Genomic DNA, 57,671 nt, shown 5'->3' with positions numbered 1-57,671 from the left:
AACAGTATGGCAGTTCGCGTTCGCTACGATACCCACGAGTTTGACACTGTTGATATTCATCTGCGAAGCCTGCGCAGTAATCAGGAGTTTGAAGATGATGATGGTCAGGCTGAAGCGTTGGGTATCTCCTCTGCCAGCTGGCCGCTGTTTGGTATCGTCTGGCCGTCAGGACAGGTTTTGGCCCACCATCTGTTTCAGATCGATGTTAAAGATAAGCGCATTCTGGAAGTGGGTTGCGGCATCGGTCTCACCAGTATCCTGCTGAACCATCTGCAGGCTGATATTACCGCCACCGATTATCATCCCCAGGCGGAAAGCTTTATGCAGCGTAATACCTCTCTCAATAATGACCCTCAGGTGCCTTTTGTGCGCACCGGCTGGGCCGATCCTATGACCGGTTTAGGCGAGTTTGATCTGATTATCGGCAGTGATCTGCTCTATGAAGATGAACATGTGAAACAGCTGGCCGAATTTATCTGTCAACACAGCAAACCCAGAGCAGAGGTTATTCTGGTTGATCCCGGCAGGGGACGACACGCAAGGTTTAGTAGCGCGATGGCCGCAGCCGGATTTAATCTGTCTATCGAACGGCCGGGGCAGCCTGTCTTTATGACTAATCTGTTTAAAGGGGTGATTCTCAGTTATTCCCGCTGAATGCAGACGTTCTTTTTAGCCCGGGGAAATGCTTTCTCTGTGCTCTACAGATGCGAAGCGGGATTATCAAACGGTAGAAAATGGGTCAGTTTGTTGGTCAGCGCATGTTTGAATCACCGACTGATGGGGAGCATGTACTGTCCGATTGCGGTGAAAAAAGTCTGACTAAAAAGTTCTACTAAAAAGTTCAACAAAGAGAAGCGATCTTAAAGGAGAGTTGGCTAAGCTAGTCGTGTGGGGAATGCTGAGCTCTCACCAGGTCTGCTGACCTGGGAGATGCACAAGCAGGGGAGTATAAACGCGTACTTTCAGTGTTTATTCAAACACGATTCGCAGAGGTTCACCAAAGTCGTCATAGATCACTTTTTTACGCTGACGGGTGCTCTTTTGCGCAGCCACTGCCCGCTGAGTACGTTCGGCTTTGCGGGCATCGATCTGAGCGAGTACGCCGTTCAACGGCGTACGCTCCTGCCTCTGAGGGTTGAGAATGAATCCGGCGTTGCGATAAGAGCCATTAATCAGACCTGTAGCACCGGTAGCGACTTCAGCAACATGGCCACCCTGTTTAAGGAATGCCTGGGTTTGCATCTGTAATTGCTTACGCAGTTCTGACTTGGTCTGGCGCTTTATCATCGTTAATTTCCCCGGATGTGTATAATAAACGATCAATTATGCCCTATTAAGTGCAGCAATAGCAAAAGAGATCCCCATTTTGAGGCGATAAGTTGATTATTTATCAATATCTCGCCTGTGAATCAGTTTTTTCTCCAGCTCAACGGTCATAAACATTAATAATCCAACCATGAAAATTTTGCCCCAGGCGGCGTCATCAATCGCTGTTGTGTTAAAGAATAGCTGCATGATGGGCAGATAGGTAAACAACAGTTGAAAGATGATAACCAGCGCTATCGCATACAGTGCATAGCGGTTGCCTATAATCCCATCCCAGTTCAATACTGAGCGGGTTAGAAAACGGGAGTTCAGCAGGTAAAACACTTCCATGACAACCAGTGTGTTGACTGCGATGGTCCTTGCCGTATCTAAGTCTGTACCGCTGCTGCGTTCCCATAGAAACAGCCCAAAGGTTCCTGCGACCATCAGCAACGAGACAAATACAATTCTCCAGATCATAAAAGGCGAGAGAATCGGGCTATGGGTATTTCGTGGTGGTCGCTGCATCACTCCGGGTTCAGTTGGCTCAAAGGTGAGCGCCAGTGCCAGCGTCACGGCCGTTATCATATTGACCCAGAGAATCTGAGCCGGTGTTACCGCGAGTTGTGTGCCCAACGCTATTGCGGCCAGCACTGTTAGCGCTTCACCGCCATTAGTCGGCAGAATAAACAGGATAGACTTTTTGATGTTGTCGAACACCGTCCGTCCCTCTTCAATCGCGGAGGTGATAGAGGCAAAGTTATCGTCAGCCAGCACCATCTCTGAGGCTTCTTTAGCTGCCTCTGTCCCTTTCACCCCCATTGCAGTGCCTACATCCGCACGTTTTAGAGAGGGCGCATCATTAACGCCATCACCGGTCATTGCGACGACATGTTGTCTGGCTTGCAAGCATTGGACGATGCGTAGCTTATGTTCAGGGCTGGCCCGGGCGAACACATCGATACCCTCAACCTCATCTTCCAGCTGGCTATCGCTCATCTGCTCGATCTGATGACCGGTCAGAGCACGGGGCGATTCAGTGATGCCCATCTGCATAGCGATAGCTGTGGCGGTAATGACATGGTCTCCGGTAATCATTTTGACTTTGATGCCGGCCCGGTGACATTTTTCTACCGCAGCGATCGCTTCATCCCTTGGCGGGTCAATAATACCGACCACGCCCAGCAGAATCAGGTTGTTGCTGATATCACTAAAGTGCAGCGTGCGGTGTTCCTCCGGCAGATGTAGCATCGCCAGGGCGAGGGTCCGTTTGCCCTGGCTGGCGATCAGTTCCTGCTGGCTGTTCCAGAACGTTTCATCCACCGGCACTTTATTATCACCTTCCAGTTGCCAATGGCAGCGGGGTAGGATCGCTTCTATTGCACCTTTTATATAGACCACACCCATACCTTCGTGATCATGGTGCAATGTGGCCATAAAACGGTGTTCTGATTCAAACGGAATCAGGTCATCCCGGGGCATTTCCAGGTGGAATTCCCGTAGATCAATACCCGATTTAGCGCCCAGCACTAACAGCGCGCCCTCGGTTGGGTCACCTTCGATCAGCCACTCACCCTCTTTCTGAATCAATTGAGCCTCATTACAGAGTACGCTGGCCCGACAAAGTTGTTGTAGCTCTACCAGGTTATGCAGGTTCAGATCCTGATGATGACAGGTGAAGGTGCCATGAGTGTCATATCCAACGCCGCTGATATCGGCAGTGCAACGTGCTGTTACCACGGTGGTTACTGTCATCTCATTACGGGTCAGGGTGCCGGTTTTATCTGAACAGATCACAGAAACCGATCCTAAGGTTTCTACTGCAGGCAGGCGGCGGATAATCGCGCGGCGTTTCGCCATGCGCTGTACGCCAATCGCCAGGGCGATCGTTATGATCGCCGGCAACCCCTCGGGTATGGCGGCAACAGCAAGACCGACTGCCGCGAGGAACATATCGCCCAGGGCATAACCTCTGACCCAATAGCCGAACATCATGGTAGCCGCTGCGATCAGCAGAATTGAGCCGGTCAGCCAGCGGGCAAAGCTGTCTAACTGACGTGTCAAAGGTGTTGTCAGGGTGGTGACTTCGGTCAGTAGTGTGCTGATCCGGCCGATTTCGGTATCAGAGCCGGTGGCAATCACGGTGCCGGTGCCCTGACCGAAGCTTACCAGTGTGCCGGAGAACGCAAGGTTTGTCCGATCACCCAGATCAGCTTCGGCAGCGACCGGTTCGGTCTGCTTAGTAACCGGAACCGACTCGCCTGTCAGTAGTGCTTCATCAATATTCAGCTCTTTTAGCTTATGCAGGTGCAGGTCGGCCGGAACCCGGTCTCCCGACTGAATAAACACGATATCTCCCGGCACCAGTTCTTCAGCAGCGACCTGTTGGCGGTGTCCGTCACGGATAACAACGGCTTGTTGTGACAGCATATTACGCACTGCATCGATCGCTTTTTCTGCTTTGCCCTCCTGAAAAAAGCCCACCAGGGCATTAATCAGCACAACCGCAACAATAACGCCTGAATCTACCTGGTGGCCCAGGGCTGCAGTTACCACGGCAGCCAGCATCAATACATAGATAAGCACATTGTTGAACTGTGATAGCAGACGCATTAGCCCGCTTCTGCGGGGAGGTTCTGGCAGACGGTTGGCACCATATTTGAGTCGCCGTTCGCTAACCTGTGAGGATGTGAGCCCCTGAGGGGAGGTCTCTAATATTGTGTTTATCTTTGCGGAGTCACAGGTATGCCACTGTGTTTGAGCTCTTTCGGAAGGGATATCTGAAGAGCCCCCTGATGAAGTATCCATAAATTTCGTCCTGATGGCTGGGAACAGAATATAAGAATACCTAAAAATGCTGCAGGTGCGTTAGTCTTTCTGGTCAGCTTTCAGACCTGTAAAGAAATTACCGGAAACAACGCTGACCGGGGTCATAATTTGCTGGGCTACAAGGTGTCAGCTTAAACGAATGTAACAGCATTTAGTTGAGGCTTACGCGGTACTCAGCCCGCGTCAATCCAGTGAAGTGCTTGCAGAAACTGGCTTTCAGAAAAGTGTTGCGCCTCACCGTCGATAAAGGCTTCGCCAATTTTAACGGCCCAGTCCAGCCAGGTGCCACCACCGACGACCGCCAGGCGGATAAAATCATTGCTGTGATGGATACCCAGTTTGGTATCTTCCCACATGGCACCGATCTCCCAGCCTTTAAACTCATGGTCGAGATAGATCAGGCAGCGAACCCGGCCATGGGCTGCAACTTTCTCTTCCAGCAGGGGGAGAAATATCTCCTGATAGTCGGCAGTTGTAAGTTTTTCGCTGGCCTGAAGCACCATGATATCTCCGGCTGTTTCCGGCAGAATATAAAGCATCGCTGTTTCCTTTCATCACACAGAGGTTGCTGTGTAGTGTATCGGTGTTGATGCCAGTGTCAAAAAAGAATCAAATCAGCCGCTATAGTAACTTGAGAAGAGGTAATAGATATCGGATCGCTATTGATGAAAAGAGAGCTTATAACAAAAGAGCTTATAACGAGACTGTTTATGACGAGATCTTTTATAACAAGAGTCGTTGCCCTGATCTTGCTGCTGAGTCTCGGTGGTTGTGGTTCGCCATCCTACCGCGCAGCTGATCCGCTTACGCCGACCGCTGAGTTCTCAGAGGTGCGTGCGCGTCTATTGCAGCATTACCGCGAGTGGCAGGGGGTTCCCTATCGTTTAGGTGGCGTGGACAAGCGCGGCGTGGATTGTTCTGCGTTTACCCAACTGGCTTTTCGGCAGCAGTTGGCCATCGACATACCCCGGACAACCAAAGCACAGGCGCAGATAGGGCAACAAGTCGATATTCATCAACTATTGCCGGGTGACCTGTTGTTTTATCGTTCACCAACCAAGCTTCGACATGTGGGTATCTATATTGGTGACGGCGAGTTTCTGCATGCCTCTACCAGTCGGGGGGTGATGATATCACTGATGAGTAATCCATACTGGGAGCTACACTTCTGGCAGGCTCGCCGTCTGTCAGGAGTTTGATTCATTTCTGCTGTCGCAACAGATTGTTGCTGACCGGTGTTCTGGTATAGTGTCGCGGCACTTTATTGAATCTGAGATTATCGAGTTGTCATGAGTTATCTGCCGATTGAACAATACAAAAAAGCCTGGATCTTCAGGCATAAAGATCTGCCGGTCAGTGAAGAAGATCTGGTACAGATCAAGCCACTGACGGACGTGCGGGCTGAGCAGATCTGGTCGCAACAGATCAGTAAGCACTGCAACCATCCGGGGCTGTTCGGCGCGGATGACTGGGCAAATAAGAATCAGACCTGGCTGGAAACTGATAACTGGCAGCAGATCTGGGAATCTGATGATACCGCTCTGCCAGCGTTGCTGGCTGAACATCTGCAATGGGATGATCAGACCGTTGTCTGGTTTTGTTACAACAGCGAGCATGTAATTGAAACCCGCTGGGATGTGTTTTGCCGCAACTGGAAAAACTTTCTCTTCTTTGATGATGGTCCGTTGCTGATTGGTCGCAAGCGCAAGCAGGTGGTCCAGTTTCATCAGACCGGCAATTACCGCATTGGTAATCGTAAATAGACCTGTCTGACCGGCTGATCAGGGCCGTTAAGGTAAGACAGCGTTCACCCTCAAATCATCGTTAACTTCACTTTTATAAACCTTGCTAGGGATAGTGAGTGCCTGGGACGGATTCCTGTTGTTCTTTGTAAGGAAATCCTATGTTTCGTCCTCTTGTTGCTCTGTTGGCCGTATTACTGTCGTCTGTCTCGGTTGCAGACTCGCCCCCATCGTTCAGTAAATCAAAGCGTATTCTTGCGGAGATGTATCAGGCTAATCCCGTTAGCTTCTATTGTGGTTGTGACTACCGTACAGAAGGTAAAAAGCTGGTGCCTGACTGGGAGAGCTGTGGCTATACCCCGCGGAAAAATGCTAACCGTGCTGCACGCATCGAGTGGGAGCATGTGGTGCCTGCCTGGGCGTTTGGCCATCAGCTGCAGTGCTGGCAGGAGGGGGGGCGTAAAGCGTGCAAAAAAGACGCGAAGTTCAATCAAATGGAAGCGGATCTGCATAACCTGGTGCCGGCGATAGGTGAGGTCAATGGTGATCGTTCAAATTTCAGTTTTGCCCAGCTGGAAGGTGAACCCCGGGTCTATGGCCAGTGTGATATGGAGGTTGATTTCAAAGCCCGTAAAGTTGAACCACCGCAGAATCGTCAGGGTGATATCGCCCGCACCTATTTTTATATGCGTGACCAGTATGGTTTGAAAATCAGTTCAAAACAGGCGAAGTTGTTTGCCGCCTGGCATGCTCAGGACCCGGTAGACAGCTGGGAGTTGCAGCGTAATCAGATGATCACGGCGTTGCAGGGCAATAGTAATGCCTATGTCCGGCCAGCAAATGATAAGACCGATGTGGCGCTTGAGACTGAGGCCGTTAACCCGCCTGCCGCGGTTGTCGATAAGGCTGACAATGCTGATGAGGTTGCAAATGATTCGCTGGTTAAGCGACTGCTGACAAAACTGGGACAGCTTTAATGCTGTCCGGGACGTTCTTTTGCTCAGGCACTGCTAGTCTTTAATTAACTCGCTTAACCCTGAGTGACTTTGTTGAGACAGCTGATGATAAAACCCTATTACCGCACGGTGCTGATCTATCTGATCTTTGCTTCGCTGTGGATCTACTTTTCAGATGCGCTGGTGGCTGCTTTGTTCCAGTCACCGGAGATGATTACGCAGGCGCAGCACTTCAAAGGTTTTGCCTTTGTCGTCGGTACCTCAATCTTATTGTTGTTTCTTATTCGGGCGGATCTGAACCGGATTGAGCAGGTTAACCATCTGTTGCGAAAAAGTTACGATCAAACCCTCAAAGGCTGGGTGCAGGTGATGGATATTCGTCATAAGGAGACCGGCGACCACAGCCTGCGAGTCACTCGAATGACGGTTAAACTTGCGCGGCTGATGGGGGTTGATGGCGATGAGCTGACCTGCATCGCCCGGGGAGCATTGATGCATGATGCCGGTAAGGTTGGCATTCCGGATGCGATTCTGATTAAACCGGGGCCGCTCGATGCGGATGAGTGGGCTATCATGAAACAGCACCCGGTAATCGCCCGTGATCTGATGAGTGATATTGAGTTTCTGCAACCTTCAATCGATATTCCCTACTGCCATCATGAACGTTGGGATGGCTCGGGCTATCCGCAGGGCCTTGCGGGGGAACAGATTCCATTGGCCGCCAGGCTTTTTGCAGTGATTGACGTTTGGGATGCGCTATCTGAAGATCGGGTATATAAGCGAGCCTGGCAGGAGGATGAGGTGTTGCACTATATCCACGAGCAGGCCGGCATTCATTTCGATCCTGAGATTGTTGCGTTGTTTCTTGATCACTACGATGAGATTAAAGCGTCAGCAAAGCATGTGACATATTTCTGAACAAGCTCAGTTATGAATGGCTGTTTAGCAATGATGGTTGTTGATTAAACTTTTTGTGCCAGCTTTCAAACTGCCTTGCAGTCATGGCGCTGGCGTAGAAAAACCCCTGCCCATAATCGCAGTTTGCCTGTTGCATCAGGTTGTGTTGCTCCAGTGTTTCAATCCCTTCAGCGATCACTTTCAGCCCCAGGGTATGCGCCATGACGATGATGGCATTGCAAAGTACCAGGTCATCAGACCCGGCGTGGAGGTTGCGGACAAAGGTGCGGTCTATCTTCAGATAATCGATATCCATTCGGCTCAGATGAGCGAGGGATGAGAAGCTGGTACCGAAGTCATCCAGTCCTATCTGAATGTTGGCATCCCGCAACTGGACGATCTTTTGCTGAGTATCCGCAGAGGATTCCATCAGCAAACTTTCGGTGATCTCTATACTTAGTTCTGAGTTTTCAAGAGCTGATTCATGGGCTATCTGAAGCCAGCGCTGAAGGGCTGAATTGTCTGTATTGCTATTAAAGTGGGCTGCGGAGGCATTGATGCAGATCTGGATCTCAGGGGTTAGCTTTTTCCGCCACTGTCGTACCTGCTGCAGCGCTTCACGGAAAATCCACTCACCCAGATCCTGGATAATGCCACTTTGTTCAGCCGCCTGGATAAACTGATGGGGAAACATTAATCCTTCGTCCGGGTGGTTCCAGCGGATCAACGCTTCAGCTTTGACCACCGTCATACTCTCCAGCGCAATAACCGGCTGGTAGTAAAGTTGAAACTGCTGCTTGCTTATCGCCTCACGTAACGCGTTTATCAGGTTGGTACGTTTGAGTGACAGCGTTTGCATCCCGGCAGTAAAGAAGTGCAGTTTACTGCGGCCTGCCGCTTTTGCCGCATACATTGCCTGATCGGCATTTTTAATTAGTTGCTCAGCGTTATCGCCATCCTGAGGGTAGAGGGTTGCGCCAATACTGGCCGAGATATAGCGCTGCTGGTTTTCGAGCTCAAACGGTTGCTGCAGAAGTGACAGGATCTTTTCCCCAACCTGCTCGATCTGCGGCAGGATAATGGTGAACTCATCGCCACCCAGTCGTGAAATAGTGTCACTACTGCGCACCAGACTTTTAAACCGTTCAGCCACCTCAATCAGCAGCTGATCCCCGACATTATGACCGAGTGTGTCATTGATCTCCTTAAACCGGTCGAGATCAAGAAACAGCAATGCGAGCGATGATTTTGACCGGGCCGCCAGACGGATCTCCTGAGTCAGGCGATCCATAAACATGCGTCGGTTGGGCAGGTTGGTCAGTGGGTCAAAGTTCGCCTGTGTCCATATCAGTTCTTCGGTCTGCTTTTTCTCAGTAATATCGGAAAAGGTGGCAATACGTTGATAGACCGTATTGTCATCGTTGAAAATGGTATTGATATTCAGCCAGGCGATATAGATTGAGCCATTTTTATGGCGGTTCCAGATCTCTCCCTGCCATTTGCCTGTTTCACTGAGGTTGCCCAGCATATCCTCGTAAAACGGACTTTTGTGAACCCCGGAGCGCAACAGAGCAGGTGGGTGGCCGATCGCCTCTTCGGCCTGATAACCGGTAATCTGGGTGAAGGCGTTATTAACCTTAATGATATTTTCTTCGGCATCAACGATCATAATCGCGTCACTGCTTTCAAATGCAGCGGCGGCCAGACGCAGCTGTTCGGTTTGTCGCTGCTGCTCGAAATTCATATGGGTTCCGGCGATGCAGAGCGGGTGACTGTTTTTGCCAAATCGAATCGGCTTGCCCCGGCTTTTTATCCAGAGCCAGGCGTTGTCACTGGTAAGCAGTCTGAACTGGATCTCTGCGGTATGATTGTCCAGAACGCGGGGCAGGAAATTGACGTAAAAACGCACCTGATCTTCCGGGTGCATCAACTTTCGGAATAACTGCCGGTTGAGGTGGAACGCCTGATCTTTATACCCCAGCATCTTATAGCACTGACTGTCCCAGTGGACTATATCGTTGGTCAGGTCCCAGCTCCATAAACCGGTCTGAGTAGCTTCCATCGTGAGGCGGTAGCGCTCTTCCGATTCTCTCAATGCCAGCTCATAGCGTTTATGGTTGTGGTGAAACTGGTTAAACGCTTTAATCAGTTGCCCCACCTCATCGTTACTACTCACAGCAAGGGCTTGCTCGGTTAGCTGGCCATCCGCCATTTTGCGTATATCCCGTGAGGCATTGCGCAGAGGCGTCAGTAGCCTTTTCAACAGGTAGGTGATCAGGCTCGCCATCAGAATGCAGATCACCAGGATCACGACAATGATTTTTTCGGTGAGAATGTTAATGGTTGCCATCGCTTTATGCAGCGAATAAGAACGGATGACTACCCAGCCCATTTTGTCTAATCGGGCGGACGCAAAGATAATCCGGTTGCCATCAATGTCCCGGGTGATGCCCGATGACTCCCCAGCCAGTACCCGTTCAATACAATCGCAATGCTTCTCTTTCTGATAGCTTTCAAGGGGGACGCCTTTCAGCGTATCGGTGACATAGATACCCAGGTTCGGGTCGATTATCATCACCCGGCCACCATCCGCGAAGGTCTGCTGGGAGATCTCTTTCAGCAAGTTATCCTGAGCCAGCAGGTTAACGCCAAAGATATAACCAAGAATGCGGCCTGAAGCTGAGAGAATCGGAGTATTAATAGCAAACAACGGACTTTTCAGCCCCTTGCCAAGCAGAGGCATGGTGATAACCGTAGACTTTCGCTGGCGGGCTTGTTCCAGATGTTTACGGTCTGAATAATCAACGCCGATACGGTTTGGTACTGTTGGGTAATCCACCAGAGAGATTCCTTCCTGGTTCAGTATTACCACCCCACCGTTGAACAGAGCCTGTAGCTGGGTATCCCGCTTTAACATCTCCTGCATTCTTTCATTTGAATGCAGGCGAAAGCGGGAGTGAAGTGTCTCGGTGAACCTCTCAAGATAGTTGACCCGCTTTTGCAATGCCGAGTCCATCTGCCGAACCACCATATCGACCATGGTCTGTTGCTGTTCAACCAACAATTTGGTCGAGTCCTGTTGCAGGTATTTGAAAATAAGCAGCGTTATCGCACCCGCAGATATCAGAAAACCTGCCAGTGTCAGTATCAAAACCCGGTTATGCAGAGATGTCGGTAGAAAACGGTTAAAAACCATTCATGCATATCCATTTTTTAAAAGATGAGATCTAACTGACCAGCCCAACAGACTAGCTTAATAGCCTTAAATAGTAGCTAACGTAACAGGCGGGTACTGTAAAAGCTTATCTATCACGTCGTTGAAACACTCGGACAATTGAGAAAGATTTGAAATTAAATAGCTACTAATCACCCCAGCTTAGCTTATATACGTTAAATTTGAACGCCAAAGTCGTCAAAATGGTGATTGACCCTGCGATGGTTTCAAAACGTGTGTTAGTTGTTGTGACCGTCTGCTTCAGCGTCTGCTCAGGGTTTAGAGAAATCTTTTTCTGAAGGCCCTCAGGCGTATTTAACCGAACCACTTTCGGGTATCATTTTCGACTTTTATAACCCGCCACCCCTGGCCTTCGGTAACTGTTAATGTTTCGATTTTTTGAACGTCTGACCAATCCATATCCCGAATCAGAACCCACTCCGCCTCCGGCGGGGCTCTATGCTTTCTGCCGTTATTATATGCGGGGTATGGAGTGGCCGCTGTTGCTGATGACAGTGTGTTCTGCTCTGCTGGCGATGCTTGAAGTCTCCCTGTTTGGTTTTCTGGGGCAACTGGTCGACTGGCTGAGTAGCCGACAGCCTGACACGTTCTGGCAGGAGGAGGGGGATACTCTGACCCTGGTGGGAGTTCTGCTGCTGGTGGGGTTACCGCTACTGGTTGCACTGCACTCGCTGGTTGTTCATCAGGTATTGCTGGGCAACTTTCCGATGTCGATACGCTGGCTGGCGCACCGCTATCTGTTGCGTCAGAGTCTGTCGTTTTACCAGAATGATTTCGCCGGACGAATTGCCACCAAGGTGATGCAAACCTCACTGGCGGTGCGTGAAGCGGTGATGAAACTGCTGGATGTACTGGTTTATATCGCAGTCTATTTTCTGTCGATGCTGGTGCTGGTGGCGCAGTCTGATATCCGCCTGATGCTGCCGTTGCTGGGGTGGCTGGTGGGGTACTGCCTGTTGATGTGGTTTTTTGTGCCGCGTCTGAAGCATATCTCGGCAGTACAGGCGGATGCGCGTTCATCGATGACCGGCCGGATTGTCGATAGCTATACCAATATTTCGACGGTGAAGCTGTTCTCCCACAGCCAGCGCGAATCGGATTATGCCCGCGAAAGTATGGATGGTTTTCTCGACACAGTTTACCGGCAGATGAGACTGGCAACGGGCCTGAATGTGACGGTGCAGTGTCTCAATTACCTGCTGCTGTTTGTCACCAGTGCGGTGGCTATCTATTTGTGGAGTTTCAGTCTGGTGACGGTGGGCGCTATCGCCATTGCTATCAGTCTGGCATTGCGCCTTAACGGTATGTCCCAATGGATTATGTGGGAAGTGAGCACCCTGTTTGAAAATATTGGTACCGTTAATGACGGTATGAATACGCTGTCTCAGCCTCTTGATGTGACCGATCAGCATGATGCGAAACCCCTGGCGGTGAATGCCGGAGCGATCTGCTTTGATAACGTGTCCTTTCACTATGATAAGACCGAAGGGGTGATCGAGCACCTGAACCTGGATATCAAACCCGGTGAGAAAGTCGGTTTGGTCGGGCGCTCCGGTGCGGGTAAATCGACGCTGGTTAACCTGTTGATGCGCTTTCATGATCTGGCGGACGGCCAGATTCTGATTGATGGCCAGGACATTAGTCAGGTGCAGCAGGATAGTCTGCGGCATCAGATCGGTATGGTAACTCAGGACACCTCTCTGCTGCATCGGAGCGTGCGCGAGAATATTCTTTATGGTCATCCGGATGCTTCTGATGAACAGATGATTGCAGCGGCCCGACGGGCAGAGGCCCATGAGTTTATCCTGGGTTTAAGCGACCCTCAGGGACGTTGCGGTTATGATGCGCAGGTTGGCGAGCGAGGGGTTAAGCTTTCCGGAGGTCAGCGTCAGCGTGTTGCTATCGCCCGGGTGATTCTCAAGGATGCACCGATTCTGATTCTCGATGAAGCGACCTCGGCACTGGACTCTGAGGTAGAAGCCGATATTCAGCGGGGTCTGTCCAATCTGATGCAGGGCAAAACCGTGATCGCTATTGCTCACCGGCTGTCGACAATTGCCGCGATGGACCGGCTGATTGTGCTGGACCAGGGGCGTATCGTTGAGCAGGGCAACCATTATGAACTGGTGGCAAAAGAGGGGATCTATGCTCAGCTCTGGTCGCATCAGTCGGGTGGTTTTATCGGTATGGATGTTTGATGGCGGGTTTAGTAATCGTTATCTAACGCTAATAAGACAATAGGAGAGTCCTGATGCATGTGATCTCATGGTGGTCGCTCGCCTGGTGCGCTATTCCGGTGGTGCTTATTGCGATTGTTTATGCCAGTTGGTCAGGTAAAGCGTCTGAAATACTGCTCTCTGCTGCGCGGATGACGCTGCAGCTCATCGGAGTGGGGTATGTGCTGATGGCGCTGTTTGATAACCCCTCCCCATGGATTACCGTGACGGTTCTGATACTGATGATCAGCATCGCCAGCTGGATTGCGCTGCGCCCGGTGAATCATCAGCGCAACTATCTGAAACCCACGCTGATTGCGTTAAGCTGTTCCGCCGGGCTGCATCTGTTTATCTCTCTGGTGTTAGTGATGGGCGTTGAAACCTGGTATGAGCCGCGGGTGATCATCCCGTTAGCGGGGATGTATTTTGCCAATACTATGAACGCTATCAGTCTTGCCACCGAACGTTACAACTCTGAACTGGAAGAGGGGAAAACGGAGCCGAAGGCCCGTTTAACGGCGTTCAAGGCGGCGATGATTCCTCAGATCAACAGTTTGCTGGCGGTGGGGCTGGTGTCTCTGCCGGGGATGATGACCGGACAGATTCTCTCCGGGGTATCACCATTGATCGCGGTGCGTTATCAGATCATGATAATGACCATGGTATTGGGAAGCGGCGGCTGTGGCGCCGCATTGATGCTCTGGCAACTGGGGCGTATGCAGCCCTCAGGCCCGACTGACGATGATGCCAACAATAACAACAATCATCTGGCGGAGAACCAGTCATGAGTCAGCGACCTCTACTGTCGACCTTCATCTTTACCGGGTTTGCGTTGCTGGCTTTTGCCGGTAACTCTGTACTCTGTCGTCTGGCGTTGGGTGAACAAAGTATTGATGCGGGGAGCTTTACGGTTATCCGCTTGATATCGGGTATTGTTTCGCTGTTATTGCTCTGGTATCTCACCGGTGGGCATAAAACTGCACCAGGCAAGCAGAAAGCCGGTCGGGGCAGTTGGTCTGCCGCGCTGATGCTGTTTATTTATGCGCTGGGGTTTTCCTATGCCTATATCAGTCTGGATACCGGTACCGGCGCGCTGATACTGTTTGGCGCGGTACAGATCACGATGATTTTAGTCAGTCTGGTGCGCGGTACACGGCTGTTATGGGTTGAGTGGCTGGGTTTGGTGCTGGCGTTCAGTGGCTTTGTATACCTCTTGCTGCCGGTGCTGAATACCCCGTCACTGTGGGGTTTTATCCTGATGACGACTGCCGGCATGGCATGGGGTATCTACACCCTGATCGGGCGGGGTTCGGTTAACCCACTGGCCGATACCTATTTTAATTTTTTCAGAACGCTACCATTGGTGATTCTGACGCTGATGTTTACACTCGCTCTGGGTAACGCAGTGCTCACTGTGGATGGTGTGTTGTTGGCGATAGTCTCCGGCGCGGTTGCATCAGGCATCGGTTATGCCGTCTGGTATCGCGCTCTGAGTGGTCTGACTGCAGTGCAGGCAGCGGTGCTGCAACTGTTAGTTCCTGTTATAGCCGCAGCCGGTGGTGTGGTGTTTACCCGTGAGGTTATTAGTGTTCGACTGCTGATTGCCGCGCTACTGGTGCTGGGGGGCATCCTGCTGGTGGTAGTTGGGCGATATTATCTGCAGCAGCGGCGGGCTAAGCTCCTTTGAGTGGCCTGCGTTAAAGCGTTTTTTACAAATAACATATTCAGACAGATCGCAGACGTGGCTCTGCGAATATTATAAATCGGTGAATAGTAACCGGAGTTTCAATTGATGATGGATAGCCATCTGTTTATTACTTTTCTTATCGCGATCACCCTGTTAACCCTGACCCCGGGTGTCGATACCATGGTGACCATTCGTAACAGTGCCCGCGGTGGCTGGAAAGATGGTTTTGCCACCAGTACCGGCATCTGCTGCGGGTTGTTCCTGCACGCCACGGTATCGGCGCTGGGGATCTCGGTGATCCTGTTGCAGTCAGCCAATGCGTTTCATTTTCTCAAACTGATCGGTGCTGGTTATCTTATCTGGCTGGGATTGAGCAGCCTGTGGAGTATTGTCAAAGGGGGCAGTATTTTCCGTTTGCCGGATTCCGGTGAGAGGGCGTTTCGAATCGAGCGGTCATTGCGTGAGGGGTTTCTCTCCAACGCCCTTAATCCGAAAACGGCCCTGTTCTATATGGCTTTTCTGCCCCAGTTTATTGACCCGCAAGGGTCGGCGCTGACACAGTCCCTGTGGCTGGCGGCGATACATTTTATCATCGCTATGCTGTGGCAATGCACCCTGGCGCTGGCGGTTAATGGTGCCCGCAACTGGTTACAAAGCAAGGCCGTGAGTGTCGGCTTTAATGGGGTCAGCGGCTTGGTGCTGATCTATCTGGGCGCGCGACTGGCGTTAACGGAGGATTAAGTATGGATATAACACAACTTTTTGGTATTCAGCTGCCGCTGATTCAGGCACCGATGGCCGGTGCTCAGGATGCTGCGCTGGCGATTGCGGTGAGTAACGCTGGCGGACTGGGTTCTTTGCCTTGTGCCATGTTAAGCCCGGAGCAGCTCAGAAGCGAACTGGACACTATTCGCGCGGCCACCGATAAACCGGTCAATCTGAACTTTTTTGCCCATACCCCGCCGGTTGCAAATCCGCAGCGGGAGCAGCAATGGCGCAAACAGTTACAGCCCTATTATCAGCAGTTTGGTATCGACCCAGAAACTATTCCTGCGGGGCCGGGCCGCAATCCGTTCGATAGTGAGATGGCGGCGGTTATCGAACAGTACCGACCGGCCGTGGTCAGCTTCCATTTTGGTCTGCCGGCGCCAGAATTGCTTGACCGGGTGCGCAACAGCGGCTGCAAAATTCTCTCCAGTGCCACTACTGTTGCCGAAGCTTTATGGCTGGAGCAGCAGGGCGTTGATGGGATTATTGCACAGGGGATTGAAGCCGGAGGACATCGGGGCTTTTTTCTGAACCGTGATCTACATTGTCAGTCAGGGACGATGGCGCTGTTGCCGCAGATTCTTGCCGCCACCCGGTTGCCGGTGATTGCCGCTGGCGGCATTGCGGATCGTCGGGGCATCCGTGGCGCACTGGCGATGGGCGCTGCAGGGGTGCAATTAGGCACAGCGTTTCTGCTCTGTGATGAGTCTCGTATCAGTGAGATTCACCGCCAGGCATTACAGGAACCAAATACCCCCACCGCCCTGACTAATATTTTTTCCGGTGGTGCCGCCCGGGGTATCGTCAACCGGGTGATGGCTGAGTTGGGGCCTATTGCCCCGCTGGCCCCTGAATTTCCGCTGGCAACCGCGTCGATTGCGCCGTTAAGAGCCGCCGCTGAGCAGCAACAGTCAGGTGATTTTTCACCCCTGTGGAGCGGTCAGAATCGTTCCGGTTGTCGTTCACTGCCCGCCGCTGAGTTGATTACTGACCTGTTTGGCGGGATGGCTTGATTTAGCGCTTGATAAGAGGGCTTAACTGGCGGGTTTGATAGGTTGAATTGACAACTTTGTGGCTGGATAATTTTATCTCAGGGGTTGATATATGAATACTCACCCCCAGATTAAAAATAATTCACTAATCTAGGCCTCTGTCAGCAGTGCTGTTCACGTCTTACACATTTGAGGTCTGAACAATGCAGATTGCTGACAAGAAAATTGTCCTTATACACTACACCCTGAAGAACCTGGACGATGAGGTTATGGACTCATCTGAAGGCGCAGAGCCGTTGGCGTACCTGCATGGTACTGGCAGCATTGTTCCGGGTCTGGAAAAAGAGCTGGTTGGCAAAAAAGCCGGTGACAAGGTGAATGTAGAAGTGTCTCCTGAAGAGGGTTACGGCGAGCTTAACCCTGAACTGATTCAGGAAGTAGACCGTGCTGCGTTTGAAGGGGTCGACAATATCGAAGTGGGTATGCGTTTTATGGCGCAGACTGCATGGGGCCAGCAGCCGGTGGTTGTCACAGCAATTACCGATGAAACGGTTATCGTTGACGGTAACCATCCACTGGCAGACCAGACTTTGAAGTTTGATGTCGAAGTCGTTGAAGTACGTGATGCAACTGAAGAAGAACTGAGCCATGGTCATGCGCACGGCGAAGGCGGACATCATCACTGATACACTGTGAAGCCACAGTAACATCCTATTAAAAGGCGCTTAGCGCCTTTTTTTATCGGCAAAAATAGTCTTAAACTTGCCGATCTGTCAGTGACTGAAGTATCTGAAATAATGATTTTGGGTACTTTTTACCTCTGAGTCATCGATTATTTCACCCGTTGCTGTATATATAATGGACAGGACGGTTAGCCCAGCCAAAGGAAAAGTGAGCCCGATGCGAGATCAGATTGAAGCGGTGATAAAAGAGGTGTCCAGTGTTCTCTATGGTAAGCAGGAGGAGATCAAACTGGCGCTGACCTGCATCTTCAGTCAGGGACACCTGCTGATAGAAGACCTGCCCGGAATGGGAAAAACCACTCTGGCCCATGCTCTGGCTAAAGTGCTGGGGTTAGAGTATCAGCGCTTGCAGTTCACCAGTGATATGTTGCCCGCGGATATTCTCGGCGTCACGATTTTCGACCCCTCCAGCAATCAATTTAAGTTTCACCCCGGCCCGGTATTTACGCAGTTGTTATTGGCCGATGAAGTTAACCGGACCACCCCTAAAACCCAGTCTGCGTTGCTTGAAGCGATGGAGGAGGGCCGCGTCAGTCTGGATGGTCAAACCCATCAACTGCCCGAGCCTTTTTTTGTTATCGCAACGCAAAACCCGGTGACCCAGCAGGGCACCTTTCCATTGCCCGAATCTCAGCTGGATCGTTTTCTGATGCGTATCGAACTGGGCTATCCCGATGCCTGTGCGGAGCGCGAGTTGCTGCGTGGCGGCGACCCCCGTGAGCGTCTCAGTCGTCTGCCCGCGGTGATCTCGGTCTCCCAGTTGCAACAGATATCGCAGGCCTGTGCCAAGGTTAAAGTGTCTGACAGCATTCTCGACTATCTGCAACGGCTGATCGCCCATAGCCGTCAGGCGCCTGAGTTCAGTTTTGGTCTCTCCCCCCGGGGGGCGCTGGCGCTACTGAGTGCCAGTCGCAGCTGGGCTTATATCGAAGGCCGTGACTATGTTATACCCGAGGACCTGCAACAGCTGCTGGGGCCGGTCGCCGGACACCGTCTACGCGCGGCAGAGGATATCGGCGGGTTTGGCGCTAACGCTCTGATTCAGCAGTTGCTGAGTCGGGTTGATGTGTTGGGCTGAGTGACAACGATGATCTCTGAGCTGAGATTTCGCTGATGATCGGGTCAATACGACAACGGTTGGGGCGGGCGGTATTTAACTGGAGTCTGCGCCGCAGCCCGCGGTTAAAGCAGCTCACCCTGAGTCAGCGGCGTATCTATATCATGCCCTCGCGCGCCGGTTTTGTGTTTCTGCTGTTATTACTGGTGATGCTGACCCTGGCGATTAACTTTCAGAACAACCTGATGTTTGCCATGACGTTTCTGCTGGCCAGCCTGTTTGTGATAACCATTTTGCATACCTATGCAAATCTGTCGGGGCTGACCATACGATTTTTGCGCGGCCATGCCTGTTTTGTCGGCGAGCAGGCGGCGTTCGATCTGACGCTAACGGCGCGAGGTTCACGCCAGTACGAAAGTATCCAGCTGCGTTTGCTTTATGGCAGCGGCACTGCCGTGGATCTGTTAGAGACCCGGCAAACCCATGTTACGCTGTATCAGACAGCCCGGCGGCGAGGGCCTCTGCTGGCGAATGCGCTGCTGGTCGAAACCTTTTACCCGCTGGGTCTGTTCCGCGCCTGGACCTGGTTGCAGGTGGATCTTAATACACTGGTTTATCCACGCCCGGTGGCCGGAGGGCAGTTAACCGATCTGACCGGTTCCGGGGCTGGCGATCAGGCTCAGGTGCATCCGGGAGAGCGCACAGGTGGGGAAGAGTTTACCGGGCTTGAGCAGTATCAGAGCGGTATGTCCCTGAAACGTGTCGCCTGGAAAAATTATGCCCGGGGGCAGGGGATGCATGCTAAGCAGTATGTTGAACTGAGTGATAATCGACGCTGGTTAAGCTGGCAGTTATGGCCTGAGCTTACCCCGGAAGACCGAATTTCCCGTCTCACCTGGTGGGTATTGCAGTTGCACCGCAGTGGTGATGAGTATGGCCTGTTGTTACCCGGTGTTGAGATCAGCCCTGATCGGGGTGAAGCTCATCGGGTCCGGGTGCTCGAAGCGCTCGCCTGTTTTGGTCTGAACACTTCTGCTAAAGATGCCAGTCAATACGATGCTCAATACCAGACTCAATACCACACTCATTACAACGCAGGGGAGAACACACCGTGAAGCCGTTGTTCCAGTTGACCCGCAGCAGTATGATCTGGCTGCTGGTGAGTATCCTGATGGTGATGGCGCCTTATATTACGGTGGTGCCTGTCTGGCTGTTCCTGCTGGCGCTGCTGACGGTAGGTTGGCGTCTGATGGTGCACAGTGGCCGCTGGAGCTTTCCGCACTGGAGTGTGCGTTTAGGTTTATTGCTGCTAGTACTGGTAGGCCTGCTACTGGAGTTACGCTCGGGATCGGTGATGGTGGTGACAGTCGGTTTACTGGTGGGGGCGTTTTTACTGAAACTGATGGAGATGTATCACCGTCGGGACGCGCTGGTGGTGCTCTATGTTGCGCTGCTACTGATTGTGTGCAGCTTTCTGTTTTTTCAGTCAATCCCGATGGCCTTGTATAGCCTGTTGTCGCTGATCGTGGTGACAGCCTGTCTGAATACGGTCTATCGCAGCCAGCAAAACAACGATGTCTGGCGCCCGTTGAGACGTTCAGCGCTGCTCTATCTGCAGGCATTACCGATGATGCTGGTGCTGTTTCTGATCTTTCCCCGCATTGGCCCGTTGTGGCAGGTTGACATGAATACCGGACAGAGTTTTACCGGGCTATCCGACTCGATGTCTCCGGGTGATGTCAGCCGCCTGACCCGCTCTGCCGAGATCGCCTTTCGCGCAAGTTTTGATGAACAGTTACCGCCTGAAAACCAGCGATACTGGCGTGGTCTCACTTACGACCGGTTTGACGGTCGTCGCTGGACCCGTTCGCAGGTGGGGGCAGACCGGATAGAGGACGTGGGATCGGCCCCGGTGCAGCTGCTTAATGGGCCGGATTATCGTTACCAGGTAACGATGGAAGCAACTGGCCAGCCCTGGCGTTATGCGCTGGATGTTCCGCTCAGTTATCCCGCTACTATGAGACGGATCAGTGATATGACGCTGCAGGGTAAAAACCCGTTGATGCAACGGATGCAATATCGACTGATCTCCCGCTTTGCGCCATTGCAAGAGTCGCTCTCAGCGATCCGCGTCCGGGATTACCTGCAATTACCAGAGCAGGGCAATGAAAAAGCCCGGAAACTGGCCTTGCAGTGGCTATCGGAAAGCGCCGATGTGCAGGACTTTAGTGCAAAAATGCTGGGCTATTTTGCCACTGACTTTCGTTATACTCTGGAGCCACCGCTGTTGACGCAGGGAGACCCGGTAGATCAGTTTCTGTTTCAGACCCGACAAGGTTTTTGTGGTCACTTTGCCAGTGCAGGTGTGTTTCTGTTGCGCTCTGCGGGCATTCCGGCCAGAGTTGTCGGTGGCTATCTGGGGGGCGAGCTGAATCCGCTGGATGGTGCGCTGACGGTGCGTCAATATGAGGCCCACGCCTGGCTGGAATACTGGGATAGTGACAGTTTAAGCTGGCACCGGCTGGACCCTACCGCGGTGGTGGCGCCGTTGCGACTGGAACAGCCAGCGGCGCAACTGTTCGGTACCGAACCCTCATTTCTGGCCGATGCGATGTTGATGCGCAATGGTTTTCTCAGTGGTGCGCTATTGAAACAGCTGCGGTTGCGTTATGAAGCGATCAATTATGGCTGGCATCGCTGGGTGTTGAATTTTCATGAACGTCAGTCCGGTTTTTTACAGCAGTTACTCGGCGATATCTCTGTTGTTAAGGTGATACTGCTGCTTCTGGTGCCGGGTGGGTTGGTGCTGCTGGCCGTAGCGGGGAGTTTGTTTATCCGTCGGGGGCCGCGCAAAGACCCGCTACAGAAAGCGCTGCAGCAGCTGGATAAACGTTTGCTGCCATTCGGATTGCAGCGAAGAAACGGTGAAACGACCGGTCATTTTTTTACCCGCTTAGCGGTGTCTTATCCTTCACTTTCTGATGAGTTTGCGGCATTGTCGCAGTGTTATGAGCAGATCCGTTATGCGGAGAATGCCAACCCTCGGTTGCAGCAACACTTCAGGAGTATTATTACCCGTTGTTGTGCTTCAATTCCTCAACGTAAAGCTGCCTGATCTGTTTTTTAGTATGATATATGTCTTAAGTATGTCTTAAGTATGTCTTAAGTATGTCTGATGATGAATGATGCCCGATTGATACAGCGCTTACACTGCCGCTTTTATTGCCCTTCAATGGTGGGTTGTACCTATGAATACTGATGCTCAGTTGATGCCGCAATATACCCTGCGGCGCAGCTCCCGACGACGCACTATCGAGATTCAGGTACGCCCTGATAGTGTCAGGGTGCTGGCCCCTACCCGGGTGGCCCAATCCCGCATCGACCGGCTGGTGGCTGAAAAAACCGAATGGATCAGAGTGCGACAGCAGGAGCTGCGTCTGCGATTACCTGCAGCTCCTGCCTCAACAGTGCTGGAACAAGGTAGTCAGTTGCTCTGGCTGGGTGAATGGTTAACCCTGGATATTGCCATCGATCGGCCTCTGACCCGCATTACTCTCTCTCCTGACCGGATCAGACTGGAACTTTCCCGACGCATCAGAAAAGCACACAACGAGGCAGTAAAAGAGCAGCTGGAGTTATGGTATCGCGCTCAGGCGCAACATTATTTTGAAGCGCGGGTTGATCACTGGAGCGCGCAGATGAAACTGACACCGGCTAAGGTAGTGGTACGCAGTTATCGGCGTAAGTGGGGCTGTTGTAACAGTCGTGGTGTAGTCAGTTTTAACTGGCTGCTGATGATGGCACCGGCGGAGATTATCGACTACGTTATTGTTCATGAGCTGAGTCATCTGCAACAGATGAATCATTCGCCGGCGTTCTGGGCGGTGGTCGGCAAGTATTTTCCTGGTTATCGTGATGCGAAAGCCTGGTTAAACCGCAGAAGCGGTCAGTTACAGTGGCCTCCGATAGCCGGTCTGTAGTGAGACGTAAAAATCTGTAATACAGAAGTGATGCGAATTGTTTTAGTAGGGTATGATTAATTACGACCTATGGCTAAAAAATATAGGCCATTAGTCTCTATCTGTATGTTATTTATCAATATTACATGAAATGGGTAGTTTTTTTCTGTTAACTGCAGCACTTATGATTTAGTTTTTATAAGCGTAATCACAATAACAATGACAAAGAAGTGGATGAGTATGGGGCTCTATGACACCGTAGAAAGAAATTTTTTTAACTCATTAACCCGTAAAATTGTTGGCAACGTTGTGTTTCTGTTGTTGCCCTCGTTCTTGTTTATGGGTCTCAACTGGTATGGCCTGGGACAACTGTCACAAACCGTGGCTCAGACCAGTAACAACCCTGAACTGATCTCAACGCTGGGTCAGTTGCAGATGGTCAGCTGGCTGTTTTTTGCCTTTGCGATAGCCGCTTCGCTGTTTATCATCTTCTTTATGCGCCACATCTTTTTGCGGCCGATCGGTAAAATGATCGATGTCCTCAGCGCCATAAAAGATAAGGATGGTGATATATCCGCAACCCTGCCAGATTTCACCCATGATGAAATATCGACCATGGCGTCCAGCTATAATGGATTTTCTACCAGTCTGAAAAAGATTATTGCTGAGACCCGCAATCACAGTGTGCGGGTTGCCCTGAGTGCGACTCAGCTGAGTAAGGTGCTGCAGGAGGTTCATCAGTCGACCAGCGCTCAGGAGGAACAAGCCCAGCAGGTGCTGATCTCCAGTCAGGAGTCCACCACCGCGATTCAGGAAGTGGCGGGTAATACCCTGAAAATCTCTGAGTACACCAGTAACAACCTCAATGAGATCAGAAGTTCCAGCAATGAGCTGGAACAGGTATTAGGTCAGGTACGCAATATTTCAGAGCTGGCCTCCGGTTTTCAGGAGACAGTTGGAAAACTAAGTGCCAGCTCAGAGAAAATTACCGAAATTCTCTCGATGGTCAAACGGTTCTCCGATCAGACTAACCTGTTGGCGCTGAACGCCTCAATTGAAGCCGCCAGAGCCGGTGAGGCGGGGCGGGGTTTTGCTGTGGTTGCTGACGAGGTGCGTAACCTATCACAGCAGGTACAGAATGCGACCTCTGAGATCGATCAGAATATCGCGGTAATGACCGATCTGGTGAACGATACCAAGTCCAACTCGGCCAATATTCTCGAGTTCACCCGCAATACTGAAAGCTTTATCAGTGATACCAGCGTGCAGTTCACCCGTCTGGTGAGTGATTTTGAAGGGGTTAACAATCAGCTGACAACCATTAGCTCAACGCTGGATGAGCTGTCTTACACCAACAAAGAGTCCCATTCCCATGTTGAACGTATTGCCGGTATCAGTGGCGATATTCGTGATGAGATGGAGCGTTCCCGAACATTCTCTGCTGAGTTGGAAAGTTCGACAGAGGAGACCCAGGAGCTGCTGTCACGCTTCATTATCGGTTACGGTAGCTTCGAAAATATCATCCAGGCTGGACGCGGGTGGGCACGTGATATGCAGGAAGCGTTGGAAAAACTTAATAGTCAGGGCTTTGATCTGTTCGACCGTAATTACAAACGGACCAATGAGGGGCGGGTGCCTGAGAAGTTTGATGTCAGCTATGTGGAAGCCTTTGAAAAGCTGCTGCGGCCGATGTACGACCGTTGCTTAGTAGAGAAGCCTGAGCTGATCTATGCGCTGGCCATCGCAGTTGATGGCTATGCCCCGGCTCATCACCTGAAAGTGTCTGAGCCTCTGACCGGAGATTTTGCTATCGATAACGCCAAAAGTCGTCATCGTCGCTTCTTCAAAGGTAGTCGTGCTGAGGTTCGTCGGGTAACCAATACGGCGCCTTTCCTCTTGCAGACGTTTGTACGGGACACCGGAGAGGTACTTAACGATCTGACCTTCCCAATCTATGTTAACGGTCGGCACTGGGGCGCATTTGCGCTGGGTTTCAATCCGGAGATATTGCTCGATAGCGAAACTAAAAAATGAATTAGTTCAGTGCATAGCTGATTTATGTTCTTTACCAGGCCCGCGTCCTAAAAGGAGGCGGGCTTTTTTATACTTGTAATGAGTTGTGGGTCGATAATTTTGCGGTAAAAAGTGCTCATTCTTTGTTTGCTCTTAAGTGCAGTCTCATTCCTTTTATATCTGCAGATATAAAGTTATATCGTCCCATGTATCTGATGGCTATAGAGATCAATCTGCAAAGTAACTGATTGGGTTGAGATAGAACGCTTTCTTATAACCTTGAGTAGACGTATCGATAGCCCAGGGTCTTGGCAACAGCGTTAATATTGAGAAGTGAAGATGCGCTGGCTTGCCCCTGGCGTTGCCGCTATCTCCCACGGAACCTATTGATTGACCCGCCTGTAAAAGAGGGCCCGCAGTATGATCAATATCGTGCAAATGTGCGAAATAATGAATGCGCCATTTCGGGCCCAATCCTACAATTACATTGCCTCCTTTACTCAACGATCCCCGATAAAGGATCAGCATATTGGACGAAGCGACAACCGCGGTTCCCTTCTGCGCAAAGATATCAATACCCTTGTGCACGCCAGATCTACCCCATGGCTCGTACCAGAATGTGTCTTTGTTCCAATCAGCACCGGTAGCACCAGACACCGGGATGATTTTCGGTTCTGGGATAATAAATCCGAGGCCAAGAATTAACCCTGAAATGACTAAAAATCTATATCGTTTCTTCATTCTCATAGTGAATAACGCCAATTTAATAGGCTGAGTGTAGCGTGGCCATATAGATGTTTTTGCATACGCCCTGCATGGGCATGAACTAATGAGGTGAGAGTCCTCTGTAGGAAGGTCACCATCCGTAGTGATTTATGGGGCTATTAAATGTTAACTGCCCACGTTTGGCAAACGCCTGACCAGAAGGTTTGCTCTGGAGGCACCCAAGCGGAGCAAAGGCCATGAGCCGAAGACGAAACAAGCGTGATAACTTGCTAGTAAAACCAGCGATGCTGGCCCTTTATTACTATGGCCTATCCCCCAGGTTGTTTTTCATGTTTTTCCTAGCCACGGGCCTGCCCCGCATCGTGACTGCCGGAGGCTGGCGTTTAAACGCTAAGCCTATAAGCACTGAATACAGGTGCTAAAGGTGTAATCATAACCCCGCCAGAGTCTTAAACACTTTCGCTGTACGACTGTGTATTCTTTCAGTGCGCGGCGATAGCAAGGCCTGGTATCAGCGTCCAATTAGGTATCGGAACAGCGCTAAAGTGCTCTGTTTCCGGCTGTCGCTAACCCCAATAATGCCCTGACTCACATAACAAACCAATCGATGAAGAATCAGAGGGCATAATGAATAATAAAAAACTATGGCGCAGCGTGCCGTTAGCCTTGGCAGTAGCATTCAGCAACAGTGCGATGGCTGGCATCAGCTTGTACGACCAGGATGGTACAACGTTTTCAGTAGACGGCTATTTCAATGCGTTCTACACCTACCAGGACAGCGAAGATAAAGTCGCTGATACCAACACCAAGACCTCCCGCGTGCGAATGGGCTTTCTGCCAAACTATATCGGCTTTAATGTCGGTAAAAAAGTGGGTGATCTGACGGTGGGTGGACGTTCCTCCTTCTGGGTCTCTATCAACGACAGCAACCAGGATGGCGATGGAACTAAAACAGACTCGATGATCGATGTACGTCAGTTTTATGCGACGGTCGATGGCGACTTCGGCCAGGTGCTGTTCGGTAAAGATTTTGGCTTGTATGGCCGCAGCAACATCTTTGGTGATGAACTGTTGATGGGCGTGGGCTTTGCACCGGCCACTACCAGTAATACAACTTTTGGTAATATCACTACCGGTTATCCTTATGCTAACCCAACTGCGCAGATCACTTACCGCTCTCCGGTAGCGAGTGGTTTCCAGATTGCTGTGGGTGTGCTTGATCCGAATACCACGGGAAGTACGGCTAAGGGCGATTCGAACTCTGCTCGTTTTGAAACCGAAGCGACCTACACGGCCGATTACGATGGTGTTGCAGTTAAAGCCTGGGTCGGTGGTGCGATGGGTGACTCTGTGACCTCCGGTGTCGATGCTAAAGGTATCTCTTATGGCGCGAAGGTCTCCGCTGCTGGTTTTGCACTGACCGCGTCCGGATTCGACCAGGAAGGTATCAGCAGCGTGTTTGCCAGTAATACGCTGACCGACAGTGCTGAGTCTGATGGTTATCTGGTACAGGGTTCCTATGCGTTTTCAGCTAACCGCCTGGTGCTGTCACATGGACAGACAAAAAACACTGCTGCGGGTAGCTCAGTGACCACTAAGGACTCTCTGACTGGCGCCGCATTGTTCCATAACATCAACGATAATCTGACGCTGGTAGCAGAGTATACGGTTCACAAGTCCAATAACGGCAGCATCGATACCTCTGCAACCGATACGGTTGCTCTGGGCGCTGTGCTGAGCTGGTAATCAGTCAGTTAGCCTCCCGCATCCTTACCGGCAACCCCTTCCTCTGCCGGTGAGGATGCTTTTTACTACTTTAGTCCTGTTTTTTTGTTTTTTAAGTTCTTATAAAACAATATCTTAATATTTATCCCCGAAGCTTTTACTGCCCTTCAGGTACTCAAGTATACTGTTCTCATTTTCGATTCCCTTTTACACTCAAGGGTCATTTCAAACTACCGGCGTGCTCACTGTGACCGATCAATCATCCCAGAATATTTGCCAGCCTGAGCTGCGCACTGCATTTTCGACTGAACGTGATGAGCTGATGGCTGTTGATCAGCTGCATCAACAACTGAACTGGCCCGAGCTTAACTTTGTGCTGTTTTTTTGCTCTGCAGAGTATCAGCTGGATAAACTGGCTGAAGCGTTGCAACAGCGGTTTGCAGGAATTCTGGTGGCGGGGTGTACCACTGCGGGTGAGATTACGGCAGAGGGCTACGATCAGGGGTCTATCTCTGCGGTAGGATTTTCCCGTGAGGCGTTTGCGGTTAGCGGACAGCTGATAGGCGGCCTGCAGCAGTTTGATTTCAATGATGCTCAGGGGGTGGTGGAACAGTTGTCTGAACGCTGTCTGAAGCAACAGATTGCACCCATTAAAGACCACAGTTTTGCCCTGACGCTATTTGATGGTCTGTCTACGCAGGAGGAGAAGGTGTTGGTGACCCTGGATTCTGCGCTGGGCAGCATCCCCCATTTTGGCGGTTCCGCCGGTGATGACATCTGTCTGGCCAATACCCATGTCTATTTCGATGGCGCTTTTCATACCAACGCGGCGGTGATTATTCTGGTGAATACCAGCTGTGAATTCAGAGTGTTCAGCGGCCATCATATGGAGAGTCGCGATACCAAGCTGGTGGTCACCGAAGCCGATAGCCCGCAGCGCAGAGTGCTGGAGCTGAATGCTGAACCGGCCGCCATTGAGTATTCCCGAATTGTAGGGGTGCCGGTGGAAGAACTGAACCATGAGTCGTTTGCGCTGAATCCGATCGCGGTAAGAATAGGGGATGAGTACTTTGTCCGCTCTATCCAGAGTGTCAACGACGATCTCAGCCTGACGTTCTACTGTGCCGTTGAAAACGGTATTGTGCTGACGCTGATGGAACCCGGTGAATTGATATCCAAACTGGATCAGCAGCTGACGCGTGAAGAGCAGGCGCTTGGCGAGCATCTGTTAACACTGGGGTGTGACTGTTTTCTGCGTCGGCTTGAGGCGCAGATTCGCGGTAAGAGTGAGCCGGTCTCTGAGCTGTTGCAGCGCCATCGGGTGGTTGGCTTCAATACCTATGGTGAGCAGATCGATGGTATGCACGTGAACCAGACCTTTACCGGTGTGGCGATCGGGAGAAAAATATGAGTGGTATGGGGCAGGATCAGCCGATTGAGCTTGTCCAGCGGGTTGAGCAGCTGGAGCGGGAGAATCGCAAGCTGCAGAAAATCAATCGGGTGCTGATTGAGCGGGTAGAGGTAAGCGCCACCACCCGTACCGACCCCTACGCCGCATTTGAACACTCCGTAGTGCTGGCAGAGCAGGTGCGGGAGCGAACCGCCGCACTGAATGTCGCCCTGGGTGATCTGAAGACCAGCAATCAGGCCCTGAGCCAGGCGAAACAGCAAGCTGAACTGGCGCACCAGCGCTTAATCGATGGGATTGAAAGTATCTCTGATGCGTTTGTGTTGTTTGATAGCGAACGACGCATTGTGCTCTATAACAGTCGCTTTGAATCGGTCTGGGCAGGCACCGGCGTGTCTATCGAAGAGGGGTTGGGGATTCAGGATATCCGCCGCCTCGCGGATCAGCACGGCTTGATTGAAGAGGAGTTTCGCGGCGATGAAACCGATAATTCGGTGTTTTATCGTCTCAAAAATGGCCGCTGGTTTCAGGTCAGTGAGCGACCTACGCTGGATGGCGGTCTGGTTATTCTTTACACCGATATTACTGAACTCAAGCAGAATGAGACTGCGCGTCGTGAACGGGCTCTGGCGGATAAGTCCCGGGTGTTGCAGAACACCGTCGATAACCTCTCTCAGGGGGTCGTGCTGATCAATGGTGAAGGGCGTCTGGAGGTGTGGAATCAGCGCTTTCTGGAGCTGTCAGGCTTTAGTGAAGATGAGTTGAGCGAGCAGCCCCTGTTTGAAGATCTGATCGCCCGTTGCGAGCTGATTCTGCTGACCCCGTTTACCAATCATCGTCATTCCGGCGGCACGATAGAGCTGGAGCAGAGCCTGCGCAACGGTCAGGTGATTGAGATTCGTACCCATCCGATTCAGGAGGGGGGCTTTGTTAACACCTATACCGATATTACCGAACGTCATCAGTATGCCGAGACCCTGCGGGAGAGTGAGCAGTGGATCCGCCTGATTACCGACCACGTGCCTGCGCTGATCGCCTATGTTGGCGACGATCTGCGCTTTCAGTTTACCAATAAAGTGTATGAGGACTGGTATGGCTGGCCGCGGGAGGCACTGATTGGTAAGACCATCACCATGGTTCACGGTGGCGACCAGTTTGTCAATCTGAAACCCTATATCAACCGCGCGCTGTCCGGCGAAAGTGTCACCTTTGAGATCGAAGAGAAAGACCCTCAGGGAGGCCCCCGGTATATGCTCAAAGCCTATGTGCCAAACCTGGACGCAGACGGTCGTGCGGTTGGTTTTTTTGTACTGATCCGGGATATTACCGAGCGGCGCAAAACGGCTTACGCGCTGCAGGAGTCTTATCAGACGATGGAGCAGCGGGTTATTGAGCGGACCTCCGAACTGACCAAACTGAATGATCAGCTGCGGCTGGAAATTACTGAGCGGAAACAGGTGGAAGGACGATTGCTGGAAGCCAGTAAGCGAGCTGAACAGGCAAACCTGTCGAAAACGAAGTTTCTTGCGGCGGTCAGTCATGATCTGTTGCAGCCATTGAATGCCGCCCGGCTGTTTACCAGCGCGTTGCAGGAAAAGCCTGCGATACAGAGCGAGCGCCACCTGATCGACTCGGTGAGTACCTCTCTGGATGATGTGGAGTCGTTGTTGAGTACTCTTGTGGATATTTCCAAGCTGGATGCCGGCGTGATCGAGCCGGATGTCACGGTGTTTCCCGCCAGTAGTCTGCTGAATAATATTGCCAACGAGTTTCAGCAGGTTGCTCGCAGCGAACAATTGAGGCTGCGCTATGTCGCCAGCAAAGCGGTGATCTGCTCCGACTCGCAGTTATTGGCCCGTATTCTGAGAAACTTCCTCACCAATGCGATTCGTTACACTGATAATGGCTCTGTTCTGTTGGGCTGTCGACGTAAACGTAACAGTCTGGTGATTGAGGTATGGGATACCGGTCGGGGTATTCCGGAAGATAAATTGGGTGATATCTTTCTCGAATTTAAACGCTTGCAGGGCAACCTGATTGAGAATGATAAAGGGCTCGGTCTGGGGCTGGCCATCGTTGATAAGATATCGCGGATGCTGGGTCACCAGATCAGCGTCAGTTCGGTGCCAGGTAAGGGATCTATGTTCTCGGTTGAGGTACCACTGGCCCGTGCTGATCAGGTGCCGGTCGAGTCAAAAGTGCAGCATCTGCCCGCCGCAGGTGACCAGCTTGATGGCGCAGAGATCTGGCTTATCGATAATGACCCGGCAATCTGTCGGGGCATGCAAAACCTGCTTGAGGGCTGGGGTTGTCGCGTGCAGACTGTCCATGATGAAGGACAGCTAATGGCGCTATTGCAACACAATGCTGCGCCGCATCTGTTAATTGCGGATTATCATCTGGAAAATGATGAAAACGGTTTAGACGCCGCGATCCACTTCAATCAGCGTCTGCGTCAGCCTGTCCCGGTGGTGATGATCACGGCAAATTATACCAATGAACTGAAACAGATTGTCCGGGAACAGGGGTATTTGCTGATCAATAAGCCGGTTAAACCAATGAAGCTGAAGATGACCCTGAACCATCTGCTGGAGTGACCAGTAGTTTAACTTCAGGCTGTTATGATTCAGGCAGTTATGATGGTCGGCAAGCTGCTTTTCAGTGTGTGGAATCAGTGTCTAACGGAAAGTACCTGAGCGTAAATGTCTGAATTTAACAGACACTTACTTCTGTTCTGATTAATGTCTCTTGATTAGCTTTTTATGGAGCGCGATTTAGCGTTTCAGATACTGGTTAAAGTCGACATTACCGGCAGACAGTACTGCCTGAATACGATTGTGCACACCCAGTTTTCTTAAGATTGCGCTGACATGGGCTTTGACGGTGGTCTCAGCAATATTGAGGGTATATGCGATCTGCTTATTCGATTCGCCTTCAGACATTCTCTCCAGAACCAGTAGTTGGCGACGGGTCAGAGAAGAGAGCATTTCCGGCGGAAGGTGGCTTTCATCATGACGTCGATGCATTCCGCTGGAGGGCTTCTCTGAGCGGATAATGTCTGATGGCAGGTAAACGTTGCCATTCAGAATCTGCTGCAGGGCTTCGGTCATCTGCTCCCGAGGGGAGGATTTGGTGATAAAGCCAACCGCACCATAGGTAATGGCCTGCAATACAACCTGTTTATCCTGTTCGGCCGAGACGATGACAACGGGAATCGTAGGCGAGTCATTACGCAAACTGATTAGCCCGTTCAAACCATTCATACCCGGCATATTGAGATCCAGCAGAATCAGATCAAGATCCTCTTCCTCTTTGGCAATGGCCAGAGCGCTGTCCAGATCCTCAGTCTCGAGTGTTTCACAACCCGGGAAACCGTTAGCGATCACGCCACAAATTGCTTCACGAAACAGAGGGTGGTCATCGGCAATTAGAATTTTGTACACGTTGTTCTCCCGCTGGACGGCTGCGCTATTGGCAGCTATTTCACGTCCGTTATAATTATTCTGTCATGGGGCTGGGTTTGCTACCACAGTTTACTACAGAGCTGCTTCAGAAGAGAAATAGCCTTAAAGTGTTAGCGTTGCGTTACTGCTGCGCGCATAGCGTTGCACAAATTAACTCTGACTCTATTACACCTATACTAAGACGTGATGGGTATTCTACTATCCGTGCAAAAAAGCGGTACTAAAGTACTGTTTTGTAGAAATAATTTTGAAGCACTGCTTTTCGTTTTTATGATATTATTTAGTTCAGTTTTTAAACAACAGGGACGTAAATAGAAGGATCTCGTTATTTTCACGTATTACTGGATAGCCAGCCAAATGAGTCACTTTCTGTAATCAATGAGAGAGAGTTTAGTGGTGCATAACAGTAATAATTCAACCCGCTTACCCACACAGCTCTTGTGGGGTGTCTTCTTTATTATACTTATGTTGCTGTTAGCGCAGACAATCTATTTCTTTTTGAATACCAGAGCTCAGCATCAGCAGCAGATCTCCTCATTGCGTGAGAACCTCATTCAGGCTCAACGAAGCAGGCTGGAAGCCGAGATGGCTGATGCTGAACATATGATTGACCATATGTTTGCTGAGGCAACGGATCTGCTCAAACAGGAATCTTACAATCAGACTCGTCAGGCGTTGCTTCTGATGAACTCCCTTTATCAGCGTTACCATAAGCAGTTGAGTGAACCAGAGATGAAGCAGTTGCTGGTTGAAGCACTGCGGGAGATCCGTTTCTTTGATGGCAGGGGTTATTATTTTATCGACCAGATGGACGGTACAGCAGTGCTGTTGCCTACATCATCAGAGCTCGAGGGATCCTCCCTGCTGGATAACAAAGATGATACCGGGCATTACATTATGCGAGGGCTTATCAATGCAGTATCAAATCCTCAGCGCGCCGGATTTTCGTATTATCGCTGGTATTCACCCGATAACGATCAGTTAATGAAAGATAAAGTTGCCTATGTTGAGGTATTTGAACCCTATAACTGGATTGTCGGTACCGGTGATTATCTCTACCGGTTTGAAAATGACCTGAAGCCTCGCATCTATAACTATATCCGTAATATTCGCTTCGGTGATACCGGTTACTTTGCGCTTGTCCGGACTGACGGTCTGTTGTTGGCCAGTGGGGCGACACCTGGACGGGAAGGCATTAACTATCTCAATGGTGAGGACCCCCAGCTGCGCGAAAGTGCGAAGAGGGCTGTCGATTCTGCGCGTAATGGGGGAGGTTTTGTGTCTTATGACTGGTATAAGCCTGGTGCGACTGAGCTTAGTCATAAAATCTCTCTGGTACGTCCACTGAAGAATAGTGAATGGATTCTGGTTGCCGGAATCTTTCAGGATGAGTTAAATGTGTTAATGGCTGAGCAGGAACAGAAACGCGATACAGAGATGCGCCATGTTGTGCTTAATCAGGTGATTGCGTTTACGATTATCGGGCTGTTAGCGCTTCTGGTTGCGCTGACCTTCGGGCGCTGGATAAAAATACGTTTCAAACGCTATCAGAACGACATCAACCGGCAGCAGGCGATGCTGCGTGAAACAGCTGATTCTCTTAAGCTTAGTGGTCTGATTGTCGACTCTGCCTATGAAGGGATTATTGTATGTGATGTCGATAAACGAATTTTGCAGGTGAACAGTGCGTTTACGCGAATCACTGGATACACGCAGGATGAGGTGCTGGGGGATACGCCTGCTATGCTTTCGTCCGGCCGTCATGATGAGGTGTTTTATCAGCGCATGTGGCAACAGATCGATTCTGAAGGCGGCTGGCGGGGCGAGATCTGGAATCAGCGCAAGAATGGAGAGGTATTCCCCGAATGGATATCAATCAGCGCCCATAAAGACAGTCGTGGTAACGTGCAGAACTATATCGCCATCTTTTATGATATTACCCAGCGTAAAGAGCTGGAGCAGCAACTGCGCTCTATGGCGGAAACAGACCCGCTTACCGGGCTGGCCAACCGACGGTCGCTGATGGACAGTCTGAATCGTGATCTGGCCACTATGGAGCGTCATTCAACACCCGGAATTGCGTTACTATTTATCGATCTTGACCACTTTAAACTCATCAACGACCACTTTGGGCATGATGTCGGCGATGCGGTGTTGATTGAAGTTGCTGGCAGATTAAAACGTTGTTTGCGAGAAACTGACCTTGCCAGTCGGGTAGGTGGTGATGAGTTTGTCAGTATTATTAAGCTCAGACCGGAGGAGGGGCTTCAACAGCTTGAAATACTCTGCGAACGCTTGTTGGAGCAGCTGATTAAACCGGTTTGCTTTGCGGAAACTGATATCGATATCAGCTGTAGTATAGGCGCTGCTATTCACGTTCAGGGAAATGACGCTTTTGGCCTGATGAAGAGTGCCGATCAGGCACTCTATGAGGCCAAGCGTCAGGGGCGTGGGCGGGTGGTTTTCTATCACGATGAACTGCAGACTATCGCTTCCCCATCCCCTGTTGAGGCTGAAACCCCCTGACCGCGAGTACAGCAGCAATCAGCGTGACGCCACTGACAATCATCAGTGCTTCACTGTTGCCCTGCTGATAGAGCGCAAAACGGATTAGCTCAACACCGTGGCTGAAGGGGTTCCAGGCACAGACCCAATAGAGCCATTCGCTCGCTTCCCGCATTTTCCACAACGGGTAAAGAGCCGATGAGAGAAAAAACATCGGAAAAATAACAAAGTTCATCACCCCGGCAAAATTTTCCAGCTGCTTGATTCTTGCTGAGATAAACAAACCGATAGAGCTTAGCATCATGGCAACCATCAGGAAGGCAGGCAGGGCGGTCAGATACCCCCAAAGCGGTGCTTCGACACCCCAGAACCAGGCGATCAGCAAAAATCCATATACCTGTAACAGTGAGATTAACGAGGTTGCCAGGAGTTTAGACAGCAGCAGAAAGGGGCGCGGCATGGGGCTGACCAGCAGCACCCGCATGCTGCCCATCTCCCGGTCATAGACCATCGACAGCGAACTCTGCATACCGTTAAACAGAATGATCATGGCGCACAGACCGGGGACGATATACACCTCATAGGTAATATAGGTTTCGTAAGGCTCGATGATGGCGATGCCGAGCGCGGCACGAAAGCCTGAAGCAAAAACAACCAGCCATAAAAGGGGCCGTACCAGCGCACTGAAAAAGCGGGAACGCTGCTGTACAAAGCGCAGCAGTTCTCGTTGCAGCAGGCCGTTAAAGCAGATCAGTGCATCCCGAAGGGTCATTCTGTTACTCCTGTCAGAGAGCGGAACAGGGTGCTGATATCGGCACACTGGTGCTCTTGGCATAGCTGCCCTGCGGTGTTGCTGGCCAGAACTTTTCCTCTGAAGAGGATGGTAACGGGGTCATCAGGTTGTACCTCTTCCATCAGATGCGTTGCCCAGAGAACAGTCAGTTGTTGCTCCTGACACAGCTCTCTGATGTGCAGGTTGAGGGATTCCCGCGTTGCAGGGTCGAGGCCGACACTGGGTTCATCGAGCAGCAGAATAGCGGGTTTATGTAGCAGGGCCCGGGCGATCTCAACTCGCCGCCGGTGTCCGCCATTGAGGCTGCGGACTTTGTCATGCAGGCGTGCACTGAGATCAAAGCGGGCCAGCTCTTCAGTGATTCGGGGCAGAGCCTGGCGCTTAGACATGCCGTGCAGTGCAGCATGGTAGTAGAGATTCTGGGCAACACTCAGATCCAGATCCAGTGTGCTTTGCTGAAACACTACGCCGAGTTTACGCATCACCTGAGCCGGATGTCGGGCGATGCTGTGCCCGGTAATGGTTATTTCACCTTGCTGTAATGCGTAGAGACGGGTCAGCAGCGCAAACAGGGTGCTTTTGCCTGCACCGTTTGGCCCGAGCAGGGCGTTAAAGCGGCCCTCCTGCAGCGACAGGTTAATATCCTGAAGTGCGTTCAGAGAGCCATAGCTAAAACTGAGATTGCTGATCTCTATACTCATGATTGTTAAATACTCATTATTGGCGGCCGGATCAGGGTTTGATCCGGACTCCCCAGGGGTAGCGACCTACCTTGATCGATTTTATCACCTTCATCTTTTCTACATCGATCACGGAGACATCACCACTGATACCATTGGTGGTGAGTAAGCGGCTCTGATCGGCGTTAAAGTCCATATGCCAGACCCGGCGGCCTACCAGCAGATAGTCGATCACTTCGTAGGTTTTAGCATCGACAACTGCCACATGGTTGGCAGGTCCCAGTGCAATGAACGCATAGCGCCCATCATCGGACAGTTTTACGCCGACAGGCTGGATCTTATCCGGGTGAATTCCCTTGATTTTAAACGTTAACTTATGGCTTATCTGGCGACTGGCTACATCAATAACAGAGACCGTGCCGCCAATTTCAGATGACGCCCAGACAATATCACCTTTTTTATTAAACTCAACATGACGGGGGCGTTGATCAACCAGAGTGTTGTCCACCAGTTGATTGGTTTCGGTATCGATCCAGTGAACCATGTTCGTTGTTTCGCTGGTGCTCAACGCCCATTTGCCATCAGGACTGATCGCCATACCTTCCGGTTCAACGCCGACATCTATCTGGGCTAAAACTTCATGGGTCTGGGTATCGACAACGGTGACCAGAGCATCATCTTCATTGGCGATGTAGAGGCGTCGGTCATCCGGATGCAGCGCAAATTGTTCCGGATCTTCACCGGAGGGGAGTTGTGCGATAATACTGTGATCACTGAGGTTCATCACCTGTACAGTGTCAGAATCGCTGGCGCAAATATAAAGTTTGCTGCGGTCATGACTAAAGATAATTCCTCGGGGTCGTTCGCCAACCTCAAGCGTGTCGGTCACCTCAAGTGTGTCCAGATCGATAATCGATATGGTGTTGTCTTTTTCATTAGAAATATAAGCGGTTTCAGCCATTGCCTGATGACTGAATAGGGCAGCACTGAGCAGTGAGAGGGTCAGTGGCTGAAGAATTTTGGGTAAACATTTCATTGAACAGGTCCTGTTATTTTTGTTCTGATTAGTGTTAATTCACCGTATACGAGACTTTGCAGTTTGATTCCGGCTTATCAAAACCGAGCGTATCCAGATCAGTGACTGGGTGGAGAAACCCTTCCAGTGGTGGCTGGGCTACCAGTGATCGGGGTTGTACCAGTGGAATGGGTTGGCGTAACTGGCCGCTCCAGCTACGATAATTAAGCTTTCGTCCTTTAAAGGCCGCCAGCTGGAACTGGTCTGAATTGATGAAGTTAAACAGGGTTTCTGCGTCAGATGTTTTGGTTTGGGTGACCGCCTCGCCGATGGTTCTGACAGCGGCCCAGGCTGCATAATCTATACTGTTCATCCAGCGCTGATAGTTTTTTTCAAAGCGGCTTTGTAACTGTGCTGCGCCCCACTGTTCGACTACCCGGTGCCAGGCGACCGGGGTCAGCCCCTGAGTGCCGGCAACCGGTCTTGGGTACCAGGTGTTGTACATCACATATTCGCCGAAATCGCCCCGTTCATCGGCAACGACGACCAGGTCATATTCATCTGTCTGGGTGAACAGCGGGAGTTCACGCTGGGCGGTGCGGCGCAGATCGGTATCAAAACTCCAGGTTTTTTCTTCAACAATTTTCAGGCCAAAGCGTTTGGCGCTGCGTTTCAGGGCTTCTGCATAAGCCAGATCTTCAGGTTCAGAGCCTTTGATCAGCAGCCACCGCTTTAGTCGACGGGCATTACTCCACTGACCGAGCGCATCGGTCAGCATCGCCCGGCTTGGAATCGTATGCAGGGTGTTGCTGAGGCATTCCTCTGTGCGAAGTTCATCCTCATAGCTTCCGGCATTAAAGATAATGGCACCGTAGGGAGTGGCCAGCTTGTTAAGCTCGGTCAGTTCCTGTTTGGGCAGATTTGTAATCAGCAGTCTGAGGCCATCTTCCAGCCACTGTTGAGCTATTTGATTGACCTGTTCCGGCGTCTCTGCAAGTTCAGATAGCAGGGTGTAGTGCTGCTTCAGAAAGCGTCCGGTGGTGTTGTTGTCTTTTAATCCCAGTTCGGCACCGCTGAAGCCCCGGTCTTCCGGTTCAGGAATCAGGTTTGAGAGCACCGGCCCCTGGTGAGGGTGGTAGGCGATATAACCGATCCTGATCTCCTGGTTGTTTGCCAGCGCAGATAGACTGAATAGCGATCCGGTCAGCGCCCAGAGTAATATTTTTAGTGTACGCATATGCAAGCTCATCTGTGAGAGTCTTCACAGGATAGGTGGTACTGAAAGAGGGTTAAATATGCGGAAAGTACCGATCAATTAGTTCTGAAGTACTATTTTTTAAAAATCGCATCCGCTTAGCATTGTAAAGACATAATGATAAAAATGAGGAAGAAACATGTTAAGAGGAACTTTGCCGGCAACGCCATCTACAAGGTTGTCTGAGATTGTGCGAGGAAGTTTGAGTGGGATTGCCGTCATCTGTGTGGCGGCAGCGATTATGTTCAGTGGCAATCTGTATGCTGAGGGGGATCTGACCCAAAGGCCGCAACGGCTGGCCGAGCTGGTGATGGGTAGTGAAGAAAGTGACTATAGCTTGTCGGAAAAAACCTATGAACTCGAGACCGGTAAAGCCTACCGCCTTGAGATTGTTGCCAGTGGCTTAAAGCCTTATGCGCTTCGGGCGCCTGATTTCTTCTCCTCTGTCTATCTGCGTAAAGTGGAAGCCGGTGGGATGGAGATAAAAGCGTTGGGCCTGATGGAACTTGAATTTGAAGATGAGGGTTCTGCGGAGATCTTTTTTGTGCCGGTAAAGCCAGGAAAGTTTGAGTTTTATATCGCAGGTCTCAGGCATAAGGGTATGGAGGGGGTATTCGTTGTAAAGTGATCTTTAAAGCGTGTCGATCGCCTGGCTGGGGGCAATGATGAAAAAGATATCGTTATCGATGATTTTTACAGGGGTGTTGTCACTCACCGCGGTTGGTGGTTATGCCGCTGATAGTAATGCACTGCCAGATGAGTTTCTTGATGCCCGTCCCAGTAATCAGCTTTATATGGCCTATGCCGAGTTTAAGATGGGTCATCATCAGCTGGCCCGGCAGATGTGGCTGAATATTGGCGGCAGCGGCAGGTCTGAGGCGCTGTTTAATCTCGCCAACCTGTATACCCAGGGGGTCGGAGTAAGCAAAGACGCTCAGCGGGGCATTGAGCTTTACCGCGAGTCAGCTGAAGCGGGTAGTCGGGCGGCAGCCTATCAGCTGGGCCTGATCTATCTGCATTCTTCGTTTAAAAACCCTGAAGAGGCGCGTCATTGGCTGACGGTGGCGGCTTTAGATGGTGATAGTGATGCCGCAAGCCTGCTGGCTAGTCTGGAGAGTAATGATCCCGGGGATCCTCTGTCCCGGGTCGAGTCATTACTGATTAATGATGCAGCGGAACAGGCGCTGGAGCTGTTGCATTCACTGGCAGCTGCGACGCCTCCGGATGATCGCGCGGTCACACGACTGGCATGGCTGTATGAAAGCGGTCTGGCGGTTGAGCGCGATATCAACCGGGCAGCAGAACTGTTCTTGCAGGCGGCAGAGGCAGGTAATGCAGAAGCACAGTATGCTCTGTCGGTGATGTATCAGACTGGCGTAGGCCAGGGACAGGATAGTGCGTTAGCCGATCTATGGCTGCAACGGTCCGCTGTCCAGAACTACAAACCTGCGTTGGACAAGTTAGCTAACAGTCCCGATTAACGGACAGAGTTGACACTTCTGCTGCTCCTGCCGCTTAGCGGGACTGCAAAAAAATCTTCCTGCTTTACTGCCGGGTGTTTTACAGACTCATATCTATAGGACCTCATTCGGCTATTCAAGGGGCTGCTTTAACCGTTTTCTATCCGGCTGTTTATTGGCTTTTGTTACGTAAGTTCATGTTATTAAAAAGATAAAGAGTCTTGCTAAATTGTGGTTAGTACGAAGGTACTAGTTTTTCGACACCAAAGCAGAATTCAGGCTCTTTACCCTCCCGTTCTATTATCAAACCCATAGAGATCTACCGGTTTCTGAGTTGTTGGTATGTCACGCTCAGAACCCAAAGATTCAGGATTTAAAAAAAACTCTAATAAGACTGGTGATGTAAATGAGAATGCCAACTAAAACTCTGGGTGTTATTGCTGCAGGTTCACTTTCTGTGCTGCTGTCGGCGCAGGTTATGGCGCATGGTGATGTTACACCTCAATCAGTTGATACCCATCTACTGAAAGCATTGGGTGATGAGTGGCTGGATGAAAATCCGTATGGTGAGGATTATGAGAAGCACGATGTAGCCCTCGAGGTTGGCTTCTCCGCCTACACCCAGAACTGTGCTCGTTGTCATGGCCTGGAAGCTATTTCAGGTGGTATCGCCCCGGATCTGCGTTATCTCGAACCCGGTATCGAAGGTGATGACTGGTATAAGTATCGGGTGATTAATGGTGCGGTGCGTGATGGTCGTGTGTATATGCCAAAAATGGCGGATTACCTGAATCAGGAAGCGCTGTGGGCGATCCGCACCTGGTTAGTATCAGTAGCGACCACAGAGTAATTGGAGTCGGTTATGCGCATTATAGTCTTGCTGGTTGTATTGAGCCTGAGTTGGGCCGGTGCAGCTCAGGCGCGCCTTTACGATGATGTGATCGCCAGTGGTGTTATCTATATTGGCGCTTACAAAAACTTCCCACCTTACTCGTTTGAGAGCGAAGGCAAGCCGCAAGGTGTCGATATAGAGATTGGCCGTCGTATAGCAGAGGCCTTCGGCCTGAAGATGGAGGTGCACTGGATTACCCCGGATGAAAGTCTGGAAGATGATCTGCGCAACAATGTCTGGAAGGGCCACTATCTCGATAAAGACGAAGCCAATCCGCTGGCGATGAAACATCTCGCGGATGTGATGATGCGCGTACCTTATGACCGTGAATATGCTTTTAAGCGTGACGGTCAGGGGTTATTGATCAATGAGCAGGTGGTGCTCTTTGGTCCTTACCAGAGAGAACGCTGGCAGGTTGCGTTTGATAGCGAAAAGCTCGAGCGGGTGGGCACCGTGGCGGTGTTCCAGTATCACCCTATCGGCGTTGAGATCGATAGCTTGCCTGCATTTTATCTGACATCGGCCTTTGGCGGGCGGATGAGAGAAAACACAATTCACTTTTTTAACAATGCTGAAGCCTTTGCCGCGATGAAGGCTGGCAAGGTTGATGCGGTGATGGGGATGAGAGCCGAGGTCGACTGGCAGATCGGTAAGGAGCAAGGCACCCGTTACAAGCTGGCAGAAAATGGCTTTCCAACCATGGGCAAGCAGCAATGGGATATCGGTATGGCGGTTGCTCAAAGTTACCGCCAGCTGGGTAATGAGGTTGAGACTGTGGTTGATCAGTTGATCCGCAGTGGTGAAGTTGAAAAGATTTACGCCAGTTATAACCTGCGTTATGAGCTGCCCGGATTGTATCAGGATGTGGCTCAGTAACGAGTGCCAGGGGTTAGCCCGGAAAAATACAGTTTAACAGGAGAGGGCTTTGTCATGATCACTGCAATGCCCGGATTAATGCCGGTGCTCAAGGCTGAGTGCAAACTCTATTTTGATGGTCAGCATAACCGCTGGGTACTGAAAGGGCCGCAACAACTGATCTTCCCTGATCGGCTTACTCTGATAACGCTGCAGGCCTGTGATGGTTATTGCAGTGGTGCTCAGATAGCCCGCTCACTCGCTTCGTTTTCTGATCTGGATAATGTCACCGAGTTCGATGTCCTGGATGTATTGGAAGAGTTCGAACGGCGTGGTTTTTTATCGGTACTGAAGGCCTGAGCCCGGGTTTATTAACAATAATGGCAAGTATTACTACTAAGTAAGTATAAAACTCATTCCCCCGGTTAATTGTTGGAATGGGTGCAAGTTTACACAATGTCATCAGGTCTGGAATCTTTGCTCAGATCTGTTGAGAGTCAGAAAATAAGAACAATCCTTAATCAAGGAGCTACGCAATGAAGAAGTTCAGCGGCAGTTTTGCTGTGACAGCGCTGGTTGCAGCAATGTCAGTGTCGGGCCTGAGTCAGGCAAACGTAACCGATAAAGATATTCTGGATGATCAGAAAACAGTAGAGGATGTAGTATCCAACGGTATGGGGCCTCGTGGACAGCGCTATAGCCCGCTGGATATGATCAATACCGCTACTGTGAAAGATATGCGTCCGGTCTGGTCTTTCTCTTTCGGTGGGGAGAAACAACGGGGTCAGGAATCTCAGCCGATGGTAAAAGACGGGGTTATGTATGTAACCGCTTCTTATTCCCGGGTATTTGCAGTAGATACTAAAACCGGTGATGAGTTGTGGGAATACAATGCACGTCTGCCTGATGGCATCATGCCATGTTGTGACGTCATCAACCGGGGTGTTGCTCTGTACGAAGATCTGGTTATCTTCGGTACACTCGATGCCAAAATCGTTGCTCTGGATGCCAAGACCGGTAAAGTTAAGTGGAAAAAAACAGTTGCCGACTATAAAGAAGGCTACTCAATCACTGCAGCCCCTATGGTTGTGGATGGTAAGCTGATTACCGGTGTATCCGGTGGTGAGTTTGGTATCGTAGGTAAAGTAGAAGCTTATGATGCAAAAACCGGTAAGATTCTCTGGACCCGTCCGACTGTAGAAGGTCATATGGGTTATATCTGGAAAGATGGCAAGAAAGTTGAGAACGGTATCTCCGGTGGCCAGCCTGGTCAGACATGGCCTGGTGATCTGTGGAAGAGTGGTGGTGCAGCCACCTGGTTGGGCGGTACTTACGACCCTGATACCAACTCTCTGTTCATCGGTACCGGTAACCCGGCTCCCTGGAACTCCCATATGCGTCCGGGTGACAACCTGTTCTCCTCCTCACGTCTGGCGATCGATCCGGATACCGGCAAGATCAAATGGCATTTCCAGACCACGCCTCACGATGGTTGGGATTATGATGGTGTAAACGAGCTGATCTCCTTTGATTACCAGGAGGGTGGCAAAACCGTTAAGGCCGCAGCTACTGCTGACCGTAATGGCTTTATGTATGTCCTGAACCGTACTAACGGTGACTTCATCCGCGGCTTCCCGTTTGTTGATGAGATCACCTGGGCGAAAGGTCTGGATAAGAAGGGTCGTCCGATCTATAACGATACTTTCCGTCCGGGTAATCCTTCTGCCGGTGAAGATGGCAACAAGGGCTCGGTGGTGCGTGCTGTCCCGGCCTTCCTGGGTGGTAAGAACTGGATGCCAATGGCTTACAGCCAGCAGACTGAGCTGTTCTACGTACCTTCAAACGAATGGGCGATGGATATCTGGAACGAGCCGACTGCATACAAAAAAGGTGCTGCCTATCTGGGTGCCGGTTTCACCATCAAGCCTACGAATGAAGAGCACATTGGTGTTCTGCGGGCGATGGATCCTAAAACCGGAAAAGAGGTATGGCGTTATAAGAACTACTCTCCACTCTGGGGTGGTGCTCTGACAACGGCCGGTAACCTGGTATTCATCGGAACACCTGAGGGATACCTGAAAGGTTTTGATGCTAAAACAGGTGAGCTGAAATATGAGTTCAATACCGGTTCCGGTATCGTTGGCTCTCCAATCACCTGGAAGCAGGATGGCGAGCAGTTCATCTCTGTTGTGTCCGGTTGGGGTGGTGCGGTACCACTGTGGGGCGGTGAAGTTGCTAAGCGTGTTAAACACCTGAACCAGGGTGGATCAGTCTGGACCTTCAAACTACCTAAGTCTTAATGTCTGGTAGCTTGACTGTTAGACCCATTGATAGCGAGTAAGATGAAAAGGCCGGTGCAGATGCATCGGCCTTTTTTTGTTCTTTAATCAGAGGTTTGCTTACTACAGAGCTACAGAGTACCTCGCTACAGAAATATACGGCTTAACGCTTTTCCTGGTGTGCTCGGTGGTCTGTGGTGAATGAATCGTATGCGTAGTGTATGGGCAGTCAGCTTTTACTCAGCGGCCAGAATATCACAGCTGTAAAACGCGCCATCGCCTTCATCAAGGGTTTTGACCAGCTGGGGCAGCAGGGTTTTCATATGTTCAAACAGTGTCCAGGGCGGGTTGATGACGATCATTCCGGAGGCGGTCATTCCCCGTTCCTGTGAATCGGGCTCCAGCCCCAGTTCAAAGCGCTGAATATTAGGGATGCCACTGTTAATAAATAATTTTTCCAGTTTACGAATGCGGTGACGTTCAACCACCGGATACCAGAGCGCGTAGGTGCCGGTGGCAAACTTCTTGTGGGCATTCTTGAGCACTTTAAACACCTGATCGTAATCGCTCTTCATCTCATAAGAGGGGTCCATCAAAACCAGCGCCCGCCGGGAGGTGGGTGGCAGCAGTGACAGAAGGCCTTCCAGACTGTCCTGATTCAAGACATTGATACGTCGGTTTTCCCGGGTATTCCGGCTGAGCAGTTTGAAATCGGTCGGATGCAGCTCATACAGGGTTGCCCGATCCTGAGGGCGCATAAAATGGCTGGCGATCATGGGTGAACCGGGATAAAAGCGTAACCCGCCTTTAGGGTTGCAGCTGCGAATCGCGGCAAAATAGCTGGCGAGAGCTGGCCACTGTTCAGCTTTGAGTTTGCCAATGCCGTTGCGGTATTCCCCCAGCTTGTCTGCTTCATCCGAGTACAGATCATAAAGTCCGGCACCTGCGTGGGTGTCGATATAGTCAAATGGCTTATCTTTTTTGATCAGGTGTTCGAGAATCTCTGTCAGTACGACATGTTTTAGAAGGTCGGCAAAGTTGCCTGCATGAAATGAGTGTCGATAACTTAGCAAAGCGGTATCCTGATCTGTGAGTTTGGGGTCATTTTTTTAATAGTGCTATCTGCAACAAGCTCTCTATAACAGAGCTGTTCTTTATAACAGGTCTTCGATAAACCAGGCAGAGAACGCGTGGCGTCCCGGCGTGCCGGATTTTTGATACACTGATGAGGCCTGCTGACGGATAGTTTTCTCCGCCGTGCCTCGCAACGCGGCGATCTCTTTAAGACTATAGCCTTTGAGCAGCATGATGCCGATATCCCGTTCACTGCCTGTGAGTTGCCATTCGGTGAACTGTTCATTAATGGCATGGCTCAGCTGTTGCCGGGCTGCAAGTACAGCAACTGATTCCGGCACCGGCATATTTTTAACCTCTTCCAGATCACTCAGAAGACGGCTGATTTTGCGTTTTTTCACAACGTTATCGTAGATAAGCAGACAGAGGATCAGCAGTGCGCACAGGAGAATGGTAATCTCCTGTATCAGATGAGTCATCCCCGCACCATGCGATAGGTCTGCTACGATATCGCTACCACTGGCGATGACGACCAAGGCCAGAAACAGCATCAACAGATAATCCTGAATGAAATTCTTAAGCACTACAAATCCTTGTCATATTTCTTGTTATATCATCTCTCCGGCAGATGCCGGATCGATTTGTTGTTGTGATTGAGGAATTATAAAGCAGTGAGACTTAAATATTTCTGATTTTTCTTTGTTTATTTATCCAGGATAGGATTATGTCTGAAAAAGTGTACGTATGGGATAAGTTTGTGCGTTCGTTTCACTGGTCGCTGGTGGCACTGTTTGCTATCAGTTATGTGTCGGCAGAAGAGATCGAATGGCTGCATGTTTATTCGGGTTATACCATTGCCGGGCTGGTTGTATTGCGCCTTATCTGGGGAGTGATCGGCACCCGTCATGCGAGATTCACCGACTTTGTTCCATCGGTTTCTGTGACTAAGGCCTATATTTCGGGTATCCGATCCGGTAAGCCAAAGCACTACCTGGGGCATAACCCGCTGGGTGGCCTGATGGTCGTTGCCTTTCTGGTTATGCTGGCGCTGATTACTCTGAGTGGGATGAAACTGTACGCGGTGACAGAGGGTAAAGGCCCGCTGGCTGCAGCGCCACAGATTCATCTCATCAGTCCTGCCTATGCAGACGATGATGACCATGAAGGACGGGGCGAAGGTGAGGGCGATGAGTTCTGGAAGGATATCCATGAGCTTGCGGTTAACCTGATGGTGTTATTGATTCTTTTGCATGTCGCAGGTGTTGTCATCTCCAGCCGGATACATAATGAGTCGCTGGTTAAGTCAATGCTGGATGGCTATAAGGAAAAGCACTAGATTCTGCCGCAGTACTGCCTTAATCCTGCTTTAAGTCGTAGTGATACAGCAATTAAGTGGGTTTTACTTGTTAAAAGCTGGCCTCGGTGTCAGGGTTGCAGATAGCGAGTCTGGCAACAGACTCTCTTTATCTGAATCCGATACTACATGGAGTTCCGATTGCCTGTTCTATTGGAGGAGAGGGAGTCGCTGCGAGGGGCTGAATGTCGGCAGTGAAGGCCTGATCTATGTTAGCTGCGACACGCAGTCTTTATCTGAATAAAACTAAATTACTGGTCACCATCGCTGCGGTTGTCGGTGTGCTTATCAGTATTATTGCTTACCAGTTCAGTGCGTCACTTGAGCATCAGCAGTTACATTCTGAGGTGGCCCGGTTAGGTGCCGAACAGCGGGCAAAATTTCAGAGTGGGGTAAGCCGTACCGTTGAAATTCTCGACGCCGTCGGCAGTTTTATCTCCCAAAGCGACAACCTCAGTCGCCAGTCATTTGGCCTATTCGTCCAGCCTATCGTTCAACATCACCCTGAGCTTTGGGCGGTTAACTGGATTCCCCGTATTGGCAAAGAACAGCGTGACTGGTTTGAAACTAAATTAGCTCAACAGGGCTTTCCGGGTGGCATAACCGCACTTAATCAGCAGGACAGTTCAGTTTTTCCATCCCCGCAACATGACGTGTACTATCCGGTTTTCTATTCAGAACCCCTGGATAAAAACCGCTGGGTGATCGGTTTAAATGCCTATTCAAGAGATATTAATGCTCCGGTGATTGATGCACTGTTAACTGGTAATGAGCAATATTTGTCAACTGCGCCACTTCATCTGGTTAATGAAGATAACGGTAGTCTGGCATTGATCTACTTCCGTCCGGTCTATGAACATCAACCGTCGGGTATTGTTGTCCTGAAGGGGTTTGTTACGGCGCTGATACAGCCGCAGATACTGCTGAATGAGTTGTCTCCGGCTAATTCGGAGATGGTGATGCGGTTATATGATGTGACTAAAGGGGGGTCGGTCGAGATCGCCGCAACCGCAAAACCTGATCAGGTGATCTCAACGGCTTCCTATAGCTCTGAGTTTCTAGCACTCGGCCGAAGCTGGCGATTGCAGGCCTGGAATGCTGTATTGCAAGTGGAGGCGAAACAGGGCAAAGCACAGTGGGTTCTGTTGTCAGGGCTTCTGTTAACGCTGCTTATCGTGACTGTACTTTTTTGGCTGGCACGCTCACATCGTCAGATTTTATTAGAGCGCGATCTGGCGCAGAATTATCTGGATACGGTTGAAACGATTATGCTGATGCTGAACCGTCAGGGTGATATCCAGATGATTAATCGAAAAGGGAGTGAGGTGCTTGGCTTCAATATTGGGAATCTCTTGGGTGTGAACTGGTTCAGTAGTCACTTTCTGGCAGATAGTCAGGGCGAGCGGAGAAGTTTTGAGGCGCTGTTTGATAACGATTTGCCGGCCAATGATCTGTATAAAAGTGAAAGTGAAATTCGCAGCCGGGATGGTCAGCTAAGGCTGATCTCCTGGAGTAATAAGCTGCGACTGGATGGCAATAACAGGATTGTCGGAGTGCTCTGTGCGGGTGTGGATATCACTGAGCAACGAAGAATTGAGGTGCTGGATCAGCTTCGCAGCCGGGCGATGAAAGCGGCTTTGCAGGGCGCGTCGCTGAGTTACGTTCTCAATCTTGTTCTTAAGGGTATAGAGCAGCAAAACCCAGGTGCACTGTGTTCAATTTTATTGTTGGATGACAGCGGGCAACGGCTGTTGAGTTGTGCAGGCCCGTCGCTACCTAAAGAGTTTGATGAGGCTGTTCACGGTGTCCAGATCGGTGAGGGGGTTGGCTCTTGTGGTACCTCTGCTTACAGACGTGAACGGGTGATAGTCGAAGATATTGAAACCCACCCCTTCTGGACTGAATTCAGTGATCTTGCACTCGGTTATAACCTTCGGAGCTGCTGGTCAGAGCCTATTTTTGGTAAGAAAAACCGTTTGCTCGGTACCTTTGCTGTTTATCACCAGTTTATGTCTCAGCCCACCAGTGCAGATCTCGAACTGACAGAAAGTATGGCTGAATTTGTCAGTATCCTGATCGAAGAGTTTCAGGTTGAAGCAGCATTGACAAGAATGGCCACTACTGATGATCTGACCGGGCTGAATAACCGGCGCAAACTATTTGAGATACTGGCGGCTGAATTCAAACGCTCCCGGCGGTATGAGCGTCCCTTGAGCCTGTGTATGGTCGATCTTGATTACTTTAAAAAGGTGAATGATCAGTATGGACATGACGCTGGAGATCGGGTGCTGCAAGCTGTTGCAAAAACTATCGTTGAAGTATTGCGAGAGAGTGATTTTGCCGGACGTATAGGGGGTGAGGAGTTTGCCCTGTTACTGCCGGATACCTGCTTGCAGAGCGCAGCGCGGGTGGCGGAACGTTTACGCCGCCAGGTTGAGCAGATTGTGGTGACGCTTGAAACTGGCGAGTATGTTATTCTGACCTGTTCTATCGGGGTTGCAGAGTATCATAGAGGTTTAGAACAGGCGTCAGAGCTGCTTTCCTGTGCAGACCAGCATCTTTACTACGCCAAAGCGCATGGCCGTAACTGTATCAGCACCGGGTCGGAACAACTGTCGGTTGCTCCAGATGAAGCTGGCAGTAGCTGATCAGTTGCTGCGTCAGCTTTTGTCCGGTCTGTGTCGCCAGGTTCCAGCTGTGCCAGTAGAGGGGGATTTCAAGGCTATGGCTTACGGCTATCTCCTGTACATGACCCGATTCTAGCAATGATTGCATCTGCAGATCAGGCGCCATTCCCCAGGCGAACCCTCGTCTGATGAGTTCAATAAAGGCTTCAGAGGAGGGCACCCGATGGCGGGGATAATCCTGAACACCGGGATAGTAACGGTTAATAAAGTTGTCCTGCAGATCATCTTTTTCGTTGAATTCAACCGCCGGGGCCTGTTCCAGTGCTGCAACTGAAACGCCATCAGCAAAGTAGCGATGGATAAAGCCGGGACTGGCCAGCGCCAGATAGCGGCTGATGCCAAGATACACGGCATTGCTGCCCTGTAATGGTTTACTACTGGCGCTGATGCAGCCCAATACATCTCCCGATTTCAATAACTGATGGGTCTGATCCTGATCATCGACTCTGAGATCAAGCAGTATCTGACTCTGTTCCAGCAGGGGGTGCATCGCATCCAAAAACCAGGTCGCCAGGGTGTCTGCATTCAATCCTATCGTCAGCTTAGTAAAGCCCTCAGCCTCATTATTACCCAGGCTATGTAACAATTCACGCTGTAGCAAGGTGACCTGATGATAATGACGCTGCAGCTTTTCACCTGCGTCGGTCAGACGCAATGGCTGGCTGCGCACCAGCAGTAGCTGACCGGCTGATTCCTCCAGTTGTCTGACCCGCTGTGATATTGCGGACTGAGTCAGAAACAGACGTTTTGCGGCACGCTCAAAACTCTGTTCTTCCATGACGGTAGCCAGTGCCTGTAATTGGCGATAATCAAACATAGATCCTCACTTCAGATAGGCCCTCAGGATAGCCCAGTCGAATGTGCTGGTTTGCTAGAGCGGCGTGTTAAAAGCGTTATTAGAGATTCTAATGAGTTATAAATATTATTAGTTTTACTAATCTTTGTCGATTCCATATTCTGCTCTGGTCAATCCCGACCTCGACCTATCATCGGAATATTAGTGTCTATGTTGTTATCGCTACCCGCCCCTTTTCTGACCGGTCTGGCCACCAGTGCCGGACTGATAATTGCTATTGGTGCGCAAAACGCCTTTGTTCTGAGTCAGGGGGTGCGACGGGAGTATCACTGGTCAATTGCGGCGCTCTGCAGTTTGATTGATGCGTTGCTGATAACCGCCGGTATTGCCGGAATGGGCGTGTTGATCGGTCAGTCCGAGCTGATGTTAATGCTGATCAGTTGGGCCGGCGGTGCCTTTTTGTTGTGGTACGGTGCTAATGCGCTTCGTTCCGCGCTGCGCAGTGAAACGCTGACGGTTTCTGGCAGGCAGTTCTCTGGTCTGCGCTCTGCGTTGCTGACCACCCTGGCTCTGAGCCTGATGAACCCTCACGTATATCTGGATACGGTCGTGCTGTTGGGTAGTATTGGTGGTCGTTATCCGGATGAGGAGCGCTACTGGTTTGGTGCCGGGGCTGCGCTCTTTTCGTTTATCTGGTTTTTCTCGCTGAGTCTGGGGGCTCGCTGGCTGGCGCCGCTGTTTCGCAAGCCGATCAGCTGGCGTATTCTGGATGCGGTTGTGTGTCTGATGATGTGGACCCTGGCGGGCCTGTTGCTGAGTGGCAACCTCAGCCCCTGAACTTCAAGGACTGAGGTTAAGTGTCTAATTGCTTATGTTTCAACGCTTATGTTTAGCGCTTGGTTGTTGTCCTATTGACGATTTGAGACAGGTCGGTCACCAGCCGGGCGAGATCATTAATCGCCTGGTTGGTATTATTGATCGAGTCTTTGTTGCTGTCTGATATATCGCGAATAGAGATGATGCTGCGGCTCAGGCTTTCAGCAGTATCATTCTGTTCATCAGCCGCCACCGCGATCTGCTGACTCTGATCCGAGATCTTATCCAGCGACTGGCTTAGCTGATCAAAGGCTTGTCCCGCGGTCTCTGCGCGGCTAATGCTGTCTTTCGCCTGAGCATGGGTTTTGCTCATCGTATCTGCGGTATTGCGCACCTGTACTTGTACCGCGCCGATACTTGATTTGATCTGTTCAGTCGCCTTTTGGGTGCGAATGGCTAACTCCCGCACCTCATCCGCTACCACCGCAAAGCCACGGCCATTATCACCGGCTCTGGCCGCTTCGATGGCGGCATTGAGTGCCAGCAGGTTAGTCTGGTTGGCAATATCGTTGATGATGGTGGTGATATGGCCGATCTCTTCGGTCTGAACATGTAATTGTTCTGACAACTCAGCTGACTGCTCTACTTCAGCGGCCAACAGTTCAATGGTTTTCAGCATATCATTGATGGTGGTTCTGCCGGTCTGAGCTTCCAGCGCTGCCTGATGGGTTACATCAGAGGTGCGTGCGGTATTTTCTGCGACATTATGGGAAGAGGACGCCATCTCTGTACTGGCGGACGCCAGCATATCGCTTTCCAGGTTTTGTTGTTCAATGCCGGTTGTTGTTTTGCTCAGGCTTTGATTAGTGATATCCATCACTCCTTTGAGCGTTGATATCGCATCTTCAACCCGTCCGGTAACAGTATGCAATTTGGCTTCAAGTAGCTGAATGCTAATGTTAAATGCCCCCACCTCATCCATCCGACCGGTTATGGCCCGCTGCGAAAGGGGATTGTCATAGACTTTCAGCGCCTGCTTGAGGCTGTTTTGCAATGGCGTTAACTGCCAATAGACGCCGGCCGTAAAGACGCTTGTCAGTACGCCGGATAGCAGCAACCTTAAGGTTGCATCCAGCGGGGTAATATTAACCAGCGTGGTGGCCAGTAATCCGATAAAAACGGTGGCGAGAATGCGGTGGCTCAATTGAGTGCGGGATAGTGATAACCGTTTTGGCTTGGCGTTGATCTGGTCGTAGAATGCTTGTGCTTGCTGTTTTACTTCGTTGGGAAGCCTGCTGCGTACGGATTGATAACCCACTTTTTTGCCGTCGTTATCATATTGCGGTGTAACGTAAGCCAGAACCCAGTAGTAGTCGCCATTTTTACAGCGATTTTTGACGGGGCCAGCCAGGGTTTATCTGCCTTTAGATTAGTCCAGAGGTCGGCAAACGCCGCTGCGGGCATATCCGGGTGGCGGACAATATTGTGGGGTTGGCCTACCAGTTCCTCGCGGCTATAGCCTGCGATATCAATAAAATTCTGGTTTGCATAGGTGATGCATCCCGTCAGGCTAGTAGTCGAAATTAAGCGGCTACCTTCAGCAAAATCCCGTTCTTTACCATGTGTATTGTCTACCATGACAAAAACCTCACAATATTATTTTTTTGCTCTGAAACCGCTGTGAGTTGTTTTGTAACCGGACAGTACAGCGATGAAGGCTCAATTCATTGTAGGTATATTTTCCAGCGGTTGCTAAGCCTTTGTCCTCAAAGTGGTTGCTAAGTCTTAAGCTTAAAAAGTAGTACTAAATGACTAATTTTTCTGTGCCAAGGGAGCATAGGTAAAAAACAGGCTTATTAGCTACTATGAAGTGGTAGTCAAACGGCCCGCAAAGAAAGTGCGGTGTATAACAAAAAGAGAGGCATGGACAATGATTTACGCACAGCCAGGAACCGAAGGTTCTGTTGTTTCCTTTAAAGAACGTTACGAAAACTATATCGGTGGCGAGTGGGTTGCTCCGGTTAATGGACAATACTTCGATAATATTTCACCTGTAAATGGTCAGGTGTTCTGTCAGATTCCACGCTCCGATGCTGATGATATTAATCTTGCGCTTGATGCTGCCCATGCCGCTAAGGACGCCTGGGGTAAGACATCTGTCACTGAGCGCTCTAATATACTGTTAAAAATCGCTGACCGTATTGAGCAAAACCTTGAGTTGCTGGCGGTTGCTGAAACCTGGGATAACGGTAAAGCCGTCCGTGAAACCATGGCTGCCGACGTACCGCTGTGTGTTGATCACTTCCGTTACTATGCCGGTTGTATCCGTGCGCAGGAAGGTTCTATCGGTGAGATTGATCAGAATACCGTTTCTTATCAGTTCCATGAGCCTCTGGGTGTTGTTGGTCAGATCATTCCGTGGAACTTCCCGCTGCTGATGGCTGCCTGGAAACTGGCACCAGCACTGGTTACCGGTAACTGTGTTGTTATGAAGCCGGCAGAACAAACCCCTGCCTCTATTCTTAAACTGATGGAAGTCATCGGTGATCTGCTGCCACCGGGTGTGCTGAATATCGTCAATGGCTTCGGTAAAGAGGCGGGTGAAGCGCTGGCCACTAGCACTCGTATTGCTAAAATTGCCTTTACCGGTTCGACCCCTGTCGGTTCTCATATCCTGAAATGTGCGGCTGAAAATATCATTCCATCAACGGTTGAGCTGGGTGGTAAGTCGCCTAACGTATTCTTCGCCGATGTCATGGATCAGGAAGATGAGTTCGTTAGCAAAGCTGTAGAAGGTGCTGTTCTGGCATTCTTTAACCAGGGTGAAGTCTGTACCTGTCCTTCACGTTTGCTGATTCAGGAAAGCATTTATGATGCGTTCATCGCTAAAGTGATTGAGCGTGCTAATCAGATTAAACGCGGCAACCCGCTGGATACCGACACTATGGTCGGTGCGCAGGCTTCTCAGCAGCAGTTTGACAAAATTATGTCATACATGGAAATCGGTAAGTCTGAAGGCGCTGAATTCCTGATTGGTGGCGATGTTCATGCTAACGAAGGTGAGTTTGGTTCTGGCTATTACGTTCAGCCTACGCTGATGAAGGGTCACAACAAAATGCGCGTATTCCAGGAAGAGATTTTCGGACCTGTTGTCGCTGTTACAACCTTCAAAGATGAAGCTGAAGCGCTTGAAATCGCTAACGATACTGAGTTTGGCCTGGGTGCCGGTGTCTGGACCCGCGATATGAATGTCTCTTTCCGTATGGGTCGTGGTATTCAGTCCGGTCGAGTTTGGACTAACTGTTACCATCTGTATCCTGCGCATGCTGCATTCGGTGGTTACAAGAAGTCTGGTGTAGGTCGTGAGACTCACAAGATGATGCTGGATCATTATCAGCAGACCAAGAACCTGTTGGTTAGCTACGATATCAACCCACTTGGATTCTTCTAAGTTGATTGGATAGATCTATTGTATTCCCTGGGGTAGTTCGCTACCCCGCTTCTCAGTCTCCTGTCGTCGTTGGAGATTCGCACCGCACCTGCTGGTAATGAGCAGGCTGCACTCCGCTGCCGGTATTGCAGTACATGCCGGTTAATAACGGTGTTCTTTGGCGGCCTATGGCCGCCTTTTTTTAATACGTGTCATTCTGAGTAGTTTCTAAGTCGCTCAAACTATACGCCTGCATATGGCTCAACTAATCTGATTAACAATAATACGTTTTCGGTTGTTTGGGCGATTCCGGGGTGGCAATGGACTTCACAAGAAAGCTGCGTAATTCGGGCCTATATCAATTCTGGCTGATGACTGCTGTGCTAGTTTCTCTGCTGGCAGGGGTGTTTGCCTATTTTTGTATTACCAGCCAACATTACACCAATACCCATTTCGAAAACCTGCAGGCCTCAATTGAGCTGAACATTAATCGCCGTTTGCAGAGCGAAGTGGTGGATGCCGCTCACTTTATCGATGCCAGGTATCATGGTGCAGAGCAGGTTATTATGACCCGCTCTCAGCATGAAGTGCTTGAGGCAGTGGAGGTGATGAACAGCCTTTACCAGCAATACCATAATAAAATGCCCGAGGCACAACTTAAGACATTATTACTTAATGCATTGAGGGGTGTGCGGTTTTTTAACGGCAGAGGCTACCTGTTTATCGCTGATCAGACAGGTAAAAGTTTACTTTCACCACTTCAACCTGAGCTTGAAAACAGTTCAATATTAGATCTAAAAGATGATCAGGGAACCTATTTTGTGCGCCGCATCCTGCAGGTCGGGCGTTCACAAGGTGGGCGGGGTTATGTGAGGTATCGCTGGTATTCTCCTGCTGATCAATCTGCTATGCGTGAAAAAATAGCGTTTATCGCGCGCTTCGAACCCTTTAACTGGTTAGTCGGTACTGGCGACTATGTGTCTAAGATAAAGGAAGACCTGCAACAGGAGGTTGTTGATTACCTTACGAGTATTCAGTTTGGTAATGATGGCTATATCTCTGTGATAGAGCGCAACGGCAAGGTCATCGCTGGTAAAGGGCTTAACCGTTTTGTTGGTCTGCAACTCTCCCGGCTGGATAGTGGCGGTGACCGTGATCGAATTGCCGGGTTACTGAGTAAGGTTGAAACGGAAGGATTTATTCGCACTGACTGGTATCAGGTGAATGGTCAGACAGTGGATAATCAACTGGTCTATGTTCGACCTCTGCCAGTATGGGACTGGATTTTAGTTGCCGGAGTTTACACCGATCCATCGCTTAAACTTCTGCAGGAACAGCGACAGGTTATTCGTGAGCACCAAGAGGAGAGCAACATTACTCTGCTAGTGCTATTTGTGCTGGTGTTGTTTATCGCTTTTCTGCTGGTACGTTATTACTCCCGTGGTTTGCGGATAGTTTTTAGTGATTTTCAGGCTAACCTTGATCAGAAAAATATCACGCTGAGTGAGAATGCCCGCTCTCTGGAGATCAGCCGGCGGATAGTCGATGCTGCCCATGAGGGTATTATGATCACCGATGCGGATAACCGTATTATCCAGATTAACGACTCGTTTACCCGGATTACGGGTTATCTGTTTGACGATGTGAAAGGTAAAAATCCGAGTATTCTTCGCTCATCCGCCCATGATTTCACATTTTATCAGGAGATGTGGAGCGCCCTCGATAAAGAGGGCGAGTGGCATGGCGAGGTGTGGAATGTGCGCAAGAACGGCACGGTCTATCCTCAGGCCCTGTCGATCACCTGTTATCGCAATCAGCAAGGTGAAATTGAGAACTATATCGGTACCTTCACCGACATTAGTCAGCGTAAAGCGTTTGAAGAACAGCTGGAACATCTGGCGCAAAGTGATTCCCTCACCGATCTGCCTAACCGACGTTCACTGAGTAGCCGCCTGCAACATGAGCTGAGCGTTTTGAAACGCCATCCCGAGCGACAGATAGGGGTGATCTTTATGGATCTCGATTTTTTTAAGCAGATCAACGATACCTATGGTCACGGGATTGGAGATCAGGTTCTGATTGTTATCGCCCGACGTCTGCGAGACACGGTGAGAGCTATTGATATGGTGAGTCGGGTGGGGGGAGATGAGTTTGTTATCTTGCTGGGTAATCAGTCCGGAGATATGAAAGAAACAGCAGTACAGCTGTCTGAGCGAATTCTTGCTGCGGTTTCGGAGCCGCTGAGCGTTGCTGGCGAATCACTATTATTGACTGCCAGTCTTGGGATTGCATTGGCACCTGCTGATACCGACGACGATACCCGGCTGATGGAATATGCTGATCTGGCTCTTTATCAGGCGAAGCAGGAAGGACGTAACAATTTCAGAACTTTCGCGCAGTGGATGGCGGGAGAACAGCCTCATTGATTGATCAAGGCCCTGTTTTTACCCGGCGTTACGCCCTTAATATTTGACTTAGTTAAGTTGTTTCCTGATTATGCTGCATTAAATTATTGTTAGCATGAGATAAATTTTCTATGCCAGTCATCTGGAGATCGCAAATATCAACCGGGAATGATCTGATCGATCTTGATCACAAGTATCTGATAGCACTCTTTAACTCGGTAGAATTAGCGATCAGTAAACCTGAAAATCTGAAGTACTTGCCAATATTTTTCCGTGAACTGGTGGATTACACCCGCGAACATTTTAGTCGGGAGGAAAAGATTCAGATCAAGATTCGCTACCCTTACTATGCGGAGCATAAGCAGGAGCATCAGCAGATTGTTGAGCATCTGGAACAGCTCTACCGCAAAATACTGGAAGTCGTTGGGGGCGGCGATACGCCGATCAGCATCGATGAGTTTAATAAGCATTTGAACACCGATATTATCAATTTAGCGCGGGAGTGGGTGATTGATCATCTCATCAAAACCGATGGCAAGATGGCGGTATTTTTGCGCAAACATCCTCAGGATCTGAGTTGATTTAACCCGATAGCTAAAAGCGAACCGAATTGTGCTGATCATTTCCAATAATGTCTCGATCCCGGATGATGAGATCGAACTGAATGCCATTCGTGCTCAGGGCAGCGGAGGACAGAATGTTAATAAAGTCTCCTCAGCGATCCATCTTCGTTTTGATATTAACGCATCCTCTTTGCCTGAATTCTATAAAGAACGATTGCTGCAGCTGAAAGATTCCCGGATTACCAAAGAGGGGATCATAGTGATCAAAGCGCAGCAGTTTCGCACTCAGGAGAAAAACCGGGATGATGCATTACAACGGCTGCAGTTATTAATCAAAAGTGTATCGATCGTACAAAAGGCACGTCAGGCAACGAAGCCCAGCCGTTCAGCCAAACGTAAGCGGGTGGACAGTAAAACCAAGCGGGGACAGGTTAAGTCTTTACGGGGTCGTGTTACCGATTAGACGGTGACAGATTATTAAAAGGAACGGGAAAAAACGATGAAAATGATTAAACAGCTGAGTTTTTTGATGGCGATGGGGATAACCGTGATCAGTCTGCAGGGCTGTTCGCCTGAAGTGGGCACAAAAGCCTGGTGTGAAGCCCTGAAAGAGAAGCCTAAGGGTGACTGGTCAGCAAATGAAGCGAAAGACTTTGCTAAGCACTGTATTTTTAACTAACTGATAGTGTTCAAGAAACCTCCTGATGGAGGTTTTTTTATAGACTAAAACAGGAGTGGTTTTAGTTCCAAAGTACCATATGGGTTTTGCCGCTCACTTCATATGATTAAACACAGTCACAAGACTGGAAAAATCTAATAACAACCAGAGGTAATGCATATGTGGACTAAACCAGCTTATACAGATCTGCGTATCGGTTTTGAAGTAACAATGTACTTCGCTAACCGCTAAGCAATCTATCAAGCTCCGCCTTAGGGTGGAGCTTTTTAGTTTTTATACTGTTCATTTTTAGTGCTGTTTGTTTTAGTACTCACAGCCACACCGATAAGATAATAATAACAATGAAAATTCAGATTCTAGGTTCCGCAGCGGGCGGCGGCTTTCCTCAGTGGAACTGTAACTGCCGCAACT

At 50.4% G+C, this 57,671-nt stretch carries 50 protein-coding genes; 35 read left to right on the top strand and 15 right to left on the bottom strand.

Annotation, left to right across the window (positions count from 1 at the left end; translation table 11 throughout):
• Positions 1-6: 6 nt before the first annotated feature.
• The gene (locus Q0499_RS02050) at positions 7-654 is read left to right on the top strand and encodes a methyltransferase domain-containing protein (RefSeq protein WP_299195483.1); all 648 of its coding nucleotides are present in this window, start codon (positions 7-9) and stop codon (positions 652-654) included.
• Between the two features lie 315 nt (positions 655-969).
• Here the strand turns inward: Q0499_RS02050 and Q0499_RS02045 are convergent, their stop codons facing one another.
• The 3 genes from Q0499_RS02045 to Q0499_RS02035 form a co-directional block, all read right to left on the bottom strand.
• On the bottom strand, positions 970-1,287 hold the full coding sequence (locus tag Q0499_RS02045; protein WP_299195481.1) for a hypothetical protein: 318 nt from the start codon (positions 1,285-1,287) through the stop codon (positions 970-972).
• A 96-nt stretch (positions 1,288-1,383) separates the two neighbouring features.
• The gene (locus Q0499_RS02040) at positions 1,384-4,113 is read right to left on the bottom strand and encodes a cation-transporting P-type ATPase (protein ID WP_299195479.1); all 2,730 of its coding nucleotides are present in this window, start codon (positions 4,111-4,113) and stop codon (positions 1,384-1,386) included.
• 194 nt (positions 4,114-4,307) lie between these two features.
• Entirely contained in the window at positions 4,308-4,673 is a 366-nt protein-coding gene (locus Q0499_RS02035) for an STAS/SEC14 domain-containing protein (RefSeq protein ID WP_299195477.1), read from the bottom strand.
• Positions 4,674-4,844: 171 nt separating this feature from the next.
• On the opposite strand from Q0499_RS02035, the gene Q0499_RS02030 reads away from it, so the two are divergent.
• The 4 genes from Q0499_RS02030 (at position 4,845) to Q0499_RS02015 (ending at position 7,750) form a co-directional block, all read left to right on the top strand.
• Positions 4,845-5,333, top strand: a complete 489-nt coding sequence (locus Q0499_RS02030; RefSeq protein WP_299195475.1) for an NlpC/P60 family protein — start codon at positions 4,845-4,847, stop codon at positions 5,331-5,333.
• Positions 5,334-5,423: 90 nt separating this feature from the next.
• Entirely contained in the window at positions 5,424-5,897 is a 474-nt protein-coding gene (locus Q0499_RS02025; protein ID WP_299195473.1) for a DUF2947 domain-containing protein, read from the top strand.
• Between the two features lie 140 nt (positions 5,898-6,037).
• Positions 6,038-6,853, top strand: a complete 816-nt coding sequence (locus Q0499_RS02020) for an endonuclease I family protein (RefSeq protein ID WP_299195471.1) — start codon at positions 6,038-6,040, stop codon at positions 6,851-6,853.
• An 84-nt stretch (positions 6,854-6,937) separates the two neighbouring features.
• Complete coding sequence (locus Q0499_RS02015) at positions 6,938-7,750, top strand: HD domain-containing phosphohydrolase (protein WP_299195470.1); 813 nt, start codon at positions 6,938-6,940, stop codon at positions 7,748-7,750.
• Positions 7,751-7,760: 10 nt separating this feature from the next.
• On the opposite strand, the gene Q0499_RS02010 is transcribed toward Q0499_RS02015, so the two are convergent.
• Positions 7,761-10,925, bottom strand: coding sequence for an EAL domain-containing protein (locus Q0499_RS02010; protein ID WP_299195468.1), 3,165 nt, complete (start codon positions 10,923-10,925; stop codon positions 7,761-7,763).
• Positions 10,926-11,329: 404 nt separating this feature from the next.
• Between Q0499_RS02010 and Q0499_RS02005 the strand changes: the two genes are divergently transcribed.
• The 11 genes from Q0499_RS02005 (at position 11,330) to Q0499_RS01955 (ending at position 24,420) form a co-directional block, all read left to right on the top strand.
• The gene (locus Q0499_RS02005) at positions 11,330-13,162 is read left to right on the top strand and encodes an ABC transporter ATP-binding protein (RefSeq protein ID WP_299195466.1); all 1,833 of its coding nucleotides are present in this window, start codon (positions 11,330-11,332) and stop codon (positions 13,160-13,162) included.
• Between the two features lie 53 nt (positions 13,163-13,215).
• Positions 13,216-13,968, top strand: a complete 753-nt coding sequence (locus Q0499_RS02000; RefSeq protein ID WP_299195464.1) for an ABC transporter permease — start codon at positions 13,216-13,218, stop codon at positions 13,966-13,968.
• Positions 13,965-14,867, top strand: a complete 903-nt coding sequence (locus Q0499_RS01995; RefSeq protein WP_299195462.1) for a DMT family transporter — start codon at positions 13,965-13,967, stop codon at positions 14,865-14,867. Before Q0499_RS02000 ends, Q0499_RS01995 begins: the two co-directional genes overlap by 4 nt.
• A 108-nt stretch (positions 14,868-14,975) precedes the next feature.
• Positions 14,976-15,608, top strand: a complete 633-nt coding sequence (locus Q0499_RS01990) for a LysE family translocator (protein WP_299195692.1) — start codon at positions 14,976-14,978, stop codon at positions 15,606-15,608.
• 2 nt (positions 15,609-15,610) lie between these two features.
• Entirely contained in the window at positions 15,611-16,648 is a 1,038-nt protein-coding gene (locus Q0499_RS01985) for a nitronate monooxygenase (RefSeq protein ID WP_299195460.1), read from the top strand.
• A 182-nt stretch (positions 16,649-16,830) separates the two neighbouring features.
• Positions 16,831-17,313: a peptidylprolyl isomerase gene (locus Q0499_RS01980; RefSeq protein WP_299195458.1), complete on the top strand. Its 483-nt coding sequence runs from the start codon at positions 16,831-16,833 to the stop codon at positions 17,311-17,313.
• A 214-nt stretch (positions 17,314-17,527) separates the two neighbouring features.
• Positions 17,528-18,448 carry a MoxR family ATPase gene (locus Q0499_RS01975; protein ID WP_299195456.1) on the top strand — a complete coding sequence of 307 codons (921 nt, stop codon included), beginning with the start codon at positions 17,528-17,530 and terminating at the stop codon, positions 18,446-18,448.
• A gap of 35 nt (positions 18,449-18,483) precedes the next feature.
• Positions 18,484-19,542 (top strand): DUF58 domain-containing protein, encoded by a 1,059-nt coding sequence (locus tag Q0499_RS01970; protein WP_299195454.1) that lies wholly within the window; start codon positions 18,484-18,486, stop codon positions 19,540-19,542.
• On the top strand, positions 19,539-21,542 hold the full coding sequence (locus Q0499_RS01965) for a DUF3488 and DUF4129 domain-containing transglutaminase family protein (protein ID WP_299195452.1): 2,004 nt from the start codon (positions 19,539-19,541) through the stop codon (positions 21,540-21,542). Before Q0499_RS01970 ends, Q0499_RS01965 begins: the two co-directional genes overlap by 4 nt.
• A 133-nt stretch (positions 21,543-21,675) precedes the next feature.
• Positions 21,676-22,407: a SprT family zinc-dependent metalloprotease gene (locus tag Q0499_RS01960; protein ID WP_299195450.1), complete on the top strand. Its 732-nt coding sequence runs from the start codon at positions 21,676-21,678 to the stop codon at positions 22,405-22,407.
• Between the two features lie 198 nt (positions 22,408-22,605).
• Positions 22,606-24,420, top strand: coding sequence for a methyl-accepting chemotaxis protein (locus Q0499_RS01955; RefSeq protein WP_299195448.1), 1,815 nt, complete (start codon positions 22,606-22,608; stop codon positions 24,418-24,420).
• 207 nt (positions 24,421-24,627) lie between these two features.
• On the opposite strand, the gene Q0499_RS01950 is transcribed toward Q0499_RS01955, so the two are convergent.
• The gene (locus Q0499_RS01950; RefSeq protein ID WP_299195446.1) at positions 24,628-25,146 is read right to left on the bottom strand and encodes a M23 family metallopeptidase; all 519 of its coding nucleotides are present in this window, start codon (positions 25,144-25,146) and stop codon (positions 24,628-24,630) included.
• Between the two features lie 606 nt (positions 25,147-25,752).
• On the opposite strand from Q0499_RS01950, the gene Q0499_RS01945 reads away from it, so the two are divergent.
• From Q0499_RS01945 to Q0499_RS01935, 3 genes are all read left to right on the top strand, one after another.
• Complete coding sequence (locus Q0499_RS01945; RefSeq protein WP_299195444.1) at positions 25,753-26,871, top strand: porin; 1,119 nt, start codon at positions 25,753-25,755, stop codon at positions 26,869-26,871.
• A 226-nt stretch (positions 26,872-27,097) separates the two neighbouring features.
• The gene (gene nosP / locus Q0499_RS01940; RefSeq protein WP_299195442.1) at positions 27,098-28,261 is read left to right on the top strand and encodes a nitric oxide-sensing protein NosP; all 1,164 of its coding nucleotides are present in this window, start codon (positions 27,098-27,100) and stop codon (positions 28,259-28,261) included.
• A complete protein-coding gene (locus tag Q0499_RS01935; RefSeq protein ID WP_299195440.1) occupies positions 28,258-30,855 on the top strand; it encodes a NahK/ErcS family hybrid sensor histidine kinase/response regulator in 2,598 nt (865 codons plus the stop codon). The genes nosP and Q0499_RS01935 overlap by 4 nt, the downstream gene beginning before the upstream one ends.
• Positions 30,856-31,032: 177 nt before the next feature.
• On the opposite strand, the gene Q0499_RS01930 is transcribed toward Q0499_RS01935, so the two are convergent.
• On the bottom strand, positions 31,033-31,701 hold the full coding sequence (locus Q0499_RS01930) for a response regulator transcription factor (protein WP_299195438.1): 669 nt from the start codon (positions 31,699-31,701) through the stop codon (positions 31,033-31,035).
• Between the two features lie 399 nt (positions 31,702-32,100).
• Here Q0499_RS01930 and Q0499_RS01925 point away from each other — a divergent pair, with 399 nt between their 5' ends.
• Positions 32,101-34,248 (top strand): cache domain-containing protein, encoded by a 2,148-nt coding sequence (locus tag Q0499_RS01925; RefSeq protein ID WP_363317760.1) that lies wholly within the window; start codon positions 32,101-32,103, stop codon positions 34,246-34,248.
• On the opposite strand, the gene Q0499_RS01920 is transcribed toward Q0499_RS01925, so the two are convergent.
• The 4 genes from Q0499_RS01920 to Q0499_RS01905 are packed head-to-tail and all read right to left on the bottom strand — an operon-like array spanning position 34,208 to position 37,952.
• The gene (locus Q0499_RS01920; protein ID WP_299195436.1) at positions 34,208-34,999 is read right to left on the bottom strand and encodes an ABC transporter permease; all 792 of its coding nucleotides are present in this window, start codon (positions 34,997-34,999) and stop codon (positions 34,208-34,210) included. The two genes, Q0499_RS01925 and Q0499_RS01920, sit on opposite strands and share 41 nt — an antisense overlap.
• Entirely contained in the window at positions 34,996-35,721 is a 726-nt protein-coding gene (locus Q0499_RS01915) for an ABC transporter ATP-binding protein (RefSeq protein WP_299195433.1), read from the bottom strand. The genes Q0499_RS01920 and Q0499_RS01915 overlap by 4 nt, the downstream gene beginning before the upstream one ends.
• A 31-nt stretch (positions 35,722-35,752) precedes the next feature.
• Positions 35,753-36,736 (bottom strand): YVTN family beta-propeller repeat protein, encoded by a 984-nt coding sequence (locus Q0499_RS01910; protein WP_299195430.1) that lies wholly within the window; start codon positions 36,734-36,736, stop codon positions 35,753-35,755.
• Between the two features lie 34 nt (positions 36,737-36,770).
• The gene (locus Q0499_RS01905; protein ID WP_299195426.1) at positions 36,771-37,952 is read right to left on the bottom strand and encodes an ABC transporter substrate-binding protein; all 1,182 of its coding nucleotides are present in this window, start codon (positions 37,950-37,952) and stop codon (positions 36,771-36,773) included.
• A 157-nt stretch (positions 37,953-38,109) separates the two neighbouring features.
• Between Q0499_RS01905 and Q0499_RS01900 the strand changes: the two genes are divergently transcribed.
• From Q0499_RS01900 to Q0499_RS01875, 6 genes are all read left to right on the top strand, one after another.
• The gene (locus Q0499_RS01900; protein WP_299195423.1) at positions 38,110-38,598 is read left to right on the top strand and encodes a copper-binding protein; all 489 of its coding nucleotides are present in this window, start codon (positions 38,110-38,112) and stop codon (positions 38,596-38,598) included.
• Positions 38,599-38,635: 37 nt separating this feature from the next.
• Positions 38,636-39,451 carry a tetratricopeptide repeat protein gene (locus Q0499_RS01895; RefSeq protein WP_299195420.1) on the top strand — a complete coding sequence of 272 codons (816 nt, stop codon included), beginning with the start codon at positions 38,636-38,638 and terminating at the stop codon, positions 39,449-39,451.
• A 385-nt stretch (positions 39,452-39,836) separates the two neighbouring features.
• The gene (gene pedF, locus Q0499_RS01890) at positions 39,837-40,280 is read left to right on the top strand and encodes a cytochrome c-550 PedF (protein WP_299195417.1); all 444 of its coding nucleotides are present in this window, start codon (positions 39,837-39,839) and stop codon (positions 40,278-40,280) included.
• Between the two features lie 12 nt (positions 40,281-40,292).
• The gene (locus Q0499_RS01885) at positions 40,293-41,198 is read left to right on the top strand and encodes a transporter substrate-binding domain-containing protein (RefSeq protein WP_299195414.1); all 906 of its coding nucleotides are present in this window, start codon (positions 40,293-40,295) and stop codon (positions 41,196-41,198) included.
• A 54-nt stretch (positions 41,199-41,252) separates the two neighbouring features.
• Positions 41,253-41,537: a hypothetical protein gene (locus Q0499_RS01880; protein ID WP_299195411.1), complete on the top strand. Its 285-nt coding sequence runs from the start codon at positions 41,253-41,255 to the stop codon at positions 41,535-41,537.
• Positions 41,538-41,713: 176 nt separating this feature from the next.
• Positions 41,714-43,477, top strand: a complete 1,764-nt coding sequence (locus Q0499_RS01875; RefSeq protein ID WP_299195409.1) for a PQQ-dependent methanol/ethanol family dehydrogenase — start codon at positions 41,714-41,716, stop codon at positions 43,475-43,477.
• Positions 43,478-43,692: 215 nt separating this feature from the next.
• Here the strand turns inward: Q0499_RS01875 and rlmJ are convergent, their stop codons facing one another.
• Both rlmJ and Q0499_RS01865 read right to left on the bottom strand, forming a co-directional pair.
• A complete protein-coding gene (rlmJ, locus tag Q0499_RS01870; protein WP_299195406.1) occupies positions 43,693-44,529 on the bottom strand; it encodes a 23S rRNA (adenine(2030)-N(6))-methyltransferase RlmJ in 837 nt (278 codons plus the stop codon).
• Between the two features lie 81 nt (positions 44,530-44,610).
• Positions 44,611-45,114, bottom strand: coding sequence for a DNA-binding response regulator (locus Q0499_RS01865; protein ID WP_299195403.1), 504 nt, complete (start codon positions 45,112-45,114; stop codon positions 44,611-44,613).
• 140 nt (positions 45,115-45,254) lie between these two features.
• On the opposite strand from Q0499_RS01865, the gene Q0499_RS01860 reads away from it, so the two are divergent.
• Positions 45,255-45,866 carry a cytochrome b/b6 domain-containing protein gene (locus Q0499_RS01860; protein WP_299195400.1) on the top strand — a complete coding sequence of 204 codons (612 nt, stop codon included), beginning with the start codon at positions 45,255-45,257 and terminating at the stop codon, positions 45,864-45,866.
• Between the two features lie 227 nt (positions 45,867-46,093).
• Positions 46,094-48,532: a diguanylate cyclase gene (locus Q0499_RS01855; protein ID WP_299195397.1), complete on the top strand. Its 2,439-nt coding sequence runs from the start codon at positions 46,094-46,096 to the stop codon at positions 48,530-48,532.
• Here Q0499_RS01855 and Q0499_RS01850 read toward each other — a convergent pair.
• A complete protein-coding gene (locus tag Q0499_RS01850) occupies positions 48,477-49,388 on the bottom strand; it encodes a LysR family transcriptional regulator ArgP (RefSeq protein WP_299195393.1) in 912 nt (303 codons plus the stop codon). The genes Q0499_RS01855 and Q0499_RS01850 overlap by 56 nt on opposite strands.
• Positions 49,389-49,577: 189 nt before the next feature.
• Between Q0499_RS01850 and Q0499_RS01845 the strand changes: the two genes are divergently transcribed.
• Positions 49,578-50,204, top strand: a complete 627-nt coding sequence (locus Q0499_RS01845; RefSeq protein WP_299195688.1) for a LysE/ArgO family amino acid transporter — start codon at positions 49,578-49,580, stop codon at positions 50,202-50,204.
• 52 nt (positions 50,205-50,256) lie between these two features.
• Here the strand turns inward: Q0499_RS01845 and Q0499_RS01840 are convergent, their stop codons facing one another.
• Positions 50,257-51,501: a methyl-accepting chemotaxis protein gene (locus tag Q0499_RS01840; protein ID WP_299195391.1), complete on the bottom strand. Its 1,245-nt coding sequence runs from the start codon at positions 51,499-51,501 to the stop codon at positions 50,257-50,259.
• Positions 51,459-51,821: a PAS domain-containing protein gene (locus tag Q0499_RS01835; protein WP_299195388.1), complete on the bottom strand. Its 363-nt coding sequence runs from the start codon at positions 51,819-51,821 to the stop codon at positions 51,459-51,461. Before Q0499_RS01835 ends, Q0499_RS01840 begins: the two co-directional genes overlap by 43 nt.
• A gap of 292 nt (positions 51,822-52,113) precedes the next feature.
• Between Q0499_RS01835 and Q0499_RS01830 the strand changes: the two genes are divergently transcribed.
• The 6 genes from Q0499_RS01830 (at position 52,114) to pqqA (ending at position 57,491) form a co-directional block, all read left to right on the top strand.
• Positions 52,114-53,634, top strand: a complete 1,521-nt coding sequence (locus Q0499_RS01830) for an aldehyde dehydrogenase family protein (RefSeq protein WP_299195385.1) — start codon at positions 52,114-52,116, stop codon at positions 53,632-53,634.
• Between the two features lie 299 nt (positions 53,635-53,933).
• The gene (locus Q0499_RS01825) at positions 53,934-56,039 is read left to right on the top strand and encodes a cache domain-containing protein (RefSeq protein WP_299195383.1); all 2,106 of its coding nucleotides are present in this window, start codon (positions 53,934-53,936) and stop codon (positions 56,037-56,039) included.
• 110 nt (positions 56,040-56,149) lie between these two features.
• The gene (locus Q0499_RS01820) at positions 56,150-56,599 is read left to right on the top strand and encodes a hemerythrin family protein (RefSeq protein ID WP_299195380.1); all 450 of its coding nucleotides are present in this window, start codon (positions 56,150-56,152) and stop codon (positions 56,597-56,599) included.
• A 31-nt stretch (positions 56,600-56,630) separates the two neighbouring features.
• Positions 56,631-57,044, top strand: a complete 414-nt coding sequence (gene arfB / locus Q0499_RS01815) for an alternative ribosome rescue aminoacyl-tRNA hydrolase ArfB (protein WP_299195378.1) — start codon at positions 56,631-56,633, stop codon at positions 57,042-57,044.
• A gap of 36 nt (positions 57,045-57,080) precedes the next feature.
• Positions 57,081-57,260, top strand: coding sequence for a DUF3012 domain-containing protein (locus Q0499_RS01810; RefSeq protein WP_299195376.1), 180 nt, complete (start codon positions 57,081-57,083; stop codon positions 57,258-57,260).
• A gap of 159 nt (positions 57,261-57,419) precedes the next feature.
• Positions 57,420-57,491 (top strand): pyrroloquinoline quinone precursor peptide PqqA, encoded by a 72-nt coding sequence (gene pqqA, locus Q0499_RS01805; protein WP_003243383.1) that lies wholly within the window; start codon positions 57,420-57,422, stop codon positions 57,489-57,491.
• Positions 57,492-57,671: the final 180 nt, after the last annotated feature.

The sequence above is a fragment of the uncultured Amphritea sp. genome, assembly GCF_937127095.1.
Classification (GTDB): Bacteria; Pseudomonadota; Gammaproteobacteria; order Pseudomonadales; family Balneatricaceae; genus Amphritea.
This window is presented reverse-complemented; position numbering and strand designations above follow the sequence as displayed.

Excerpts from the sequence above, each read along its gene's own strand:
- Q0499_RS01900 (WP_299195423.1), top strand. The coding sequence starts at position 38,110 with ATGTTAAGAGGAACTTTGCCGGCAACGCCATCTACAAGGTTGTCTGAG.
- Q0499_RS01875 (WP_299195409.1), top strand. The coding sequence starts at position 41,714 with ATGAAGAAGTTCAGCGGCAGTTTTGCTGTGACAGCGCTGGTTGCAGCA.
- Q0499_RS02045 (WP_299195481.1), bottom strand. The coding sequence starts at position 1,287 with ATGATAAAGCGCCAGACCAAGTCAGAACTGCGTAAGCAATTACAGATG.
- Q0499_RS02020 (WP_299195471.1), top strand. The coding sequence starts at position 6,038 with ATGTTTCGTCCTCTTGTTGCTCTGTTGGCCGTATTACTGTCGTCTGTC.
- Q0499_RS01995 (WP_299195462.1), top strand. The coding sequence starts at position 13,965 with ATGAGTCAGCGACCTCTACTGTCGACCTTCATCTTTACCGGGTTTGCG.
- Q0499_RS01835 (WP_299195388.1), bottom strand. The coding sequence starts at position 51,821 with ATGGTAGACAATACACATGGTAAAGAACGGGATTTTGCTGAAGGTAGC.
- Q0499_RS01915 (WP_299195433.1), bottom strand. The coding sequence starts at position 35,721 with ATGAGTATAGAGATCAGCAATCTCAGTTTTAGCTATGGCTCTCTGAAC.
- Q0499_RS02010 (WP_299195468.1), bottom strand. The coding sequence starts at position 10,925 with ATGGTTTTTAACCGTTTTCTACCGACATCTCTGCATAACCGGGTTTTG.
- Q0499_RS01910 (WP_299195430.1), bottom strand. The coding sequence starts at position 36,736 with ATGAAATGTTTACCCAAAATTCTTCAGCCACTGACCCTCTCACTGCTC.
- Q0499_RS02005 (WP_299195466.1), top strand. The coding sequence starts at position 11,330 with ATGTTTCGATTTTTTGAACGTCTGACCAATCCATATCCCGAATCAGAA.
- Q0499_RS01860 (WP_299195400.1), top strand. The coding sequence starts at position 45,255 with ATGTCTGAAAAAGTGTACGTATGGGATAAGTTTGTGCGTTCGTTTCAC.
- Q0499_RS01980 (WP_299195458.1), top strand. The coding sequence starts at position 16,831 with ATGCAGATTGCTGACAAGAAAATTGTCCTTATACACTACACCCTGAAG.
- Q0499_RS01885 (WP_299195414.1), top strand. The coding sequence starts at position 40,293 with ATGCGCATTATAGTCTTGCTGGTTGTATTGAGCCTGAGTTGGGCCGGT.
- Q0499_RS01960 (WP_299195450.1), top strand. The coding sequence starts at position 21,676 with ATGAATACTGATGCTCAGTTGATGCCGCAATATACCCTGCGGCGCAGC.
- Q0499_RS02000 (WP_299195464.1), top strand. The coding sequence starts at position 13,216 with ATGCATGTGATCTCATGGTGGTCGCTCGCCTGGTGCGCTATTCCGGTG.
- Q0499_RS01905 (WP_299195426.1), bottom strand. The coding sequence starts at position 37,952 with ATGCGTACACTAAAAATATTACTCTGGGCGCTGACCGGATCGCTATTC.
- Q0499_RS01855 (WP_299195397.1), top strand. The coding sequence starts at position 46,094 with ATGTTAGCTGCGACACGCAGTCTTTATCTGAATAAAACTAAATTACTG.
- pedF (WP_299195417.1), top strand. The coding sequence starts at position 39,837 with ATGAGAATGCCAACTAAAACTCTGGGTGTTATTGCTGCAGGTTCACTT.
- Q0499_RS01950 (WP_299195446.1), bottom strand. The coding sequence starts at position 25,146 with ATGAGAATGAAGAAACGATATAGATTTTTAGTCATTTCAGGGTTAATT.
- Q0499_RS01925 (WP_363317760.1), top strand. The coding sequence starts at position 32,101 with ATGAGAGAGAGTTTAGTGGTGCATAACAGTAATAATTCAACCCGCTTA.
- Q0499_RS01985 (WP_299195460.1), top strand. The coding sequence starts at position 15,611 with ATGGATATAACACAACTTTTTGGTATTCAGCTGCCGCTGATTCAGGCA.
- Q0499_RS01935 (WP_299195440.1), top strand. The coding sequence starts at position 28,258 with ATGAGTGGTATGGGGCAGGATCAGCCGATTGAGCTTGTCCAGCGGGTT.
- Q0499_RS01895 (WP_299195420.1), top strand. The coding sequence starts at position 38,636 with ATGAAAAAGATATCGTTATCGATGATTTTTACAGGGGTGTTGTCACTC.
- Q0499_RS01810 (WP_299195376.1), top strand. The coding sequence starts at position 57,081 with ATGAAAATGATTAAACAGCTGAGTTTTTTGATGGCGATGGGGATAACC.
- Q0499_RS01850 (WP_299195393.1), bottom strand. The coding sequence starts at position 49,388 with ATGTTTGATTATCGCCAATTACAGGCACTGGCTACCGTCATGGAAGAA.
- Q0499_RS02050 (WP_299195483.1), top strand. The coding sequence starts at position 7 with ATGGCAGTTCGCGTTCGCTACGATACCCACGAGTTTGACACTGTTGAT.
- Q0499_RS01945 (WP_299195444.1), top strand. The coding sequence starts at position 25,753 with ATGAATAATAAAAAACTATGGCGCAGCGTGCCGTTAGCCTTGGCAGTA.
- Q0499_RS01825 (WP_299195383.1), top strand. The coding sequence starts at position 53,934 with ATGGACTTCACAAGAAAGCTGCGTAATTCGGGCCTATATCAATTCTGG.
- Q0499_RS01975 (WP_299195456.1), top strand. The coding sequence starts at position 17,528 with ATGCGAGATCAGATTGAAGCGGTGATAAAAGAGGTGTCCAGTGTTCTC.
- Q0499_RS01955 (WP_299195448.1), top strand. The coding sequence starts at position 22,606 with ATGACAAAGAAGTGGATGAGTATGGGGCTCTATGACACCGTAGAAAGA.
- Q0499_RS01845 (WP_299195688.1), top strand. The coding sequence starts at position 49,578 with ATGTTGTTATCGCTACCCGCCCCTTTTCTGACCGGTCTGGCCACCAGT.
- Q0499_RS02040 (WP_299195479.1), bottom strand. The coding sequence starts at position 4,113 with ATGGATACTTCATCAGGGGGCTCTTCAGATATCCCTTCCGAAAGAGCT.
- Q0499_RS01990 (WP_299195692.1), top strand. The coding sequence starts at position 14,976 with ATGGATAGCCATCTGTTTATTACTTTTCTTATCGCGATCACCCTGTTA.
- Q0499_RS02030 (WP_299195475.1), top strand. The coding sequence starts at position 4,845 with ATGACGAGATCTTTTATAACAAGAGTCGTTGCCCTGATCTTGCTGCTG.
- Q0499_RS01820 (WP_299195380.1), top strand. The coding sequence starts at position 56,150 with ATGCCAGTCATCTGGAGATCGCAAATATCAACCGGGAATGATCTGATC.
- Q0499_RS02015 (WP_299195470.1), top strand. The coding sequence starts at position 6,938 with ATGATAAAACCCTATTACCGCACGGTGCTGATCTATCTGATCTTTGCT.
- Q0499_RS01880 (WP_299195411.1), top strand. The coding sequence starts at position 41,253 with ATGATCACTGCAATGCCCGGATTAATGCCGGTGCTCAAGGCTGAGTGC.
- Q0499_RS01970 (WP_299195454.1), top strand. The coding sequence starts at position 18,484 with ATGATCGGGTCAATACGACAACGGTTGGGGCGGGCGGTATTTAACTGG.
- Q0499_RS02035 (WP_299195477.1), bottom strand. The coding sequence starts at position 4,673 with ATGCTTTATATTCTGCCGGAAACAGCCGGAGATATCATGGTGCTTCAG.
- Q0499_RS01920 (WP_299195436.1), bottom strand. The coding sequence starts at position 34,999 with ATGACCCTTCGGGATGCACTGATCTGCTTTAACGGCCTGCTGCAACGA.
- Q0499_RS01830 (WP_299195385.1), top strand. The coding sequence starts at position 52,114 with ATGATTTACGCACAGCCAGGAACCGAAGGTTCTGTTGTTTCCTTTAAA.
- Q0499_RS02025 (WP_299195473.1), top strand. The coding sequence starts at position 5,424 with ATGAGTTATCTGCCGATTGAACAATACAAAAAAGCCTGGATCTTCAGG.